This window comes from Enterobacter cloacae complex sp. IR5412, from assembly GCF_049237385.1.
GTDB lineage: Bacteria > Pseudomonadota > Gammaproteobacteria > Enterobacterales > Enterobacteriaceae > Enterobacter > Enterobacter intestinihominis.
On sequence record NZ_JBMKHQ010000002.1, the window covers coordinates 208,422 to 263,527 of the forward strand.

At 55.7% G+C, this 55,106-nt stretch carries 62 protein-coding genes and 1 other annotated feature; of the genes, 26 read left to right on the forward strand and 36 right to left on the reverse strand.

The annotated features are described in order from the left end of the window. Positions 1-148 precede the first annotated feature (148 nt). The 6 genes from hemP to ACOTX2_RS04525 all read left to right on the forward strand — a co-directional run bounded on the left by hemP (position 149) and on the right by ACOTX2_RS04525 (position 6,039). On the forward strand, positions 149-337 hold the full coding sequence (gene hemP / locus ACOTX2_RS04500; RefSeq protein ID WP_022647850.1) for a hemin uptake protein HemP: 189 nt from the start codon (positions 149-151) through the stop codon (positions 335-337). 76 nt (positions 338-413) lie between these two features. After that, complete coding sequence (locus tag ACOTX2_RS04505) at positions 414-2,396, forward strand: TonB-dependent hemoglobin/transferrin/lactoferrin family receptor (protein ID WP_063147488.1); 1,983 nt, start codon at positions 414-416, stop codon at positions 2,394-2,396. A gap of 35 nt (positions 2,397-2,431) precedes the next feature. Further along, on the forward strand, positions 2,432-3,460 hold the full coding sequence (gene chuS, locus ACOTX2_RS04510) for a hematinate-forming heme oxygenase ChuS (RefSeq protein WP_063147662.1): 1,029 nt from the start codon (positions 2,432-2,434) through the stop codon (positions 3,458-3,460). Further along, positions 3,457-4,275: a heme/hemin ABC transporter substrate-binding protein gene (locus ACOTX2_RS04515; protein ID WP_032624390.1), complete on the forward strand. Its 819-nt coding sequence runs from the start codon at positions 3,457-3,459 to the stop codon at positions 4,273-4,275. Before chuS ends, ACOTX2_RS04515 begins: the two co-directional genes overlap by 4 nt. Next, a complete protein-coding gene (locus tag ACOTX2_RS04520; RefSeq protein WP_063147489.1) occupies positions 4,275-5,267 on the forward strand; it encodes a FecCD family ABC transporter permease in 993 nt (330 codons plus the stop codon). The genes ACOTX2_RS04515 and ACOTX2_RS04520 overlap by 1 nt, the downstream gene beginning before the upstream one ends. Continuing rightward, the gene (locus ACOTX2_RS04525) at positions 5,260-6,039 is read left to right on the forward strand and encodes a heme ABC transporter ATP-binding protein (protein ID WP_063147490.1); all 780 of its coding nucleotides are present in this window, start codon (positions 5,260-5,262) and stop codon (positions 6,037-6,039) included. Before ACOTX2_RS04520 ends, ACOTX2_RS04525 begins: the two co-directional genes overlap by 8 nt. Here the strand turns inward: ACOTX2_RS04525 and selO are convergent. The 14 genes from selO to thrS all read right to left on the reverse strand — a co-directional run bounded on the left by selO (position 6,036) and on the right by thrS (position 18,678). Beyond that, a complete protein-coding gene (gene selO, locus ACOTX2_RS04530) occupies positions 6,036-7,478 on the reverse strand; it encodes a protein adenylyltransferase SelO (protein WP_063147491.1) in 1,443 nt (480 codons plus the stop codon). The genes ACOTX2_RS04525 and selO overlap by 4 nt on opposite strands. Before the next feature lie 61 nt (positions 7,479-7,539). Next, on the reverse strand, positions 7,540-8,253 hold the full coding sequence (locus tag ACOTX2_RS04535; RefSeq protein ID WP_022647843.1) for an EAL domain-containing protein: 714 nt from the start codon (positions 8,251-8,253) through the stop codon (positions 7,540-7,542). A 292-nt stretch (positions 8,254-8,545) separates the two neighbouring features. Continuing rightward, positions 8,546-9,010: an NlpC/P60 family protein gene (locus ACOTX2_RS04540; RefSeq protein WP_022647842.1), complete on the reverse strand. Its 465-nt coding sequence runs from the start codon at positions 9,008-9,010 to the stop codon at positions 8,546-8,548. A 72-nt stretch (positions 9,011-9,082) separates the two neighbouring features. Then, positions 9,083-9,838, reverse strand: coding sequence for a vitamin B12 ABC transporter ATP-binding protein BtuD (gene btuD / locus ACOTX2_RS04545; RefSeq protein WP_022647841.1), 756 nt, complete (start codon positions 9,836-9,838; stop codon positions 9,083-9,085). After that, positions 9,838-10,389, reverse strand: coding sequence for a glutathione peroxidase (locus tag ACOTX2_RS04550; protein ID WP_063147492.1), 552 nt, complete (start codon positions 10,387-10,389; stop codon positions 9,838-9,840). Before ACOTX2_RS04550 ends, btuD begins: the two co-directional genes overlap by 1 nt. Positions 10,390-10,422: 33 nt before the next feature. Then, positions 10,423-11,403, reverse strand: a complete 981-nt coding sequence (gene btuC, locus ACOTX2_RS04555; protein WP_023299909.1) for a vitamin B12 ABC transporter permease BtuC — start codon at positions 11,401-11,403, stop codon at positions 10,423-10,425. A gap of 103 nt (positions 11,404-11,506) precedes the next feature. Continuing rightward, positions 11,507-11,806 carry an integration host factor subunit alpha gene (gene ihfA, locus ACOTX2_RS04560; RefSeq protein ID WP_003857805.1) on the reverse strand — a complete coding sequence of 100 codons (300 nt, stop codon included), beginning with the start codon at positions 11,804-11,806 and terminating at the stop codon, positions 11,507-11,509. A 4-nt stretch (positions 11,807-11,810) separates the two neighbouring features. Then, positions 11,811-14,198: a phenylalanine--tRNA ligase subunit beta gene (gene pheT / locus ACOTX2_RS04565; RefSeq protein WP_063147493.1), complete on the reverse strand. Its 2,388-nt coding sequence runs from the start codon at positions 14,196-14,198 to the stop codon at positions 11,811-11,813. 15 nt (positions 14,199-14,213) lie between these two features. Then, a complete protein-coding gene (gene pheS / locus ACOTX2_RS04570) occupies positions 14,214-15,197 on the reverse strand; it encodes a phenylalanine--tRNA ligase subunit alpha (protein WP_063147494.1) in 984 nt (327 codons plus the stop codon). A gap of 62 nt (positions 15,198-15,259) precedes the next feature. Further along, positions 15,260-15,384, reverse strand: a sequence feature (Phe leader region). Beyond that, positions 15,335-15,379, reverse strand: a complete 45-nt coding sequence (gene pheM / locus ACOTX2_RS04575) for a pheST operon leader peptide PheM (RefSeq protein WP_001386830.1) — start codon at positions 15,377-15,379, stop codon at positions 15,335-15,337. (Overlaps the previous feature by 45 nt.) Positions 15,385-15,501: 117 nt before the next feature. Beyond that, positions 15,502-15,858, reverse strand: a complete 357-nt coding sequence (rplT, locus tag ACOTX2_RS04580; protein WP_000124850.1) for a 50S ribosomal protein L20 — start codon at positions 15,856-15,858, stop codon at positions 15,502-15,504. A 50-nt stretch (positions 15,859-15,908) separates the two neighbouring features. Next, a complete protein-coding gene (gene rpmI / locus ACOTX2_RS04585) occupies positions 15,909-16,106 on the reverse strand; it encodes a 50S ribosomal protein L35 (RefSeq protein ID WP_001124225.1) in 198 nt (65 codons plus the stop codon). Between the two features lie 97 nt (positions 16,107-16,203). Next, positions 16,204-16,746: a translation initiation factor IF-3 gene (gene infC / locus ACOTX2_RS04590; RefSeq protein ID WP_059443439.1), complete on the reverse strand. Its 543-nt coding sequence runs from the start codon at positions 16,744-16,746 to the stop codon at positions 16,204-16,206. A gap of 3 nt (positions 16,747-16,749) precedes the next feature. Beyond that, positions 16,750-18,678 carry a threonine--tRNA ligase gene (thrS, locus tag ACOTX2_RS04595; RefSeq protein ID WP_006809077.1) on the reverse strand — a complete coding sequence of 643 codons (1,929 nt, stop codon included), beginning with the start codon at positions 18,676-18,678 and terminating at the stop codon, positions 16,750-16,752. Positions 18,679-19,001: 323 nt separating this feature from the next. Here thrS and yncL point away from each other — a divergent pair, with 323 nt between their 5' ends. Both yncL and yniD read left to right on the forward strand, forming a co-directional pair. Continuing rightward, on the forward strand, positions 19,002-19,094 hold the full coding sequence (gene yncL, locus ACOTX2_RS04600) for a stress response membrane protein YncL (protein ID WP_071785204.1): 93 nt from the start codon (positions 19,002-19,004) through the stop codon (positions 19,092-19,094). Positions 19,095-19,192: 98 nt separating this feature from the next. Beyond that, on the forward strand, positions 19,193-19,300 hold the full coding sequence (gene yniD, locus ACOTX2_RS04605) for a small membrane protein YniD (protein WP_003857815.1): 108 nt from the start codon (positions 19,193-19,195) through the stop codon (positions 19,298-19,300). Positions 19,301-19,449: 149 nt separating this feature from the next. On the opposite strand, the gene ACOTX2_RS04610 is transcribed toward yniD, so the two are convergent. The 3 genes from ACOTX2_RS04610 to ACOTX2_RS04620 all read right to left on the reverse strand — a co-directional run bounded on the left by ACOTX2_RS04610 (position 19,450) and on the right by ACOTX2_RS04620 (position 20,984). After that, on the reverse strand, positions 19,450-19,683 hold the full coding sequence (locus ACOTX2_RS04610; protein WP_032622263.1) for a hypothetical protein: 234 nt from the start codon (positions 19,681-19,683) through the stop codon (positions 19,450-19,452). Positions 19,684-19,947: 264 nt separating this feature from the next. Continuing rightward, positions 19,948-20,706: a DUF481 domain-containing protein gene (locus tag ACOTX2_RS04615; protein WP_022647833.1), complete on the reverse strand. Its 759-nt coding sequence runs from the start codon at positions 20,704-20,706 to the stop codon at positions 19,948-19,950. 5 nt (positions 20,707-20,711) lie between these two features. Continuing rightward, entirely contained in the window at positions 20,712-20,984 is a 273-nt protein-coding gene (locus ACOTX2_RS04620; RefSeq protein WP_022647832.1) for a hypothetical protein, read from the reverse strand. A gap of 17 nt (positions 20,985-21,001) precedes the next feature. Here ACOTX2_RS04620 and pfkB point away from each other — a divergent pair, with 17 nt between their 5' ends. The 3 genes from pfkB (at position 21,002) to ACOTX2_RS04635 (ending at position 23,282) form a co-directional block, all read left to right on the forward strand. Further along, on the forward strand, positions 21,002-21,934 hold the full coding sequence (gene pfkB, locus ACOTX2_RS04625; RefSeq protein ID WP_022647831.1) for a 6-phosphofructokinase II: 933 nt from the start codon (positions 21,002-21,004) through the stop codon (positions 21,932-21,934). Positions 21,935-22,025: 91 nt separating this feature from the next. Then, on the forward strand, positions 22,026-22,316 hold the full coding sequence (ghoS, locus tag ACOTX2_RS04630) for a type V toxin-antitoxin system endoribonuclease antitoxin GhoS (RefSeq protein WP_003857822.1): 291 nt from the start codon (positions 22,026-22,028) through the stop codon (positions 22,314-22,316). A 105-nt stretch (positions 22,317-22,421) separates the two neighbouring features. Then, positions 22,422-23,282, forward strand: a complete 861-nt coding sequence (locus ACOTX2_RS04635; RefSeq protein WP_048966333.1) for a fructosamine kinase family protein — start codon at positions 22,422-22,424, stop codon at positions 23,280-23,282. A gap of 32 nt (positions 23,283-23,314) precedes the next feature. Here the strand turns inward: ACOTX2_RS04635 and ACOTX2_RS04640 are convergent, their stop codons facing one another. Then, positions 23,315-23,851: a YniB family protein gene (locus ACOTX2_RS04640; protein WP_015570741.1), complete on the reverse strand. Its 537-nt coding sequence runs from the start codon at positions 23,849-23,851 to the stop codon at positions 23,315-23,317. Positions 23,852-23,992: 141 nt separating this feature from the next. Between ACOTX2_RS04640 and hxpB the strand changes: the two genes are divergently transcribed. From hxpB to tcyP, 4 genes are all read left to right on the forward strand, one after another. Beyond that, the gene (hxpB, locus tag ACOTX2_RS04645; RefSeq protein ID WP_100148775.1) at positions 23,993-24,664 is read left to right on the forward strand and encodes a hexitol phosphatase HxpB; all 672 of its coding nucleotides are present in this window, start codon (positions 23,993-23,995) and stop codon (positions 24,662-24,664) included. Positions 24,665-24,792: 128 nt separating this feature from the next. Then, on the forward strand, positions 24,793-25,554 hold the full coding sequence (gene kduD, locus ACOTX2_RS04650) for a 2-dehydro-3-deoxy-D-gluconate 5-dehydrogenase KduD (protein ID WP_023299906.1): 762 nt from the start codon (positions 24,793-24,795) through the stop codon (positions 25,552-25,554). 95 nt (positions 25,555-25,649) lie between these two features. Beyond that, on the forward strand, positions 25,650-26,240 hold the full coding sequence (locus ACOTX2_RS04655) for a metal-dependent hydrolase (RefSeq protein ID WP_015570742.1): 591 nt from the start codon (positions 25,650-25,652) through the stop codon (positions 26,238-26,240). A 127-nt stretch (positions 26,241-26,367) separates the two neighbouring features. Beyond that, entirely contained in the window at positions 26,368-27,759 is a 1,392-nt protein-coding gene (tcyP, locus tag ACOTX2_RS04660; protein ID WP_022647826.1) for a cystine/sulfocysteine:cation symporter, read from the forward strand. Positions 27,760-27,807: 48 nt separating this feature from the next. Here the strand turns inward: tcyP and cedA are convergent, their stop codons facing one another. Beyond that, positions 27,808-28,047 (reverse strand): cell division activator CedA, encoded by a 240-nt coding sequence (gene cedA / locus ACOTX2_RS04665; RefSeq protein ID WP_022647825.1) that lies wholly within the window; start codon positions 28,045-28,047, stop codon positions 27,808-27,810. 201 nt (positions 28,048-28,248) lie between these two features. Here cedA and katE point away from each other — a divergent pair, with 201 nt between their 5' ends. Further along, complete coding sequence (gene katE / locus ACOTX2_RS04670) at positions 28,249-30,498, forward strand: catalase HPII (protein WP_100148774.1); 2,250 nt, start codon at positions 28,249-28,251, stop codon at positions 30,496-30,498. 92 nt (positions 30,499-30,590) lie between these two features. Here the strand turns inward: katE and chbG are convergent, their stop codons facing one another. From chbG to osmE, 7 genes are all read right to left on the reverse strand, one after another. After that, on the reverse strand, positions 30,591-31,340 hold the full coding sequence (chbG, locus tag ACOTX2_RS04675; protein ID WP_063147495.1) for a chitin disaccharide deacetylase: 750 nt from the start codon (positions 31,338-31,340) through the stop codon (positions 30,591-30,593). A gap of 11 nt (positions 31,341-31,351) precedes the next feature. Then, a complete protein-coding gene (locus ACOTX2_RS04680; protein WP_022647822.1) occupies positions 31,352-32,707 on the reverse strand; it encodes a 6-phospho-beta-glucosidase in 1,356 nt (451 codons plus the stop codon). Between the two features lie 108 nt (positions 32,708-32,815). Then, on the reverse strand, positions 32,816-33,661 hold the full coding sequence (gene chbR / locus ACOTX2_RS04685) for a transcriptional regulator ChbR (RefSeq protein WP_255248587.1): 846 nt from the start codon (positions 33,659-33,661) through the stop codon (positions 32,816-32,818). A 2-nt stretch (positions 33,662-33,663) separates the two neighbouring features. Then, a complete protein-coding gene (gene chbA / locus ACOTX2_RS04690; RefSeq protein WP_022647820.1) occupies positions 33,664-34,011 on the reverse strand; it encodes a PTS N,N'-diacetylchitobiose transporter subunit IIA in 348 nt (115 codons plus the stop codon). A 47-nt stretch (positions 34,012-34,058) separates the two neighbouring features. Then, positions 34,059-35,417, reverse strand: coding sequence for a PTS N,N'-diacetylchitobiose transporter subunit IIC (gene chbC, locus ACOTX2_RS04695; protein ID WP_017384664.1), 1,359 nt, complete (start codon positions 35,415-35,417; stop codon positions 34,059-34,061). An 80-nt stretch (positions 35,418-35,497) separates the two neighbouring features. Further along, positions 35,498-35,821, reverse strand: coding sequence for a PTS N,N'-diacetylchitobiose transporter subunit IIB (chbB, locus tag ACOTX2_RS04700; RefSeq protein ID WP_225303350.1), 324 nt, complete (start codon positions 35,819-35,821; stop codon positions 35,498-35,500). A 275-nt stretch (positions 35,822-36,096) separates the two neighbouring features. Beyond that, positions 36,097-36,441, reverse strand: coding sequence for an osmotically-inducible lipoprotein OsmE (osmE, locus tag ACOTX2_RS04705; protein ID WP_022647818.1), 345 nt, complete (start codon positions 36,439-36,441; stop codon positions 36,097-36,099). A 231-nt stretch (positions 36,442-36,672) separates the two neighbouring features. On the opposite strand from osmE, the gene nadE reads away from it, so the two are divergent. Together nadE and cho are read left to right on the forward strand one after the other, a co-directional pair. Beyond that, entirely contained in the window at positions 36,673-37,500 is an 828-nt protein-coding gene (nadE, locus tag ACOTX2_RS04710; protein WP_022647817.1) for an ammonia-dependent NAD(+) synthetase, read from the forward strand. A 115-nt stretch (positions 37,501-37,615) separates the two neighbouring features. Then, entirely contained in the window at positions 37,616-38,494 is an 879-nt protein-coding gene (gene cho, locus ACOTX2_RS04715) for an excinuclease Cho (RefSeq protein WP_202820791.1), read from the forward strand. On the opposite strand, the gene ves is transcribed toward cho, so the two are convergent. The 7 genes from ves to astC form a co-directional block, all read right to left on the reverse strand. After that, positions 38,472-39,029, reverse strand: a complete 558-nt coding sequence (gene ves / locus ACOTX2_RS04720; RefSeq protein WP_022647815.1) for an environmental stress-induced protein Ves — start codon at positions 39,027-39,029, stop codon at positions 38,472-38,474. The two genes, cho and ves, sit on opposite strands and share 23 nt — an antisense overlap. A gap of 167 nt (positions 39,030-39,196) precedes the next feature. Next, positions 39,197-39,691 carry an ATP-independent periplasmic protein-refolding chaperone Spy gene (spy, locus tag ACOTX2_RS04725; RefSeq protein WP_022647814.1) on the reverse strand — a complete coding sequence of 165 codons (495 nt, stop codon included), beginning with the start codon at positions 39,689-39,691 and terminating at the stop codon, positions 39,197-39,199. A gap of 337 nt (positions 39,692-40,028) precedes the next feature. After that, positions 40,029-40,994: a succinylglutamate desuccinylase gene (astE, locus tag ACOTX2_RS04730; protein WP_038415886.1), complete on the reverse strand. Its 966-nt coding sequence runs from the start codon at positions 40,992-40,994 to the stop codon at positions 40,029-40,031. A gap of 9 nt (positions 40,995-41,003) precedes the next feature. Then, the gene (astB, locus tag ACOTX2_RS04735) at positions 41,004-42,329 is read right to left on the reverse strand and encodes an N-succinylarginine dihydrolase (protein WP_063147497.1); all 1,326 of its coding nucleotides are present in this window, start codon (positions 42,327-42,329) and stop codon (positions 41,004-41,006) included. Then, complete coding sequence (astD, locus tag ACOTX2_RS04740) at positions 42,316-43,803, reverse strand: succinylglutamate-semialdehyde dehydrogenase (RefSeq protein ID WP_063147498.1); 1,488 nt, start codon at positions 43,801-43,803, stop codon at positions 42,316-42,318. Before astD ends, astB begins: the two co-directional genes overlap by 14 nt. After that, positions 43,800-44,834, reverse strand: coding sequence for an arginine N-succinyltransferase (gene astA / locus ACOTX2_RS04745; protein ID WP_022647810.1), 1,035 nt, complete (start codon positions 44,832-44,834; stop codon positions 43,800-43,802). Before astA ends, astD begins: the two co-directional genes overlap by 4 nt. Continuing rightward, positions 44,831-46,051 (reverse strand): succinylornithine/acetylornithine transaminase, encoded by a 1,221-nt coding sequence (gene astC / locus ACOTX2_RS04750; protein ID WP_058677264.1) that lies wholly within the window; start codon positions 46,049-46,051, stop codon positions 44,831-44,833. The genes astA and astC overlap by 4 nt, the downstream gene beginning before the upstream one ends. 433 nt (positions 46,052-46,484) lie before the next feature. Between astC and xthA the strand changes: the two genes are divergently transcribed. From xthA to ACOTX2_RS04780, 6 genes are all read left to right on the forward strand, one after another. Then, a complete protein-coding gene (gene xthA / locus ACOTX2_RS04755; RefSeq protein ID WP_058647218.1) occupies positions 46,485-47,291 on the forward strand; it encodes an exodeoxyribonuclease III in 807 nt (268 codons plus the stop codon). Positions 47,292-47,297: 6 nt separating this feature from the next. Further along, positions 47,298-47,981: a TVP38/TMEM64 family protein gene (locus ACOTX2_RS04760; protein WP_063843774.1), complete on the forward strand. Its 684-nt coding sequence runs from the start codon at positions 47,298-47,300 to the stop codon at positions 47,979-47,981. Positions 47,982-47,996: 15 nt separating this feature from the next. Then, the gene (locus ACOTX2_RS04765) at positions 47,997-49,157 is read left to right on the forward strand and encodes an ABC transporter substrate-binding protein (RefSeq protein WP_421625890.1); all 1,161 of its coding nucleotides are present in this window, start codon (positions 47,997-47,999) and stop codon (positions 49,155-49,157) included. Continuing rightward, positions 49,130-50,659 carry an ABC transporter permease subunit gene (locus tag ACOTX2_RS04770; protein WP_063147500.1) on the forward strand — a complete coding sequence of 510 codons (1,530 nt, stop codon included), beginning with the start codon at positions 49,130-49,132 and terminating at the stop codon, positions 50,657-50,659. Before ACOTX2_RS04765 ends, ACOTX2_RS04770 begins: the two co-directional genes overlap by 28 nt. Continuing rightward, complete coding sequence (locus ACOTX2_RS04775; RefSeq protein ID WP_063147501.1) at positions 50,659-51,279, forward strand: ATP-binding cassette domain-containing protein; 621 nt, start codon at positions 50,659-50,661, stop codon at positions 51,277-51,279. The genes ACOTX2_RS04770 and ACOTX2_RS04775 overlap by 1 nt, the downstream gene beginning before the upstream one ends. Before the next feature lie 73 nt (positions 51,280-51,352). Beyond that, positions 51,353-52,660, forward strand: a complete 1,308-nt coding sequence (locus ACOTX2_RS04780; protein WP_063147664.1) for a sulfurtransferase — start codon at positions 51,353-51,355, stop codon at positions 52,658-52,660. Here ACOTX2_RS04780 and ACOTX2_RS04785 read toward each other — a convergent pair. Beyond that, on the reverse strand, positions 52,657-53,274 hold the full coding sequence (locus ACOTX2_RS04785; RefSeq protein ID WP_022647802.1) for a CDP-alcohol phosphatidyltransferase family protein: 618 nt from the start codon (positions 53,272-53,274) through the stop codon (positions 52,657-52,659). The genes ACOTX2_RS04780 and ACOTX2_RS04785 overlap by 4 nt on opposite strands. After that, complete coding sequence (locus ACOTX2_RS04790; protein ID WP_063147502.1) at positions 53,264-53,836, reverse strand: carboxymuconolactone decarboxylase family protein; 573 nt, start codon at positions 53,834-53,836, stop codon at positions 53,264-53,266. The genes ACOTX2_RS04785 and ACOTX2_RS04790 overlap by 11 nt, the downstream gene beginning before the upstream one ends. Positions 53,837-53,911: 75 nt before the next feature. Here ACOTX2_RS04790 and ACOTX2_RS04795 point away from each other — a divergent pair, with 75 nt between their 5' ends. Beyond that, positions 53,912-54,328: a pyrimidine (deoxy)nucleoside triphosphate diphosphatase gene (locus tag ACOTX2_RS04795; protein WP_022647800.1), complete on the forward strand. Its 417-nt coding sequence runs from the start codon at positions 53,912-53,914 to the stop codon at positions 54,326-54,328. On the opposite strand, the gene ACOTX2_RS04800 is transcribed toward ACOTX2_RS04795, so the two are convergent. Beyond that, entirely contained in the window at positions 54,288-54,560 is a 273-nt protein-coding gene (locus tag ACOTX2_RS04800) for a YnjH family protein (protein ID WP_022647799.1), read from the reverse strand. The two genes, ACOTX2_RS04795 and ACOTX2_RS04800, sit on opposite strands and share 41 nt — an antisense overlap. 225 nt (positions 54,561-54,785) lie before the next feature. Between ACOTX2_RS04800 and ACOTX2_RS04805 the strand changes: the two genes are divergently transcribed. Further along, positions 54,786-55,106 (forward strand): Glu/Leu/Phe/Val dehydrogenase dimerization domain-containing protein (locus ACOTX2_RS04805; protein WP_421625885.1); only part of this gene is annotated, 321 nt, incomplete at its 3' end.

A 55,106-nucleotide genomic window follows, 5' to 3' on the forward strand; every position in this document is an offset into this window, starting at 1 on the left:
ATGGGAGAAGGTCGGGGTGAGGGCATCAGACCGCACCTCTCCCCCAAATTTGATCCCCTCACACAATTTTCATAAAAACGCTTGCCGTGAATTTGCAGTTTATTGATAATGATTATCATTGTTACATTGATTGTTATTTATAAACATTATGTCACCGACCGATAACAGCGCGGCAACGCCAGTAAAAACACACACAGCGCCGTCCCCTGCTCCCACCGATCGCCGAATCGACAGCAAAAGCCTGTTGGGTGAGGAGGGACGGGTCATTATCGAGCATGACGGCCAGCACTACCTGCTGCGCCAGACCAATGCCGGAAAACTGATCCTGACTAAATAATCCAGACAACACATTCGCCAGCCACCCAGGTGATCCCCAGGCAGCCAGCGCTTTTCAATTCTTATGGAGAGTTGCTATGCCACACCTGCAATCCGCGTCTTTACGCCCGTCTCTTCTGGCGCTGGCAATTGTCAGCACCCTGCCGGGCGTTGCGTTTGCCGCCACAGACGATATCACCGTTACCGCCACCGGCAACGCCCGCAGCGCCTTCGAAGCCCCCATGATGGTAAGCGTGATTGACGCCACCGCGCCGGAAAACCAGACCGCCAGCTCCGCCGCCGACCTGCTGCGCAAGGTGCCCGGCCTGACGCTGGACGGCACCGGGCGCACCAACGGTCAGGACGTTAACCTGCGCGGTTACGACCGACGTGGCGTGCTGGTGCTAGTGGATGGCGTACGCCAGGGCACCGATACCGGACACCTGAACAGCACGTTCCTCGATCCGGCGCTGATCAAACGTATCGAAGTGGTACGTGGCCCTTCCGCCTTGCTGTACGGCAGCGGCGCGCTGGGCGGCGTAATTTCATATGACACCGTCGACGCCAGCGATCTGCTGGACGCAGGTAAAAATAGCGGCTATCGCGTATTTGCTACCGGTGCAACAGGCGATCACAGCATCGGGATGGGCGCCAGCGCCTATGGCCGCACCGATACCCTGGACGGTGTGGTCTCCTGGTCCAGCCGCGATCGCGGCGACATTCGCCAGAGTGACGGCGCGAGGGCGCCAAACGACGAATCGATCAACAATATGCTGGCGAAAGGCAGCTGGAAAATTGATCCGGCTCAGACGCTGAGCGGTTCCCTGCGCTACTACAACAACGACGCGCAGGAGCCGAAAAATCCGCAGACCACGGATGCCAACAGCAGTAACCCGATGACCGATCGTTCCACCATTCAGCGCGATGCCCAGCTTGGCTACCGCATTGCGCCAGCCGGAAACGACTGGCTGAACGCCGATGCGAAAATTTACTGGTCCGAAGCGCGGATCAACGCCCAGAACATCGACGCCAGCGGCGAGTTCCGTAAGCAGACCACCAAAGGCGGCAAAGTGGAAAACCGCACCCGCCTGTTCAGCGACTCCTTCGCCTCGCACCTGCTGACCTATGGCGGGGAATACTACCGTCAGGAGCAACACCCTGGCGGCGCGACCACCGGCTTCCCGGACGCTAAAATCGACTTCAGCTCCGGCTGGTTGCAGGATGAGATCACCCTGCGCGACCTGCCGGTAACGCTTCTCGGCGGGACGCGTTACGACAACTACCGCGGCAGCAGCGACGGTTACGACGACGTGGATGCGGATAAATGGTCATCACGCGCCGGGTTAACCGTGAGTCCAGCCGACTGGCTGATGCTGTTCGGCTCTTACGCCCAGGCCTTCCGCGCGCCAACGATGGGCGAAATGTATAACGACTCAAAGCACTTCTCTATCGGCAGCTTCTACACTAACTACTGGGTGCCGAACCCGAACCTGCGTCCGGAGACCAACGAAACCCAGGAGTTCGGTTTTGGGCTGCGTTTTGACGATCTGCTACTCGCCAACGACGCGCTGGAGTTCAAAGCCAGCTATTTCGACACAAAAGCGAAAGATTACATCTCTACCACCGTCGATTTTGCGGCGGCCACTACCATGTCCTATAACGTACCAAATGCCAAAATCTGGGGCTGGGACATGATGGCAACCTACGCCACCAGCCTGTTCAACCTCGACGTGGCCTATAACCGCACGCGCGGGAAAGATACCGACACGGGTGAATATATCTCCAGCATCAACCCGGACACCGTCACCAGCAAGCTGGATATCCCGGTGGCGCAAAGCGGCTTCTCCGTGGGCTGGATCGGCACCTTCGTCGAACGTTCAACGCACATCAGCAGCAGCTACAGCGAGCAGCCTGGCTACGCAGTAAATGATTTCTACGTCAGTTATAAAGGCCAGCAGCAGTTCAAAGGCATCACCACCACCCTCGTGCTGGGGAACGCCTTCGACAAAGCCTACTGGTCACCGCAGGGCATCCCGCAGGATGGCCGCAACGGCAAGATATTCGTCAGTTATCAATGGTAATTCCCTTCGGGGCAACGATTCAGAAGGATAAGATTATGGGTCACTACACACGCTGGCTTGAGCTTAAAGAAGAACATCCGGGTAAGTACGCCCGTGATATCGCCGGATTAATGCACATCAGCGAAGCAGAGCTGGCATTTGCGCGCGTTGGACACGACGCCTGGCGGCTGCGCGGTGAAATCCGCGAAATTCTGGCAGCGCTGGAGTCCGTGGGGGAAACCAAATGCATCTGCCGTAACGAATACGCCGTTCACGAACAGGTTGGAGCGTTTACTCACCAGCACCTCGGCGGTCATGCCGGGCTGGTGCTGAATCCGCGCGCGCTGGATCTGCGTTTGTTCCTCAACCAGTGGGCGAGCGCGTTTCACATTAGCGAAACGACCTCCCGCGGCGAACGTCAGAGCATTCAGTTCTTCGATCATCAGGGCGACGCTTTACTGAAGGTCTACACCACGGATCACACCGACGTTGCCGCCTGGGGCGACGTGCTGACCCGTTTTATCATTGCCGATAACCCCGCTCTGGCGCTGAAGGCTGTCGAAGCCCCCGCGCATTCCGACGGTGCAGATGCAGGCTCGGTGGAGAAAGAGTGGCGCGCCATGACCGACGTGCATCAATTCTTTAGCTTATTGAAGCGCCATAACCTGAGCCGCCAGCAGGCGTTTCGTCTGGTGAGTGACGATCTGGCCTGTAAGGTGGATAACAGCGCGCTGGCACAACTGCTGGAGAGGGCGCAACAGGACGGAAACGAAATCATGATCTTCGTCGGCAACCGCGGTTGCGTGCAGATCTTCACCGGTGTGGTGAAAAAACTGACGCCCATGAAGGGCTGGCTGAACATCTTCAACCCAACCTTTACCCTGCATCTGCTGGAGGAGACTATCGCGGAGACGTGGGTTACGCGTAAGCCCACGGCAGACGGACACGTTACCAGCCTGGAGCTGTTTGCTGCGGATGGAACTCAGATCGCCCAGCTCTACGGGCAGCGTACCGAAGGCGAGCCGGAGCAGAGCCAGTGGCGCCGCCAGATTGACGCTCTGACGCCAGAAGGGCTGGCCGCATGAAAAACTGGTTTGCCCTGCTCTGCGCCCTGCCGCTGGTCGCCGTCGCCGCGCCGGAGAGAATTGTCGCCCTCGGCGGCGACGTGACGGAGATCGTCTACGCCCTCGGCGCGGAGTCTTCTCTGGTTGCGCGCGACAGTACCAGCCAGTGGCCGCAGGCGACAAACGCGCTGCCTGACGTGGGGTATCTCCGCCAGCTGAATGCGGAGGGAATTCTGTCCGTACGCCCGACGCTGGTGCTGGCAAGCGACCAGGCGCAACCCTCTCTGGCGCTGAAACAGGTTGAACAGAGCCACGTCCGGGTGGTTACCGTTCCCGGCACGCCTGACCTGCGCACGATTGACGAAAAAGTGCGGGTGATAGCTCAGGCGACGCATCATGAGGTGCAAGGGGAAACCCTGCGCAACTCGCTGCGTCAGGCGCTGGCGGCTCTGCCCTCAACACCGCTCAACAAGCGGGTGCTGTTTATCCTCAGCCACGGCGGAATGACCGCAATGGCGGCCGGGCAACAGACCGGCGCGGATGCGGCAATACGCGCCGCCGGGTTGCAGAACGCCATGCAGGGCTTTACCCGCTATCAGCCGCTCTCCCAGGAGGGGGTAATGGCCAGCCAGCCGGATCTGGTGGTGATTTCGCAGGACGGCCTTAACGCGCTGGGCGGCGAACAAAATCTGTGGAAACTGCCCGGCCTGGCGCAAACGCCAGCGGGGCGAAGCAAGCAGGTGCTGGCTATTGATGACATGGCCTTGCTGGGCTTCAGCGTCCGCACGCCGAAAGCCATACAACAGCTGCGTGCCAGAGCGGAGCAACTGCCCTGATGTCCCGGCGCATCACGTTATCGTTATGGCTTCTGGCGGGGTTGCTTACCGTCATGACGTTCATGGCTTCCGGTTTTGGGGCGTTACGCCTGCCGGTGAACGTGCTGTGGAGCGGCAGCGATGAGACGCTACGCCAGATCTGGCTCACCATCCGTCTGCCCCGCGTGCTGCTGGCGCTGGTGATTGGCGGGTCGCTGGCGCTCGCCGGCTGCGTCATGCAGGGGCTGTTCCGCAATCCGCTGGCCGACCCGGGCCTGCTCGGGATCAGCAGCGGTGCGGCGCTGGCCGTCGCCCTGTGGGTGGTGCTCCCGCTCTCGCTGCCCGCGCTGGTGATGCTTTATGCCCCGATGCTGGCGGCATTTTTTGGGGCGCTGGCAGCCACAGGCGTGATCTTCCTGCTCAGCAAGCAGCGTGACACCTCTCTGTCACGTCTGTTGCTGGTGGGTATCGCCATCAATGCCCTGTGCGGTGCGGCAGTGGGTGTGCTTTCGTGGGTCAGCAATGACGCCCAGTTGCGTCAGCTTTCACTCTGGGGAATGGGAAGTCTCGGTCAGGCGCAGTGGTCAACGCTGCTCGCCGTGATCTCGCTGATGGTGCCTGCCGCTCTGGCGATCTGGCGTTGTGCCAGCGCGTTAAATTTACTGCAACTGGGTGAAGAGGAAGCGCATTACCTCGGCGTGGACGTTGCCCTTGTACAGCGAATATTACTGCTATGCAGCGCTCTGCTGGTCGCTGCGGCTGTCGCCGTCAGCGGCGTGATTGGCTTTGTCGGACTCGTGGTGCCGCACCTGATGCGCATGTGGTTGGGCGCCGATCACCGGGCAACCCTCCCCGGCACGGTACTCGCGGGCGCTTTACTGCTGCTGGTGGCGGATACGGTCGCGCGCACCCTGGTCGCCCCGGCAGAAATGCCGGTCGGCCTGCTCACCAGTATCCTTGGCGCTCCCTGGTTCTTATGGCTCATTTTTCGTCGTGGAGAACAGCATGGCTGAACGTTATACGGCTGAAAATCTGACTTTTACCCGGTCTGGCTGCACGCTGACAGATAACGTTTCGCTGTCACTGTCGCAGGGAGAGCTGGTTACATTGATCGGCCCCAACGGCGCGGGGAAATCCACGCTGCTGCGGCTGCTGACCGGCTATCTGAAACCCGACAGCGGAGGCTGTTCGCTGGCGGGGAAAGCGCTGGAGGAATGGCACCCGGAGACGCTGTCGCGCTATCGGGCGGTGATGCGCCAGCAATCTCAGCCTGGATTTGACTGGCAGGTGGAGGAGATCGTTGGAATGGGGCGTGCGCCCTGGACGCGTCGCCCGGAACCGACGATTGTGCGTGAGGTGATGCAGCTGACCGGTTGCCTGCCGCTGGCCGGCAGGCGCTATCATGCCCTCTCGGGGGGCGAGCAGCAGCGCGTTCAGCTCGCCCGCGCGCTGGCGCAGCTGTGGCGTGACGGAACGCCACGCGGCTGGCTGTTTCTCGACGAACCCACTTCCGCGCTGGATCTCTACCACCAGCAGCATCTGCTGCGCCTGTTGAAATCGCTGACCCGTCAGGGCCATCTTCACGCCTGCGTGGTGCTGCACGATCTCAATCTTGCCGCATTATGGTCGGACCGGATCCTGCTGTTACACAACGGCAGGATTGTTTCTCAGGGCATACCGGAGACGGTATTGCAGGCCGACGCGCTGGCCCGCTGGTACGGTGCGCAGGTGCACGTCGGCAGACATCCGGCGCACGCCGCACCGCAGGTTTTTCTCGCCCCTTAGCTTGAGCAGCTCACTTCCAGTCGCTTGCCCCAGTCCGGCGGGCGGCTGACATAGTCATCCTCCCGGTCGGCAAACGGCGTGCGCAGGGCGATATGCAGCCGATGCAGCTCGGCATAATCCCCCTGCTCAGCCTGCTCAATAGCCCGCTGCGCCAGCCAGTTGCGCAACACCATCGCCGGGTTAACCGCCTTCATCCGCGCCTGGCGGGTATCGTCATCAATCTGTTCCTGCTGTAAACGCGCCCGGTAAGTGGCAAACCAGTCATCAAACGCCTGTCGATCGATGAACTCGTCACGCAGCGGTGAAGCGGCGCTCTGCTGCGCAGTCTGGCTTAGCATACGGAAGGTTCGGGTATAGTCGCTGCCTTCACGCGCCATGATGGCAAACAGCCCATTCAGCAGCGCGTTATCGCCTTTTTCCTGCGTCATCAGCCCCAGCTTGTTGCGCATTAACACACCATATTCCCGCAGCAAAACCTCCTGATAGATATCGAGCGCATCGTTCAGGGCATCGACGTCGATAAACGGCGACAGGCTTTGCGCAAGCCGCTGAAGGTTCCACAGCCCCACCGCAGGCTGGTTGTCGAAACGGTAACGCCCCTGATAGTCCGAATGGTTACAGATGTAACCCGGTTGATAGTCATCAAGGAAGCCGTACGGACCGTAGTCAAACGTCAGCCCTAACAGGGACATGTTGTCGGTATTCATCACCCCGTGGGCAAAGCCAACGGCCTGCCAGCGGGCAATCATTGAGGCGGTGCGCGCGACAATATCACGGAACCAGAGAACATAGCGGTCCGGTTCGTTTTGCAGGTGCGGCCAGTGACGTCGAAGGGCGTAATCGGCAAGCTGGCGGACTTTATCCGGCTCGCGGCGATAGTAGAAGTGTTCAAAATGACCGAAACGCAGATGGCTTTCCGCCACGCGGATCAGCATCGCCCCCTGCTCTATCGTCTCACGGGCCACCGGCGTGTCGCTGGTGACAATGGACAGCGCGCGTGAGGTGGGGATCCCCAGGGCATGCATCGCCTCGGAAGCCAGACTTTCACGAATGGTTGAACGCAGCACCGCGCGGCCATCCCCCATGCGTGAGTACGGTGTTAACCCTGCCCCTTTCAGGTGCCAGTCGAGCGTTTCGCCATTCGGCAGAACCTGTTCACCCAGCAGGATGCCGCGACCATCGCCGAGCTGTCCCGCCCAGACGCCAAACTGATGTCCGCTGTAGACCTGAGCCAGAGGCTTCATGCCCGGAAGCAGCGTTTCGCCGCCCCAGACACCGGCGCCCTTTTCTGGCTGAAAAAGTGTCGAAGGGATGCCAAGCGAATCCGCTAATGCATCGTTATGCCAGATAAGACGCGCGTTCTGTAAAGGCGTGGGCTTAAGCGCGGTGTAAAAGCCGGGTAATTCATCGTGCCAGTGAGCAGTAAAAGACAGGGTCATAAGTCCTCCTGCTTTAAGTGTAGAGGGTTTCCCTTGACGTAAACACGGGCGAAGAAAGGGGTTATTGCTGAACGAGGGTCGTTACGCGTTCTGCCGGGACGGCAGGCCACAGGGTTCCCTGCATTGCGCCAAAATTGAAGGGCAGCACGCGTTGTAAGATGCCGTGATCGTCAATTCCCGAGACCATGACCGACTGACAATGCGGCGCGATCTGCCAGAGAATGGCGCGCATAAAAGGCTCGAAAGAGAGCGCCGAGACGCGCTGATGGATAAAGTTTTTATCCAGAATCACCCGTTTGAACAGACCATCATAAACCGGTTTAAGGGATGCAGCCCCTGCACCAAAGTTAGCCAGCACTAAGGGGAAATGGATCGCCATTCTTGCAAGCGTCAGATCGTCTTTCCCGTTATTTAAACCTGGATAGTTCTCATTAACAGTAAACTCAAGAAACGGATAACGATCAAGGATTGAAACAGCGTTCTCATTAGTTAATAAAAACTCAACAATTGCAGGTGTAATATTGATCCATGCAATTAACTGATGCTGAATAAAAAATAGCTTACAGGTATCGAGTAATTGCAGTTTTTCCTGAAACAGCACTAATTCATCTTCCTGAGAAAGATGAGGGATAACCAGTTCAGTCGGGATTCGTACGTCCGTACCCACGCCAGTAAAGTTAACCAAAATCTCTAAACCTTTAAGCAAACCTGCACTATCACGCGCCGGAAGGAGTAAAAGTTCAGACTGGTAAGCATTATCTAGCGTAATAATCATCGCCCTTGTCCTGCATTAAAGATGAGAGAGAACATCCTGGAGCAATTGCAGGCACAATTCCACTGTCTTGATTTTAATAAGATTAATTTCATTCTTTCCGTATTAATTTTCAGATTTTTCCCTGAATCTAAAATAATCTTATCCTGGTTATTGAATAATAGCCAGTTTTAGATAAAACAGGCACATGCTGACAAAAATAAGTGGGCAAAAATTTTACTTTAATCCACCCGCAAGAAAAGCCTGACGTCTATTTTCACCGCCAGGCCCTCCGCACTGCATCTTTATGCAGCGGTTAAATACGCCTGGCCTGCCAGAAATTTTTACGCCAGTAAACATTATCGAGAGAGGAGCGCATCACGCCACGGCTGGTCGAGGCATGGATGAACTGATTATCGGTGTCATAAATGCCGACATGAAGGCCGCTTTCACCGGAACCTGTTTTAAAAAAGACCAGATCGCCGGGCAGGAGCTCGTCTTTATCAATTTCAGTGCCGATTTTCGCCTGCATACGCGTTTCACGCGGAAGCTGTAGGTCAAATTTCTCGCGGAAAGTCATCAGCACAAATCCCGAGCAATCCACCCCGCCCCGGCTCATCCCGCCATAGCGATAAGGGGTGCCGCGCCAGTTGCTGAGCTGATCGTTCAGGCTGGCAATGACCGTAATGGAATCGGAAAGCCGTGGGTTAGGCGGAGGTGCACGATGGCTACTGCATCCTGCAAGAAATAGCGCCGCAACAAGGAGAAACCAGAATCGCATTTCAGACGAATCCTCTGCTTTTTTTGTTCTTTCGGTAATTTAGCGTGCATCTATGCGGCTGTGCAAGAAAGGTTATTCCTGCGCCGTGGAAATGAGCATCTTGTGGCCTTCAATATCCAGCCTCCGGAACGACATGTGGTAAGCACTCGCAAGATTGGGGGCCGTCAGCACGCTGTCGCGCGTTCCGCTGGCAATCAGTTTGCCACGCGCCAGCAACCACACCCGATGCGCGTGGCGCAACGTATGGTTTAAATCATGGCTGCTCATCACAATGGCGATGCCCTTGCGACACAGCGCGCTGAGCAGAGTATCCAGCGCTGCCTGCTGGGCAACGTCCAGTCCGCTCATCGGCTCGTCCAGCAGCAGCAACCGCCCGTGAGGATTTCCCACCGGATGAACCTGAAGGATGACGGCGGCCAGACGCACGCGCTGCCATTCGCCACCGGAAAGCTGGCTGGCCTGTCGGGTGAGCTTATCGTCTAACCCGAGCGCCGCAGCAACGTCATGGAGCAATGCTACCTGATTTTTATCAGGCAGGTGCAGCGTCAGGTAGTGCCAGACGGGCATTGCAAAGGGCGGAACCTGCTGCTGAACCAGATAGCTTCGACGGGAGGCGAGTGTAGAGGGTAGCCAGTTGACGAGCGATTGCCCGAGAAAGGTAATCTCCCCTTCCCCGCGGGTCAGCCCCGCCATGCGCGCCAGCAGCGTGCTTTTTCCGGCGCCGTTAGGCCCAACCAGGTGAAGGATTTCACCTGCGTTGACTGCGGCGGTAACAGGCTCAAGACGTCCCTTCCCGGCAACGCCTGTGAGCTGCATCAGCAGCGTCATTATTTCGCCAGCGCCAGCTTGATTGATTCCATCACGATAGGATCTTCAGGCGTCATGTCAGGCGAGAAACGCTGCACGACCTGACCGTCACGGCCAATCAGGAATTTTTCGAAGTTCCACAGAATATCGTCCGGATAGAGCGGCGCGCGACCTTTGCTCGCCATACGCTCATAGAAACCACTCTCTTCAGGCGCAACGGCGGTCGGCGCCGCAGCCACCAGTTTGGCATACAGCGGATGACGATTGTCCCCGTTCACATCAATTTTGCTGAACATCGGGAACGTCACACCATAGGTTGTGCTGCAAAAGGTCTTAATCTCCTCTTCGCTGCCCGGCTCCTGGCCCAGGAACTGGTTGCACGGGAAGCCGAGTACGGTAACGCCGTCTTTTTCCCAGGCTTTATGAATGTTTTCCAGCTGTTCATACTGCGGCGTAAGGCCACATTTCGATGCCACGTTCACGATGAGCAGTACCTTGCCCTTGTAGCCTTCCAGCGTGGTTTTCTCGCCGTCAATGGTAGTCACTTCGGTATTCAGAATATCAGACTGCATAGCATTCCCTCAGGTTGACTTACAGGTTGTGTTTTAACGTCCAGCTTTTAATAGTAGCCAGATAAAGACCGGTGCGCCCAGCGTTGCGGTCACCACGCCTATCGGCAACTCAGCGGCCGTCAGCGCAAGCCGGGCGATGATATCGGCAATCAGCAGCGTTGCCGCCCCGGCAACCGCCGAGGCCGGAAGCAGGGTTCGGTGGTCCGTAATACCGCACAGGCGCAGCATATGCGGGATCACCAGCCCAATAAAGCCAATCGCCCCCGCCAGCGCCACGCTTACGCCCACCATCCAGCCGATGGCGATAACCAGCGCGTTGCGCCAGAAGCCAATCGGCATCCCGAGCTGGCGAGCAGACGTTTCGCCCAGCGCGAGAATATTTAGCGGCTGCGCCTGGAACGCCGTCCACAGGATGACCGGGATCAGGAGCACCATCAGCCACCCCTGACGCCAGTCAACGCCACCAAATCCCCCCATCATCCAGTACATTAACTGGCGCAGATCGAAAGAGGTGGAGAAGTAGACGGCCCATGTCATCAGCGCGCTACAGATGATCCCCAACGCTACCCCGGCAAGCAGCAGCCGGCTGGTGGATAAATGGCGACGAGCAAAGCGCAGAAGGATAAGGGTTATCAACAGCGCGCCAAGGATGGCGCTGAGGCTAATCCCCCAGGCGGAGAGCTCGCCTCCCCCCAGCATCACGGCGGCGATAAGCCCGACGCCTGCGCCATTCGACACCCCGAGAAGTCCGGGTTCCGCCAGAGGGTTTTCAAATAATGCCTGCATGATCGTGCCGCACAGCGCCAGCGCAGCGCCGACTAAAAGCACAGCCAGCGTCCGTGGCAGGCGGATCTGCCAGACAAAGAGCTGTCCCTCAGGCGTAAACCAGCTTTCCGGTCCCAGCCACCGATCGCCCGCACACAGGCTGACGGTGGTGGCGACAATCATCAGCACCCCGAGCAGACACAGGCGGCGGAGATCGGAGCGGTGCTGAAGACGGGCAAGATCAAGCATAGACGATAGGTTATCCGGTTGAGATATCATTGATTTTACGGCGGGTTTAGCAAATAGCGCAAAGAAAAAAGGCCGCGTGAGCGGCCTTTTTAGTTAGTTCATATTACTCTGCTTTGGGCGTTGCGTTTTCGACACGGCTTTTTAACTTCTGTCCGGGTCTGAAGGTCACCACGCGGCGGGCTGTAATGGGAATATCTTCCCCCGTCTTCGGGTTACGGCCCGGACGTTGGTTTTTGTCTCGCAAATCAAAATTGCCAAAGCCGGAGAGTTTAACCTGCTCACCATTTTCCAGAGCACGACGGATCTCTTCGAAAAACAGCTCTACCAGCTCTTTGGCATCCCGTTTGCTAAGCCCTAGCTTATCAAACAGATATTCTGACATTTCAGCTTTTGTAAGCGCCATAGGTTCAATCCCTCAATGATGCCTGGAATCGCTCTTTTAATGCCTCTACACATTTGGCGACGGTAGCGGCAATCTCCTCTTCTTCGAGTGTACGGCTGGTATCCTGAAGGATAAGGCTAATAGCGAGGCTCTTGAAACCTTCTGCTACGCCCTTGCCGCGGTACACGTCAAATAAGTTTACGCCAACTACCTGATTTACGCCAACTTTCTTACATTCGGCCAAAATATCTGCTGCGGGCACATTTTCAGCGACCACAACCGCGATATCACGGCGGTTTGCCGGGAAGCGTGAGACGTCCTTTGCCTGAGGAATGACGCGGTCTGCAACCGGGTTCCACTCCAGCTCGAATACGATGGTACGGCCATTCAGATCCAGCTTACGTTCCAGCTCCGGGTGAACAACCCCAATAAAACCAACACGTTTGCCGTCTAAATAGATCGCCGCACTCTGGCCCGGATGCAGGGCTGGAATCGCTTCTGCGCGGAATTCAATTTCGGATAATTTACCGGTCAGATCGATAATCGCTTCCAGATCGCCCTTCATATCGTAGAAATCAACCGTCCCTTTTGCCAGGTCCCAGTGCTCTTCATAGCGGTTACCGCTGATGGCGCCGGCCAGCATGAGATCCTGACGGATGCCTAAATTGGCCTGAGTATCCGGTACAAAGCGCAAACCGCTTTCGAAAATACGCACGCGGTTCTGCTGACGGTTCTGGTTATAAACGATAGTACCCAGCAGTCCCGTCCACAGGGACAGACGCATCGCTGACATCTCGCTGGAGATCGGGCTTGGCAGGATCAGCGCTTCCTGACCCGGGTGGATCAGCTGTTGCAGCTTAGGATCAACGAAGCTGTAGGTGATCACTTCCTGGTAGCCTTTGTCGTTCAGCATGGTTTTCACACGCTTCAGTGACAGATCGGCTTCGCGATGGCTGCCCATCACCAGACCCGCCTGCACCGGCTCGTCAGGGATATTGTTGTAGCCGTACACGCGGGCCACTTCTTCCACCAGATCTTCTTCGATCTCCATGTCGAAACGCCAGGATGGCGCAACGGCTTTCCACTCATCCTGACCTTCAGTCACTTCGCAGCCCAGACGCGTCAGAATGTCGGTCACCTGCGCATCGGCAACGTGGTGACCAATCAAACGATCCAGCTTGCTGCGGCGCAGAGTAATGGTCGCACGCTTCGGCAGCGCCGCTTGGTTGGTCACATCGATAACCGGACCCGCTTCGCCGCCGCAGATGTCGATCAGCAGGCGAGTCGCACGCTCCATCGCTTTGTATTGCAGCGCAGGATCCACGCCACGCTCATAGCGGTGAGAAGCGTCAGTGTGCAGACCGTGACGGCGTGCGCGGCCGGTGATGGAGAGCGGGCTGAAGAACGCGCATTCCAGCAGGACGTTTTGCGTTTCGTCGTTGACGCCAGAGTGCTCGCCGCCGAAGATCCCGCCCATCGCCAGCGCTTTGTTGTGATCGGCAATTACCAGAGTGTCGGCGTTCAGTTTCGCTTCGCTGCCGTCCAGCAGAACCAGGGTTTCGCCCTCTTTCGCCATGCGCACAATAATACCCCCTTCGATACGATCTTTATCGAAGGCGTGCATTGGCTGGCCCAGCTCCAGCAGAACATAGTTGGTCACGTCAACCACAGCGTCGATAGAACGGATACCACAGCGACGCAGTTTCTCTTTCATCCACAGCGGGGTTGGCGCTTTAACGTTAATACCTTTCACCACACGACCGAGGTAGCGCGGGCAGGCCTCAGGCGCGTCAACCTGAATCGGCAGCACATCACTGATGGTTGCCTCAACCGGAGCGATCTCCGGCTCGTTCAGTTCCGTCTGGTTCAGCACGGCCACGTCGCGGGCCACACCGATGATGCCTAAGCAGTCGGCACGGTTTGGCGTCACGCTGATTTCGATGGTGTTGTCATCAAGCTTCAGGTATTCGCGGATATCGGTACCCACTGGTGCATCCTGCGGCAGCTCGATAATCCCGGAGTGATCGTCGGAAATGCCCAGCTCGGAGAAGGAGCACAGCATACCTTCAGACGGCTCACCGCGCAGCTTAGCCGCTTTGATTTTGAAATCGCCCGGCAGTACCGCACCGACGGTTGCCACGGCTACCTTCAGGCCCTGTCGGCAGTTTGGCGCACCGCAGACGATATCCAGCAGACGGTCACCGCCCACATTGACTTTTGTTACGCGCAGTTTGTCGGCGTTAGGGTGCTGGCCACACTCAACCACTTCACCTACCACGACGCCGGTAAAGGCGCCAGAAACAGGATCCACGCCATCAACTTCCAGACCCGCCATGGTGATCTGGTTAGAAAGCGCGTCGCTGTCCAGCGTGGTGTTAACCCATTCGCGTAACCACAGTTCACTGAATTTCATTGTTCTTTCCTGCCCTTATTTAAACTGTTTGAGGAAACGCAGATCGTTTTCGAAGAACGCACGTAAGTCGGTTACGCCGTAGCGCAGCATGGTAAGACGCTCCATGCCCATACCGAACGCAAAGCCGGAGTATACTTCCGGATCGATACCTACGTTACGCAGTACGTTTGGATGCACCATGCCGCAGCCCAGCACTTCCAGCCATTTACCGTTTTTACCCATCACGTCAACTTCCGCAGAAGGTTCAGTGAACGGGAAGTAGGACGGACGGAAACGAACCTGCAAATCTTCCTCAAAGAAGTTGTTCAGGAAATCGTGCAGTGTGCCTTTCAGGTTGGTGAAGCTGATGTTTTTATCAACAATCAGACCTTCCATCTGGTGGAACATTGGGGTGTGGGTCTGATCGTAGTCGTTACGGTATACGCGACCCGGCGCGATGATGCGGATCGGTGGAGCCTGCTCCTTCATGGTACGGATCTGAACGCCAGATGTCTGAGTACGCAGCAGACGGGTGGCGTCAAACCAGAAAGTGTCGTGGTCAGCGCGTGCCGGATGATGGCCAGGAATGTTAAGGGCATCGAAGTTGTGGTAGTCATCTTCAATTTCCGGGCCAGTCGCCACGGTAAAGCCGAGCTCACCGAAGAAACTTTCAATACGATCGATAGTACGGGTAACCGGATGCAGACCGCCGTTTTCGATACGGCGACCCGGCAGAGAAACGTCAATCGTTTCTGCCGCCAGACGCGCATTCAATACTGCGCTTTCCAGCTCGGCTTTACGTGCGTTCAGCGCCTGTTGTACCTGCTCTTTGGCTTCGTTAATCACTGCACCTGCTGCCGGGCGCTCCTCTGCTGGCAGTTCACGCAGGGTAGTCATCTGAATGGTCAGATGCCCTTTCTTGCCCAGATATTCGACGCGGACATTGTCTAACGCGGCAACATCTGAGGCCTGGTTAATGGCGGCCGTTGCACTGGCAACCAGCTCTGCGAGATGTGACATGGTTTTCCTCATTATGTCGGTGCAGACACCGAATTGTTGGACGTAATCTCTCAAATTCAGGCACAAAAAAAGCCTCCATCGGGAGGCTTATCTGGCGCTGTTTTTCGTTTCATCTTTCACGCGCTAGCCTCCTGAAGTCAGGTGCTAAAGTAAAAGAAGAAGCGGAAAATAGCAGCATTCATGCTTGCGTTACCTTGTAGGGTAAAAACCGTTAAGACCTTATTGAAAAGCCTGGACGGGTAAATGTCAATCTTCTGATAAGGCGATATGAAAAGAGGGAGCAAAGCCCCCTCTTTCAACTGGCTTATGCCAGTGCTGCTTTCGCTTTTTCGACCAGAGCGGTGAACGCTACTTTGTCGAATACTGCGATGTCAGCCAGGATCTTACGGTCGATTTCAACAGAGGCTTTTTTCAGGCCGTTGATGAATTTGCTGTAAGAAATACCGTTCTGACGTGCTGCTGCGTTGATACGCGCAATCCACAGTTGACGGAACTGACGCTTACGCTGACGACGGTCACGGTAAGCGTACTGACCTGCTTTGATAACAGCCTGGAAGGCAACGCGGTATACGCGTGAACGCGCACCGTAGTAGCCTTTAGCTTGTTTCAAAATTTTCTTGTGACGTGCACGTGCAATTACACCACGTTTTACGCGAGCCATGTGTGCTCTCCTGTATCTATTCTAAGTTAAAAAAGTTAAACGTTAACGACTTATGCGTACGGCAGGCACGCGATGACCAGGCCCAGATCGCCTTTAGAAACCATGGCTTTTGGACGCAGGTGACGTTTACGCTTGGTAGCTTTCTTAGTCAGAATGTGACGCAGGTTAGCGTGCTTGTGCTTAAAACCACCTTTACCGGTTTTTTTGAAGCGCTTAGCAGCACCGCGTACGGTCTTAATTTTTGGCATTTTAATAACTTCCACTTCGCATTGTTAAATAAACGAAACATAGGCGAACAAAACCTATGGGGCCCGAAGGCTCCACAGATTTTGCTGCTTGAAGGCCTTACTGTTTCTTCTTAGGAGCGAGCACCATGATCATCTGGCGGCCTTCGATCTTCGTTGGGAAGGATTCGACTACTGCCAGTTCACTCAGATCTTCACGGACGCGGTTAAGCACTTCCATACCAATCTGTTGGTGGGCCATCTCACGACCGCGGAAACGCAGCGTGATCTTGGCCTTATCGCCATCTTCCAGAAAGCGAATCAGGCTGCGGAGTTTTACCTGATAATCGCCATCGTCGGTACCAGGACGGAATTTGATTTCCTTAACCTGGATAACTTTTTGCTTCTTCTTCTGTTCCTTAGAAGATTTACTCTTTTCATAAAGGAACTTGCCGTAGTCCATAATACGACAAACTGGCGGTTCGGCGTTAGGGCTGATTTCAACTAAATCTACTCCAGCTTCTTCAGCTTTTTCGATCGCTTCTCTCAGACTCACAATCCCCAGTGGTTCACCTTCAAGATCTGTTAAGCGAACTTCCTGGGCGCGAATCTCGCCATTGATACGATTCGGACGTGCCGTTTGAACTCGTTTTCCGCCTTTAATACCTTATTCCTCCAGTTGTTGAAGACTGCGGCTGCGAATCTCTTGTTGCAGCTTCTCAATCACTTCACTTACGTCCAGGCTCCCCAGGTCTTTACCACGGCGGGTGCGAACGGCAACTTTGCCTGCTTCCACCTCTTTATCACCACAGACCAACATATACGGGACACGACGTAAAGTGTGCTCGCGGATTTTAAAGCCAATCTTCTCATTTCTCAAGTCTGCTTTTACGCGAATGCCCGCATTTTGTAGTTTCTGCGTCAATTCTTTAACGTAATCCGCCTGAGAATCGGTAATGTTCATCACAACTACCTGCACTGGCGCAAGCCAGGTTGGGAAGAAGCCCGCGAACTCTTCAGTCAGGATGCCGATGAAGCGCTCCAGTGAACCGAGAATCGCACGGTGAATCATAACCGGCACCTGACGCTCGTTGTCTTCGCCAACATAAGAGGCGCTTAAACGCTGCGGCAGGGAGAAGTCCAGCTGTACCGTTCCGCACTGCCATGCGCGATCGAGGCAGTCATACAGGGTAAATTCAATTTTTGGACCGTAGAATGCGCCCTCGCCCAGCTGGTATTCGAACGGAATACCGTTCTCTTCCAGCGCCACGGCGAGATCCGCTTCTGCGCGATCCCATGTCTCATCGCTACCGATACGTTTTTCCGGACGCGTTGAGAGTTTGACCACGATCTTCTCGAAGCCAAAGGTGCTGTACATATCGTAGACCATACGAATACAGGCGTTAACTTCATCACGTACCTGATCTTCAGTACAGAAGATATGCGCATCATCCTGAGTAAAGCCACGAACACGCATCAGCCCGTGCAGCGCACCTGATGGCTCGTTACGGTGGCAGCTACCGAACTCCGCCATACGCAGCGGCAGATCGCGGTAGGATTTCAGACCCTGGTTGAAGATCTGAACGTGGCCCGGACAGTTCATTGGCTTAATGCAGTATTCACGGTTCTCAGACGAAGTGGTGAACATCGCATCTTTGTAGTTGTCCCAGTGGCCGGTTTTTTCCCACAGCACACGGTCCATCATGAACGGGCCTTTCACTTCCTGATACTGGTACTCTTTCAGCTTGGAGCGCACGAACGTTTCCAGTTCACGGAAGATTGTCCAGCCGTCGTTATGCCAGAACACCATCCCCGGCGCTTCTTCCTGCATATGATACAGGTCAAGCTGCTTACCGATTTTACGGTGGTCACGCTTAGCCGCCTCTTCCAGGCGTTGCAGGTACGCGTTCAGGGCTTTCTTATCGGCCCATGCGGTACCATAGATACGCTGCAACATTTTATTGTTGCTGTCGCCACGCCAGTAGGCGCCTGCGATTTTCATCAGTTTGAAGTGATGACAGAAGCGCATATTCGGCACGTGCGGTCCACGGCACATGTCGACATATTCTTCGTGATGGTACAAGCCAGGCTTGTCATCATGAGCGATGTTTTCATCAAGAATCGAGACTTTATAGCTCTCGCCGCGCTTCACGAAGGTTTCACGCGCTTCATGCCAGCTGACTTTCTTCTTGATGACGTCATAGTTCGTTTCGGCGAGCTCATGCATACGTTTTTCGAGCGCGTCGATATCTTCCTGTGTCAGGGTGTGGTCAAGGTCAACGTCGTAGTAGAAGCCGTTGTCGATAACCGGGCCGATCGCCATTTTGGTGTTGGGCCACAGCTGCTTAATAGCATGACCTAACAGGTGCGCACAGGAGTGACGAATGATCTCCAGACCTTCTTCGTCTTTCGCGGTGATGATCGCAAGCGTTGCATCGCTTTCAATCAGATCGGACGCGTCTACCAGCTCACCGTTTACGCGGCCTGCAATGGTTGCTTTTGCGAGTCCAGGACCGATATCCAGGGCAACATCCATTGGGCTTACAGCGTGGTCGAAATGGCGTTGGCTGCCATCAGGAAGAGTAATTACAGGCATTTTATATCCTTATTTGCAGTGATGCCCCACACATAAGAGCATATACAAAGAAAATAATCGTGATTAAACAGTAGATTACGAAACCATCTGACCAACAATCGTCAAATTGGTTCGTCATCATGCACCTGCCGATTCAGATAAATGCGGATTTACGGCAAGCAGCGTAATGGTAACACTATTAACAGGGCGAATGCACCTTCCCGCGACCGATTTGAACCGCTCATCCTTATGTCTGCGTTCATGAACTTTTGTTGACGGGGGCTCGCAATCCGAAAGTGCTGAGCTATTCTTGATCTGGTCCTTAAACATCGAAGGGGTATCACATGAATGTATCGAGCAGAACCGTTGTGATATTGAATCTACTTTCCGCTGCTGGTCTGGTATTGATACTGGCCGACAGATTCCACTGGTTTTAAGCCGAACCGCTGTTCTGGCATAACCTGTTGTCCCAGGTAAAGCGCTTTCTGGCGCAGACTTTGGTAGACTAAGGGTATCAACTGACAAGGATTGGGTTATGCCAACAAAAAGATTTGCCGTTAAGCACTGGAAAATGGTCGTGGTGTTAATCGCTATTTGCGGCGCGATGTTGCTGCTGCGCTGGGCCGCGATGATCTGGGGCTAATATTATGTCAGCGAAAACGTGCCGTGAATTTACTGAATAAATCTTAACTATCTTTACGATAATTTATGGTCCAAAACCGGTACGTCATAATCCGGTTTTCGCCAGGCTGTAACAGTGTATATATTCCATCACATGTGGCAGTTGAAATATCAGGACCACTCACCCGCCACCAGCTTGTGTACATCAAATGCATCATTCATTGACTGGCCGGTAGACTGGGAGCCAGGGGCAATGTTGGAGCCTGCTTCAACATCAGAGGCTTTAGCGATCCCGACTGGGCTGTTAACGTCACTGGCAGGTTGCGTCATATTATCAGCAGCAAATACGCCAAATGAAAGTGCGGAAAGCACCATCGCTGCTGTAGCGGTTTTGATTTTTTTCATAATTCTGTTCTCATACTTAATTAATGCAGAAATGCCTGAGGCGAGTTTTTTGCCTGTGCCGTAAGTGTAGATCTGGATCACACTTTTGCCTAGTCAAATTATTTATCAAATCGTGTCAAATAAACTGAATAAGGCCTGGTCGCCTAATTATGGAGAAATTATGAAGACGAAACCATGCCTATTATTTCAAAACGCCGTTTAATATAAATAAGCACAGTTTCAAAAAATAAAAAACAGGCCGAGAATAGTCTCGGCCCGAAGAAATTACATTTTATAACCTAAAGAAATCGTGGTTCGGCGATCGGTATGTTCCGGCGCGGAATCAGGCGGTGAAGAGTTCCAGGTTACGTTGTACGCCACCTTGAGTCCAAAGTGTTCGTTGATAGCCACGTTCAACGCACTTTCAGAGTTCAGCGTTGTATCTTCAGCACCAAACACCGACACACCCTGGGTGAATTTAGCGTTGTCAGTCATTTGCCATGCGTAGGTGCCCGATGCATAACCCAGCGGCTGGGTTTCATCTTCGCCGTTGGTGTACTCGTCGTAACGGACACCCGGACCGAATTCAAAACGGAGGCTGTGCACCGGTCCATTCAGGAACTGACGACCATAACCCGCAGTCATGACATCGCGCTGGCGATAGCCGTTGTAGCGGTCAGTAAGCCAACTCGCCTGCCCGAACAGGTAGTCATAATCTGTCATGTTGTAACGGCTACGCCCACCTACCGCGTATTTCTCAGAGGAGCGTTCATCGTTAGCAGACGTGTTGCTGGCATTGCCCCACAGCGACCAGGCCGTGGTGTTGCCGTACCAGGTCAGGGTGCTGTCTGCGGTCATGGAGGAGCTTTTCGTGTTACCGGATTGCGCCAGATACCCGGCATTCACGTTACCTTCAAAGGGTTTTTTGGCAGTGGAGGGATCGTCCATGACAGTAAAAACGGTATCATCGGCGGTTGCATTCAGTGACGCAAATACGCCACCCGCCAGCATCAGTGCTGCGGGTACTGTCTTCAAAAGCTTCATTTATTTTAGGAGTCCGTACAACATAAAAAGAGACCGTCACGGTCTCGGAAACTTTCTTGCGGATCAATGACAAGGCGACCATAGAAAGGTAACAAATTATAAAAAGCCGCAAATAACATAGCAATAATTTCTTCTTTCATTTTTTGAATAAGAACGATCCCAAAACGCGATTTAATGTATATACCCGGCCAAGGTTTTTTGTCAGCATTCATTTTTAAAATCATACTGTTATTTACGTTGCCTTCCTGCCAAACGGTGCCAGGCTTAAAATAACCCATGATAAAAGGAGGTCATGATGGCTTCGATTTACACGCTGACGCTCTCCCCTTCCCTCGACTCTGCGACCATGACGCCGCAAATCTATCCGGAAGGTAAGCTGCGCTGTAGCGCGCCGGTGTTTGAGCCGGGCGGCGGCGGCATTAACGTGGCGCGCGCAATTACCCATCTCGGCGGAAAAGCAACCGCCATCTTCCCCGCTGGCGGCGCCACGGGTGAGCATCTGGTTGCGCTGCTGGCAGATGAACAGGTTGCCGTAGATACCGTTGACGCCAGAGACTGGACCCGGCAAAACCTGCATGTCCATGTTGAATCCAGCGGCGAGCAATATCGTTTTGTGATGCCAGGGGCGAAGTTGAGCGATGATGAGTTTCGTCAACTGGAAGAGAAAGTGCTGACCATTGAAAGCGGCTCATTGCTGGTGATCAGCGGTAGCCTGCCGCCGGGCGTCAAAACAGAAAAGCTGACGGCACTGGTTCAGGCGGTGCTCCAGCGCGGCATCCGCTGCATTGTCGATAGCTCAGGCGATGCCCTGAAGGCGGCGTTAGAGCCCGGACAACTTGAACTTGTCAAACCTAACCAGAAAGAGCTCAGTGCGCTTGTCAATCGCGAGCTCAACCAGCCTGATGACGTGCGTACTGCCGCAGAAGAGCTGGTACGCACGGGCAAAGCGCATCGCGTTGTAGTCTCTCTCGGTCCTCAGGGTGCGCTGGCCGTCGACAAGACGGGCTGCGTGCAGGTTGTTCCACCGCCGATGAAAAGTCAGAGTACCGTGGGTGCCGGTGACAGTATGGTTGGCGCGATGGTGCTGAAGCTGGCGCAGGGCGCTTCGCTTCTGGAGATGGCACGCTATGGCGTCGCGGCAGGGAGCGCTGCCACCATCAATCAGGGAACCCGTCTGTGTTCGCTTGCGGATACCCAGAAAATTGTCGATTACCTGGCGAGAAGCTGAACGTGCTTCCCCTTCCCGTGGAGGGGGAAGTCGCCAAATATGGCTTATCGACTATGCTAAGAAAACTTTCAGGATAACAACGAGGTGAATTATGAGCAGTGGTGATATCACCCGCTACGTCGTAACCGTCAATATTCATGAAGCATCGCTGACCGAACTGAATGAACTCAACAACGCTTTCACGCGGGCGAATTTTCTGCTCACGCTGACGGACGATGAGGGCAATATTCACGATCTCGGCTCGCTGGCCTTTGGCCTGATAAGCCCGCTGAGTCAGGAGGAGGTGAAGGCGCTGGCCAGTAGCCTGGTGGAAAGCGTGACTGACAAAGCCACGGAAATTGATGTGGATAGCTGGGAAAACTGGCATAAAAAAGAACAATAAGTGCCCTGTACAAAATTAAACCGCTCAGTTGTGCGTTAGTTCCTGTTTTTTTATAGCCGTTTTGCGCTAACTTTATGATCTGGCAGACAACATGGGAGAGACATCATGTGGCAGGCTATCAGTCATCTTTTAAGTGAGCAACTGGGTGAAGGTGAAATTGAACTGCGTAACGAACTGCCAGGCGGAGAGATCCATGCCGCATGGCATTTACGTTACGCCGGGCGCGATCTCTTCGTGAAATGTGATGAGCGCGAATTGCTCCCCATTTTTACGGCCGAAGCCGATCAGCTTGAGTTGTTATCGCGCAGTAAAACAGTCAACGTTCCACAGGTTTTAGCCGTTGGCAGCGATCGTGACTACAGCTTTCTGGTGATGAACTATCTTCCGGCGCGCCCTCTGGATGCGCACAACGCCTTTATTCTCGGCCAACAGATCGCCCGTTTGCACCAGTGGAGCGATCAACCTCAGTTTGGGCTCGATTTCGATAACGACCTCTCTACCACCCCACAGCCAAACGCGTGGCAACGCCGCTGGTCGACTTTTTTCGCCGAGCAGCGCATAGGCTGGCAGCTGGAGCTGGCCGCTGAAAAGGGACTAGCGTTCGGCAACATCGACGCGATTGTTGAACACATTCAGCAGCGTCTGGCTTCGCATCAGCCTCAGGCTTCCCTTCTGCACGGTGATTTATGGTCGAACAACTGCGCGCTTGGGCCTGATGGTCCCTATATATTTGACCCGGCCTGCTACTGGGGCGACAGAGAATGTGACCTGGCGATGCTGCCGTTGCACCCTGAACAGCCGCCGCAAATTTATGATGGCTATCAGTCTGTCTCGCCGTTACCTGCGGGTTTCCTTGAACGTCAGCCGGTTTATCAGCTGTACACCTTGCTAAACCGGGCGATTTTGTTTGGCGGGAGTCATCTTTTGAATGCCCAGCGGGCGCTGGACCGTATCCTGGCGGCATAGCGGGAGGGGGCGGCAATTCGCCCCCTTTGACATTACAGGAAGCCGAGCAGCGTAAAGAAGAAATACCCGGCCACAATGATAATAACCGGCAGGATATAGAGCGGGAAAAACTGCACAAAAATGGTATGACGCGGAACGACAATGCGCGATTCGATCTGCTCGCGGCTCATCCCGTCAGGGCCTTTCGCCTTCTCAAGTATCAGCTGATCTTCTACCCCTTCGCGTAAAAAGCGGGTCTGGCGGCTCATGCGCGCGCCGGAGGCCTGCAACGCCATCGCGATAAAGATCAACGCATAGATTATCCAGAACCCGACATTCAGCTGGTGGTGAAAATCCGGGGTGGGCGAGTTGAACCAGAAGACGTTCAGGAATGGGGTGTTAAACCGCATCATCTCAATCATGACGTGGGCAAAATCGAGCATGACGGCATTAATGCCCGGCTGTTTTTCGCTGTGATCGTACATAAATTTAAGTACGGAGATCAGCGTTGAAATCAGGGCGGGAATGAAAATAACCCAACCAGCAATACGTTTTAAGACTGCGATGCGTCCAGCTTGTTGATACGTCATTAGTTCCTCTTCATAAAGACGCGTTATTTGTGCCTAAGTCTACCTGCTGTCGGTCATTTTCGCCCGATCTTTGAATGCATTATGCTAAATTGCTTGTGCTTAGCACCGTTCGTCTTACCCCCAAGATAAGGAGATGTTGTAATGTCGACACCGCGCCAGATACTTGCCGCTATTTTTGACATGGATGGATTGTTGATTGATTCCGAACCCCTGTGGGATCGGGCTGAACTGGACGTGATGGCCAGCCTCGGCGTCGATATCAGTCGTCGTAATGAGCTTCCCGATACCCTGGGGCTGCGCATCGATATGGTGGTTGACCTTTGGTATGCCCACCAGCCATGGGTTGGCCCGGATCGCGACGAAGTTACGGCGCGCATTATCAACCGTGCTATCTCCCTTGTAGAAGAGAATAAGCCTCTGTTACCGGGCGTACGCGACGCTATCGCCCTGTGCAAGGCGCAAGGGATGAAAGTGGGGCTTGCCTCTGCCTCACCTCTGCATATGCTGGAAAAAGTGCTGACGATGTTCGGGCTGCGCGACAGCTTCGACGCGCTGGCCTCGGCCGAAAAGCTTCCTTACAGCAAGCCACATCCGCAGGTGTATATGGACTGCGCCGCGAAACTGGGGCTGGATCCGCTTACCTGTGTGGCGCTGGAAGATTCGGTTAACGGCATGGTGGCGTCCAAAGCCGCACGTATGCGCTCCATCGTTGTGCCGGCTGAAGAAGGCCGACACGATCCCCGCTTTGCCCTCGCGGATGTCAGGCTGACGTCTCTTGAAGAATTGACTGCCCGCCATCTGCGCGGAGAGTAACGCTCTTTCAGGCAGCTTCGGCTGCCTGTATCACAAAATCAAAACAACGTTTTACTTTATTTGCTTTTCTCATTCCAGACTCCTATCCTTACGTGCAGAATGACAATAACCTGACTTCTGAGGCGCGTATGATACTGGATGCTTTTACTCTGGCAGGAAAAGTGGCGATGGTGACCGGGTGCGATACCGGTCTGGGGCAAGGCATGGCCATTGCCCTCGCCCAGGCAGGATGCGATATCGTGGGGGTAAACCGCAAGGTTCCTGACGAAACGGCAGCGCGCGTCACGGCGCTGGGACGGCGCTTTATCGCAATTCGCGCCGATCTCGGCAAGCATGAGAGTATTCAGAGCGTCGTGGATACCGCCGTCACAGAGATGGGCCGCATCGATATTCTGGTTAACAATGCCGGCACCATTCGTCGGTGCGATGCGCTGGAATTTAGCGAGAAGGACTGGGACGAGGTCATCGATCTCAATCTGAAATCGGTCTTTTTCCTCTCTCAGGCAGTAGCGAAACAGTTTATCGTGCAGGGTCAGGGCGGCAAGATCATTAACATTGCCTCCATGCTCTCCTTCCAGGGCGGCATTCGGGTGCCGTCCTATACGGCTTCGAAAAGCGGCGTCCTCGGGCTCACCCGCCTGCTGGCAAACGAATGGGCGCCGCTAGGTATTAACGTGAACGCTATCGCGCCGGGTTATATGGCGACAAATAACACCCAACAACTTCGCGATGATGAGCAGCGCAGCCAGGCGATCCTCGACCGAATTCCGGCGGGCCGCTGGGGACTTCCGGAGGATTTACAGGGTCCGGTGGTGTTTCTGGCCTCGGCGGCGTCGGATTACGTTAACGGCCATACCCTTGCCGTAGACGGTGGCTGGCTGGCGCGCTAACCGCCGGTTTGTGACAAAGAGTTACACCGTCACCTCTTTCACACACTGTATAAAAACCCTATACTGTATGGATTGACAGTTTACCGGGTTTTATCATGACGGCGGAAGGCCACCTGCTTTTTTCACTTGCCTGTGCAGTGTTTGCTAAAAACGCTGAACTGACCCCTGTGCTGGCCCAGGGGGACTGGTGGCATATTGTCCCTTCTGCCGTGCTGACCTGCCTGCTGCCGGACATCGACCATCCAAAATCATTCCTTGGTCAGCGGCTGAAGTGGATTTCAAAACCCATCGCCAGAGCCTTTGGTCATCGAGGGTTTACCCACAGCCTGCTGGCCGTATTTGGCCTGCTTACACTCTTCTATTTGAAGGTTCCCGAGAGTTGGATAGTCCCGGCGGATGCCATTCAGGGCATGGTGCTCGGCTACTTAAGCCATATCCTCGCCGATATGCTGACGCCAGCGGGCGTTCCGCTGCTCTGGCCCTGCCGCTGGCGTTTCCGCCTGCCAATCCTCGTGCCGCAAAAAGGCAACCAGCTGGAGCGCGTTCTGTGCATGGCGCTGTTTGCCTATGCCGTCTGGATGCCGCAGACATTGCCCGAAAATGGTGCAGTGCGCTGGTCATCGCAGATGATCAACTCGCTGCAATTTCAGTTCAATCGTTTTATTAATCACCAAATTGAACATTAAACCGACAATATAATCACTTTTGTCATAAACCATTCCATATGGATATAAGCGCCACATCACACTTCTGATAACCTTGCGCCAACAGGTTCGGTAAAAACCGACCGTATAATAAATCAGGAGAACGGGGATGAATTTTCCACTCATCGCGAACATTGTTGTGTTCGTCGTATTGCTATTGCTTCTCGCCCAGGCTCGCCACAAACAGTGGAGCCTGGCGAAAAAGGTACTGGTTGGTCTGGTCATGGGCGTGGTGTTTGGCCTGGCCTTACACGCTATTTACGGCTCCGACAGCCCGGTACTGAAAGATTCCATTCAGTGGTTCAACATTGTCGGTAACGGCTATGTACAGCTGCTGCAAATGATCGTTATGCCGCTGGTATTCGCCTCAATTCTGAGCGCCGTAGCCCGCCTGCATAATGCTTCTCAACTGGGTAAAATCAGTTTCCTGACCATTGGCACCCTGCTCTTCACCACGCTGATTGCGGCGCTGGTGGGTGTGCTGGTTACCAATCTGTTCGGCCTGACTGCTGAAGGTCTGGTGCAGGGTAGCGCTGAAACCGCGCGTCTGACGGCGATTGAGACCAACTACGTGGGTAAAGTGGCCGATCTGACCGTTCCGCAGATGGTGCTTTCCTTCATTCCGAAAAACCCGTTTGCTGACCTGACCGGTGCAAGCCCAACCTCCATTATCAGCGTAGTGATCTTCGCTGCGTTCCTGGGCGTGGCTGCGCTGAAGCTGCTGAAGGACGATGCGCCGAAAGGCGAGCGGGTTCTGACTGCCATCGATACCCTGCAAAGCTGGGTAATGAAGCTGGTGCGTCTGGTCATGCAGCTGACGCCGTACGGTGTCCTGGCGCTGATGACCAAAGTCGTGGCAGGTTCTAACCTGCAAGACATCATCAAGCTTGGCAGCTTTGTGATTGCCTCGTACCTCGGTCTGGGCATCATGTTTGTTGTGCACGGCATCCTGCTGGCGGTGAACGGCGTTGGCCCGCTGAAATATTTCCGCAAAGTCTGGCCGGTGCTGACCTTCGCCTTCACCAGCCGTTCCAGCGCGGCATCGATTCCGCTGAACGTGGAAGCACAGACACGTCGTCTGGGCGTACCCGAGTCTATCGCCAGCTTCTCGGCCTCCTTTGGCGCCACCATCGGGCAGAACGGCTGTGCGGGTCTCTACCCGGCGATGCTGGCCGTGATGGTCGCCCCAACCGTGGGTATTAACCCGCTGGATCCGGTCTGGATTGCGACGCTGGTCGGTATCGTGACCATTAGCTCCGCCGGTGTTGCGGGCGTGGGCGGCGGCGCGACCTTCGCTGCGCTGATCGTTCTGCCTGCGCTGGGGCTGCCGGTAACGCTGGTTGCCCTGCTGATCTCTGTTGAACCACTGATCGATATGGGTCGTACCGCGTTGAACGTGAGTGGTTCAATGACCGCCGGTACCCTGACCAGCCAGTGGCTGAAGCAGACCGACAAAACGATTCTCGACAGTGAAGATGATGCCGAACTGGCACATCGTTAATCACTGCTGAAATAAAAAAACCGCCATCGGGCGGTTTTTTTATGGCTGTTATTCTTCAACCTCTTCATCCTGGCGGGTCTGCATTGCCCATCGCTGCGCCGATTCCGGCACCGTAAACGCAGGGGAGCGACGGAAGTGCTCGCCAATCAGCACGAAGGCAACGTATTTACCCCGCAGCATCCAGACATCGCGAAAACCATCCACCTTCAGGGCATGGTCTGGCGGCGCGGGCTCAACGCGGGGTACATAGCTAATAACCTGGCGGTTTTGTTGACGAAGAGGTTTCATAAGCGACGGGTTCACTAAAGCAAATTCTTAAAGCAGGAAATTTCTATCATAGCCGATTCTCCCCCCGCCCGTCGCGCCTGACGTATCGCAGATGGCTCCTTTCGCTAATCAATATCTGAAAACGCTTAGTTCGCCTGCTAATTCTTAACATTGTTCTATCCTTAATAGGGTTTTTAGGAATGAACAAAGGAGAAGCGTGCAATGTCGAACAATGATAAACCACATCAGTCACCCATTCATGGGACTGAAGAATCTCAACCGGGAATGGACTCACTTGCCCCAGCCGACGGCTCACACAAACCATCACCGGGTCCTTCCGCACCGGGTGAACAGCCTAACGCCCCGGGCAGCATGAAAGCCCCGGAAACGGAAAACGAAAAGCTGAAATCGCTCGATCCTCACCGCAAGGGCGGTGAAGGCCATGCGCTGACCACGAACCAGGGCGTTCGCATTGCCGATGATCAGAACTCCCTGCGCGCCGGAACGCGCGGCCCGACGCTGCTGGAAGATTTCATCCTGCGCGAAAAAATCACCCATTTCGACCATGAGCGTATCCCTGAGCGTATCGTCCACGCTCGCGGCTCCGCGGCGCACGGCTATTTCCAGCCGTACAAGAGCCTGAAGGAGATCACCAAAGCAGATTTCCTTTCCGATCCGAACAAAATCACACCGGTGTTTGTGCGTTTCTCTACCGTACAGGGCGGCGCGGGTTCGGCCGACACGGTGCGTGATATCCGCGGCTTCGCCACCAAATTCTATACCGAAGAGGGCATTTTCGACCTCGTCGGGAATAACACCCCGGTTTTCTTCATACAGGACGCGCATAAGTTCCCTGACTTTGTCCATGCGGTAAAACCAGAACCACACTGGGCCATACCGCAGGGACAAAGTGCGCATGACACATTCTGGGACTACGTCTCCCTGCAACCGGAAACCCTTCACAACGTGATGTGGGCGATGTCTGACCGGGGGATCCCGCGCAGCTATCGCACCATGGAAGGCTTTGGTATTCATACCTTCCGTCTGATTAACGCTGAAGGTAAAGCGACGTTTGTGCGTTTCCACTGGAAACCGGTCGCGGGGAAAGCGTCGCTGGTGTGGGATGAAGCGCAGAAGCTGACCGGACGCGATCCGGACTTCCACCGTCGCGAACTGTGGGAATCCATTGAAGCCGGTGATTTCCCGGAATACGAGCTGGGGTTACAGCTGATCCCGGAAGAAGACGAGTTCAAATTCGACTTCGACCTGCTCGACCCGACCAAGCTTATTCCTGAAGAGTTGGTGCCGGTTCAGCTGGTGGGTAAAATGGTGCTTAACCGCAACCCGGATAACTTCTTCGCGGAAAATGAACAGGCAGCGTTCCACCCGGGCCATATTGTGCCGGGGCTGGACTTCACCAACGATCCGCTGCTGCAGGGTCGTCTGTTCTCTTACACCGATACGCAGATCAGCCGTCTTGGTGGACCTAACTTCCATGAGCTCCCAATCAACCGTCCGACCTGTCCGTACCATAACTTCCAGCGTGACGGGATGCATCGCCAGGATATCGATACCAACCCGGCGAACTACGAGCCGAACTCCATTAACGATAACTGGCCGCGTGAAACCCCGCCGGGGCCAAAACGTGGCGGATTCGAGTCGTATCAGGAGCGCGTGGACGGAACAAAAATTCGCGAGCGCAGCCCGTCATTCGGCGAATATTACGCTCAGCCTCGCCTGTTCTGGAACAGCCAGACCCCGATCGAACAGCAGCACATTATCGGCGGCTTCAGCTTCGAGCTGAGCAAAGTGGTGCGTACCTACATTCGCGAGCGCGTGGTCGACCATCTGGCGCATATTGATATCCAGCTTGCCCAGGGCGTGGCGAATAATCTCGGCATTACGCTGACTGACGAGCAATGCCATGCTGCACCGCCTAAAGACGTGAACGGGCTTAAGAAGGATCCGTCCCTGAGCCTGTACGCGGTACCTGGCGGGACGATCAAAGGCCGCGTAGTGGCTATCCTGCTGAACGATAAACCGCGCGCCAGCGACGTGCTGGGGATCATGAGGGCGCTCAAGACTCAGGGCGTCCATGCCAAACTGCTTTACTCACGCATGGGTGAAGTGACGGCCGATGATGGCTCCGTCCTGCCGATTGCCGCGACCTTTGCCGGGGCACCGTCCCTGACGGTTGATGCGGTGATTATGCCGTGCGGCGACGTTGAGAGTCTGCTCGGTAACGGTGATGCCGCCTATTATCTGCTGGAAGCCTATAAGCACCTGAAGCCAATCGCCCTCGCAGGCGATGCGCGGAAGTTTAAATCGCTGCTGAAGGTACCGGATCAAGGGGAAGAAGGCATTGTCGAAGGTGATAACATTGACGATGCGTTTATGACCCGGCTGTTTGACCTGCTCGCCGCGCACCGCGTGTGGTCGCGCAGCAGCAAGATTGACCAGATACCGGCGTAAAAAAAACCGGGTGGCGCTACGCTTACCCGGCCTATATTTCGACTGATGTTGTAGGCCCGGTAAGGCGAAGCCGTCCCCGGGCTTTATTTTGCTCACAAATCCCTGAACGTCCCCAGACGATACCCACGCTCGGCAATCGCATATTTCAACGACGCCGACGTTAGCACGTCCAGTTCCGTCAGACGCGGCCAGCAGTAGGCGCTCTTACGTACGATGTTATCGACAAACGCCGGATGCGCCATTACCTCAAGCGAGCGCTCCCCTTTTGCGGCGGAGGCATCCAGCACCTTCAGGAACAGCGCTTCGTCGATATCGTCGCCATAAAATGCGCTGCTGAACCCCTCCGTTGACGTCACCGCAACGTCCGGCAGTCCGCGCACCTCCCGATCCACGCGCATCGCCACGCCTTTACGTTGGGCAAATTCTGCCACAAGCGGGAAAATCGCCGGGATCATATGCACATGATGATGACTGTCGATATGGGTGGGCTCGCGGCCAAACACATCCACAAAGCGGTTAAACTGGCAGTCCAGCTCGCGGGCAATCTCATCAAGTGGCAAAGCGTCCTGCTCCGCCATTTCCCAAATCCATTTACCCAGTTGCCCGTCGCGCGTCAGCCCCGGCATCGGTGAAAGGGGCAACCCAAGCGTCAGCACAAAGTGCATGCCCACGCCCAGTTCGGGCAGCTCACGGCTTAACTGCGCCGCATGTTCCACCGCCTCACCGTTGATGAGCGCTGTTGTAGAGGTCACGACGCCCCGGCGACAGGCTTCGATAATGCCGTAGTTCTGCCCTTTTGACAGGCCGAAATCATCGGCATTGACGATCAGCAGGTTTTCCATCGCGCCTCCTCTTAACGGTGTGTGAGTTTCAGTTTCTCAACCGTTGCAGCAAAGTTTGGCAGCCATTTCTCATGCGCCAGGATCATCTCACTCGCGAGTTTTTCAGCGTCACGGTCAGAATGCACCAGCGGGCTCAGGTTCAGCGCCAGCAGCACGTCATTCAGCTCGCCGCTCAGGGCCGCATTGCTCGCCGCCACTTCAAAGCCTTTGATGGTATGAATCAGGCCCATCACCTTATCGTCGAAGTGGGTAATGCGGGGATGCGGTTTTGCACCCTCGCGCCCAAGGATGCAGGTCATCTCCACGGCCCAGTCTGCCGGGATATTGTCGATGTGCCCATGATGCGGAACGTTCACATAGTGCTCGGCCTGCTTGTCATTGTAAATGGCGTTGATCACTTCACACGCGGCATCTGAATAGTATGCCCCACCGCGCTGCTCAAGCTCTTTCGGTTTGACGTTCAGGTTCGGATCTTTATACAAATCAAAAAGCTGCTTCTCTACTTTCTGTACAACCTGAGCGCGTGCGCCACCTTTGTAGTATTCGCCCATTTCAATCGCCAGCATCTCTTTCTGCTTGAAGTAGTAAAGCAGATACGAGCACGGCAGCAGATTCAGGGAGCGGATCAGCCCTTCGCTGAACGGCAGATCGAAGATGTTTTTCACCGAGGCCGCGGTCAGGCGACCAGAGGCAACGCCATCAAGCAGCTCCGCAAAGCGCGATTGCCCGTTCACAATCACATCTTTGATAAAGACCATGTGGTTCAGGCCGAACAGGTCAATGGACAATTCATCGTTATCGGTTAGCGCCAGCACATCGCGGATGAACATCTTCATGCCGATCGGAATATTGCAGACGCCGATAAAGCGTTTGAAACCGGTGTGACGATAGACTGCCTCGGTGACCATCCCGGCCGGGTTGGTAAAGTTAATCACCCACGCGTTCGGGCAGATCTCCTCCACGTCTTTAATGATGTCAAAAATGACCGGAATCGTACGCAGACCTTTAAACAGGCCACCTGCCCCGTTGGTTTCCTGGCCCAGATAACCGTGGCTCAGCGGAATACGCTCGTCCAGCTCACGCGCCTTCAGCTGGCCGACGCGCAGCTGGGTGGTCACGAAGTCAGCATCTTTCAGCGCCAGGCGGCGATCCAGCGTTTTATGCACGGTTAAAGGCACGCCTGCTTTTTCAACCATGCGTTTGCACAGTTCAAAAATAATATTTAGCTTCTCCTGACCTTCTTCAACATCCACCAGCCATAATTCGCTGACCGGTAATTCATGATAACGTTTCAGGAAACCTTCAAGTAATTCCGGGGTATAGCTGCTGCCGCCACCAATGGTTACGACTTTTAATTTCTTTTGCATAAACTCTCCCTTAGCTTATCAGGGTAATCGCCTGCAAGGTATAGCGTACTCTTCCCGCTATTTGGGCAAGCCATTACGTCAATATTCCTGGCGGATAACCGCCGAAAGTTAATTAATTACCGTTAAATTTTTGCGGTAACTGTTCGGTGTGAATGAAGTCATTTTCTTAAAGGTTTTAATAAACAGGCTGGGGCTGCTGTAACCCGATTCGTAAGCGATATCGGTGACAGAGTAGTTAGTAATTTCCAGCTGTTTTTTGGCAAAATTGATGCGGATTTCATTAATAATTTGAACAGGCGTTTTACGGTAATAGCGCTGCGTGGCGCGCGTTAAATATTCCTGCGATTTACCCGACAGCGCCACCATGTTTTCCAGGGCGTTATCGCTGAACTGTCCTTTGTCGTGCATCAGCTCCACGGTACTGCGCAGCCACTGAGGAATATCATCCACCACCTGCTGTTCTTCACGGTGATGGCGAAGACGGTTCATGACGTAGAACGTCACGGTTTCAATAAATTCATCAAATTCATTGTCGCGGAAATTCAGCGAGGCGATAACCGTTTCAATCCAGGTCATAAACTCATTTTTAACGCGGTACACCTGTGACGCCACAAAGCAGAACGGAACCAGCGGCAGATAGTGCTTCTCGAAGAAACGCCTGCTCACCCCTACGTTAAGAATGCGGGTCGCACCAAACTCATAAAAGCTCTGGTGATAGGACCCCATCGGCAGGAAGACGAAATCGCCACGCTCAAGCAGGACGCGCTTACCGTTGATCTCCTGATAGTAGCGGCCGGTCAGAACAATCGTGAACTCGTAGTAGTCATGCTGGTGCAGACCGCTGGCGCTCTCCGTTTTGTTGTAAATCACCACGTGAAAATTCTTGCCATTAAACAGCTGCTGCTCATGTGCGGTTTTGATTTCCATCGTGCTGACCTCCTGGTGCCTGTTCAGACTTACTGCATCTTCTCGTGAAGCTCGATGAGCTCCGCTACCATCTCGCGCGCCAGCATGGAGGTCATCAGGTGATCCTGCGCATGTACCAGCACCAGACTCACTTTCATCTTTCCTTCGCCCTGGTCGCTTTCGATGAGTTTCGTCTGCACCAGATGCGCTTCGTTTAACGCCGTACGGGACTGCTCCATCATGGTTTTCGCGGCAACAAAATCGCCCTGCTTAGCCTGCTTAAGCGCCGCATACGCCAGGCTTCGCGCCTGCCCGGAATTGATGATGAGCCCCATCACCACCTCTTCCAGATCGTTCACTGCGGTTTCTTCGGCAACGATACTCTCTAAATCTAACATCTTTAAGCTCCTTTACGCTGGCGCGGGTTGCCCCGCGCCGTGCAATTTTAGAATTTCAGTGCGAGGGCGATATCCTCCTCGCTCTCTTCTTCATCGATAACCGTTGCAGCCTTGTTCGCAATCGCCACGAACGGCATGTAGAGCAGGGTTGCAATCCCGAGGTTGAATATCGCCAGCAGGAAGGCGGCCACGCTACCGTTGGTGTTGAAGAACGCGCCCAGACCAGCTGGCATCGTCCACGGCGCAATGTTGGTCACCGGCGGGATAATGCCCAGGTAATACGCCGTCAGCGTAATCGCGGCCAGCAGCGGCTGAACCAGGATGAATGGAATGAACATCACCGGGTTCATGATAATTGGCAGACCAAACAGGATCGGCTCGTTAATCTGGAAGATGCCTGACGGCAGGGCCAGCTTCGCAACCTGACGATGGTCGGCGCGGCGAGAGACAATAAAGACCGCGATGATCAGACCCAGCGTCGCCCCGGTACCGCCCAGGAAGATATAGGAGTCAAGCATCGGCTTCGCCCACACATGGAAGGTTTTACCGGCCGCCAGCGCCGCATCGACGGAGCCGTACTGCTGGTAAAGCGCGACGTTTTCCAGTGCCCACGGGGTCATAATACCGCTGTCCAGCGCCGCCAGTGCCAGTGAACCATGCACGCCGAAGAACCACAGCAGGGAGGTAAAGATGACATACGCCCAACCGACCACGCTACCCATCGACGCCAGCGGCGTTGAGATAGAGTCCATAATGATCTGGTGGAAGTTAGTCCCCCAGTGAGAGAGCGCCCAAGCAATAATCCCCATGATGGAGAGGATAATGAAGCCCGGTATCAACGCGGAAAATGAACGAGAAACGGAGGCCGGAACGCTATCCGGCAAGCGGATAACCCAGTTGCGGCGAATAATAAAGGTGAACATTTCGGCCACCACCAGTCCGATAATAATACCGGAAATGATGTTTGCCCCACCCAGCCAGTTGGCGCCCACGGCGTAAGCGTCGCCCACACTGTACGGCGTGACGGTCATAAACGCGGCAATGGACAGTAAGCCCGCCGCCAGCGGATCCACTTTACGCTCTTCCGCCAGCGCCATTCCGATAAAGAAAGGTGCCATTAGCGACATAATACCCAACGTACCGTTGTATACGTTGCCGCCAATGGCTTTTAAACCATTAAGGGTTTCAATAGTGGAAGCATCTAACCTAATTCCTAATGAATAAAAAAAGGAACCTTCTCCAAAGCTGAGAAAAACGTTGTTAATTAAAACGAACATTGCCCCGGCTAATGTCAACGGCATTAATTTAATAAAGCCGTTCTTAATGGCATTAACGTGAGGCTGCTTTCCTATTTTAACAGCAAAAGGAAGGAGTACCTTTTCAAGTGAAGCGATGACTTTACTCATAGGAAAATACCCTTAAATGCCGCAACGACCGTTACGGCGTATTGTGTGTGAAATAACTCTTTGACGGGAAAAATAAAAAATTAATTAGCAGCTTTTTTAATCGCCGCAACAGCAGCTTTTAATACACCTAAACCATCAATCTTGCCGTATAAAACGGAATCGATCACTTCGACCGGCTTATTAGGGAGCAAACGTTGAATTTCTGGCAGCATATAAGCGATTTGCGGCCCGAGTAAAATTACATCTGCTGTCTGACCCTTTTCGCCCGCCAGCGTTTCCGGAAACGCCTCAATCACCACAGGGACTTCATATTTTTCGGCCTGCGCGCGCATTTTTGAAACCAGCAGCGAAGTGGACATGCCCGCAGAGCAGAACAAGTAGATATGTTTCTTTTCCATGATAATTTCCCTCTTATTGGTCTGACCGCCGTCGCGCTATCACTCGACTCGCTATCCTGGCTGACGGGCAGTGTGCTGAACATTGTTTGTCGTTGAAGTGAGTATACGCAATGGTACAGGGAGGGGATAATTCTGGATAGACTCAAATTGTCTCTCATTGACCTGGCTTGTTGACTACCTTCACATTTCAGGCAAATATTTCGCGCTAAGAAATAAGATTTACGTATGCATAAAAAAACCGGCCATCAGGCCGGTTTGTTAACACTTTCAGGCAAGCGCGGTTACTGCGCCTTAGGTGCCTGTGGATCGGTGTCATATTCAGCGCAGGTTTGGTAACCCGAATTGATCACGTGACCGGTATCATCCAGGGCGACAAAGTAGGTTTCTGCCTTACCATTACGTTGACCCAGAATATAGGTCTGGCAGGTGCCACGCGCGTGGATCATAGTGACTTCTGAAGAAGGTTTACCGGCAATGGCTGCAACCTGGGAGCGCGTCATGCCTTTTTTGACGTCTTTTACCACTGGCTGTGTGAACTGATCTGTGGTGCGATCGTAAGCTGTACACCCAGCCAGCATAGTCAGTACCGCCGCTGCGCTTAAAATTCCTGCTACGTTCTTGTTCATATTCCGTCCTCTTGTTTATCAGCGTGTTAACTAAGCATGGGATAAAAATTACTATTGTTCAACTTTACGAGTTACGCCAGACGAATTTCGGAAAATTCTAATAAAACAACGATAAGCTGCTAAATCGCTGTAAAACAGTACACTCAAAACTGTGATCCTTGTCGTTTCCCCGACAAAGGGTTAGTTTTAACAGATCACACTTTCTGTTTGGTTCTGCATAGGGAGGGCGTAATGGCTCTGCAACAAGAAATTATTCAGGCGCTGGGCGCGAAACCTGCGATTAATGCCAATGAAGAGATCCGTCGTAGCGTTGATTTTTTGAAAGCTTACCTGTCCGCACACCCTTTCCTGAAGACGCTGGTACTGGGTATCAGCGGCGGTCAGGACTCCACTCTGGCCGGTAAACTTAGCCAGATGGCCATCACCGAGCTGCGTGACGAGACCGGTGACACCGCACTGCAATTTATTGCCGTACGTCTGCCGTATGGCGTGCAGGCCGACGAGCAGGACTGTCAGGATGCGATCGCCTTTATTCAGCCGGACCGTGTTCTTACCGTAAACATCAAAGGTTCGGTACTGGCAAGCGAGCAGGCCTTGCGTGAAGCCGGTATTGAACTGAGCGATTTTGTTCGTGGCAACGAGAAAGCCCGTGAGCGCATGAAAGCGCAGTACAGTATCGCAGGGATGACCAAAGGGGTCGTCGTCGGCACCGACCACGCCGCGGAAGCCATCACCGGTTTCTTCACCAAATACGGCGATGGCGGCACGGACATCAACCCCCTCTTCCGCCTGAACAAGCGTCAGGGTAAGCAACTGCTGGCGGCGTTGGGCTGCCCGGAGCACCTGTATAAGAAGGCGCCAACGGCAGACCTGGAAGACGATCGCCCTTCCCTGCCGGATGAAGCCGCGCTGGGTGTGACCTATGACAACATCGATGATTATCTGGAAGGCAAAACGCTCGACGAAGGTACCGCAAAAATTATTGAAGGCTGGTATCTGAAAACCGAGCACAAACGCCGTCCACCCATTACGGTGTTTGATGATTTCTGGAAAAAGTAAAAGCAAAACGGTAACTCAGTTTTGCAGGCCGGGTAAGGCGTAGCCGCCACCCGGCTCTTTTTTAACCACCAAACACCTGCTACACTGTATGCCTGAACAGTATATGGAGCAGTATGTGAGCAGGCGTCAATCCGCCCCGCGTCTTGAGTTTGAAGCGGCGGCTATCTACGAATATCCCGAGCATCTTCGCCCCTGGCTTGAGGCGCTGCCTAAACAGCCTGGCGTCTATTTCTTCCACGGCGACAGCGACACCATGCCGCTCTATATCGGCAAAAGCGTAAATATCCGCACTCGGGTGATGTCGCACCTGCGTACGCCGGACGAAGCGTCGATGCTCAGACAGTCCCGGCGGATCACCTGGATCGAGACGGCAGGTGAACTGGGCGCGCTTCTGCTCGAAGCCCGGCTCATCAAGGAACAGCAGCCGCTGTTTAACAAACGTCTGCGCCGCAACCGCCAGCTGTGTTCCTTGCAGGTTAACGCGGGAAAACCGCAGGTCGTTTATGCCCGGGAAGTGGATTTTTCGCATGAACCGAATCTTTACGGTCTGTTTGCCAACAAACGTGCCGCACTGCAAACTCTGCAATCCCTTGCTGATGAATTAAAGCTTTGTTACGGCCTGTTAGGACTGGAAGCGACTACCCGCGGTCGCGCCTGTTTCCGCTCCGCGTTGAAACGCTGCGCCGGGGCGTGCTGTGGAAAAGAGAGCGTTGAAGAACATCATGCCCGGTTTATGGCTGGCCTGGCCTCAATCAGCGTCAACTGCTGGCCGTGGGAAGGCGCGGTGGCGTTGAAAGAGACCCGCGATGCGATGACGCACTATCACGTCATCCGCAACTGGCTCTGGCTTGGCGCGGTTGAAAGTCTGGATGACGCTGCCGCCCTGCTGCGCACACCTGCCGGGTTCGATCAGGATGGCTACAAAATTCTCTGTAAGCCGCTGTTAACCGGTAAATATGAGATAGTCATGCTCAATGACCCGGCAGCCAGGTAATTTCACTGAACAGCAGCGACCCCTTCGTTTCCAGTAGACGGAGGGTATGGCTGCCCTCTTGCCAGCTGGCGCCCTGATCGGCGGTCAGTAATTTATCGCCCAGTTGCCAGGCGCCGCTTAATACGAACGCCACGCCACCGCGTGATGCGAAGGTAGTGAACGTTCGGGTAGCAACGCGCACCTTTGCCTGGCAGTGCTCCCGTCGGGTCATGACATTGAAATCCATCGACATCTGCCCCTCCGTGAGCACGGCTTTCACCGTCAAATCGCCCGCAAAGCCGTAAGGCTGATGGTGTTTCAGGGTATGGCAAAACGCCCTCCCCGCATCCAGCGTCACCTCGCCGCCTTCCAGCAGCGTAATCACCCGGTCAACGCCCGGAAACGCGGAGAATTCGCCGTTACTGGCGATGGAGGCGATGCTGGCCCGCCAGGAAAAATCCCGCGTCGCGGGAGGGAAACAGCAAATCTCACGCGTCTCGCCCGCGCCGTTACGCCAGAGACTGACGGGTATTTTACGGATATCAAAGAATTCCATGACCACTCCTGAAGGACGCACCGTGCGCCAGGGCATTTTCACAGACGTATTATCGGCAACGGTAAGGCCAGACCTTAGGCATGGGGCAAAAGAAAAACCGCCGGTCCTGTCCACAGCGTTTTCGCTTGTGTAGACAGGAGCCCGGCGGTCTTAAGAGAGTGAACCGATTATTCGGCTGGTGCAGGCATTTTACCTTCCGGCGCTGCACGTTCTGTCAGACGCTTCTCAAAATTGGCATTAAATTGCTTTTTCTGTTCCGGCGTCAGAATGTTGTAAATCTTGTTCTGGGTTTCCATGTGGGCCAGCATGCGCGCTTTATGCTGCTCGGCCATTTTGTCGATCTGCGCTTCTGCTTTTGCTTTGTCGAAGCTGTCGCTGGCAATGATGTCATGCATCGCGCGGCGCTCTTCCAGCGGAGGACGTTTCATCTGGTCACGCTGACTTTTCCTGATGTCGCGGATCTGCTGCTTCTGCGCATCGGTCAGGTTCAGATCTTTAAACATCATCATCTCATGATGCATACCCGGCTTGCCTTTATGATGCATCATCATTTTGCCTTCTGCCGGCGCGGCGGTAGTGGTCGCGGTATCGGCGGCGAACGCCATGCTGGTAGCGCCCAGAGCCAGGGTAGAGGCAACAAACAGTGCAGTTAATTTACGCATAATGTCTTTCCTTACTTTCAGTTATTCTTCGGCGCTATGCCGTGTTGACGAGATTAACTTTACGGGGTTTATCGTCAATTAGTCAGAGCAACGGTAAAACAATGAAAGTATAAAAAACACGTTTTCGCCAATTATGGAGAAATTAAGGAAAAAGCGTGGAGAGATGAAACAAAAATATTCAACAGGATGATTTTAAAGAGATTGTGGAGGAGTATAGCGAAGTGCCGTTTAATAATAAAGCAATTCTCCAGGAATATTCCGCAAACACTTCCAGAGCGCTTTTAACGTTAAGAAATTAATTCTTCGTTTCCCCTCCGGTCTGCGCGAGGGGAGACGATCAGGGCATTTTTTCCAGCATCAACCCGGCTCGTAAACCAAACGCGACTGACGGGTTAGGAAATAAAACATATTCCGTGGGGTTCTGTACCGCATAGCGCGTCTCACCATCTTCCGCCAGCAGGACGCCCTGGCGGAACGGCGTGAAGTTCAGCGTATGGGGCGCCATATGAAGCTGGAAAGCTTCACTTTGACGCGTGATCTGCTGTACGACCCGATAGCGCACGACGGGTTCCCGGGTGGGTTCCGGCGCAACCCCTGCGAGCAACGCCCGAAGCGCCTGATGCGTAGGGGCAAAACGCGTCAGGTCGTTTTGCCCGAACGGCAGCGCTTTTCCCAGCTCCAGCGTGCAGGACAGCGCGCCGAAATTCTCGCAGGTGAAGTGGGTAAACGTGCCGCCCGGCGTCTGGTGGAAAACCAGCGCTTCCAGTCCCGCGTCGCCAAGCCAGGTCAGAAACGCCTCATCCCACGGCTGATGGCGCTGCGGTAACACGCCAAAACGTACGTGGTACGAGGCGCGGATGGCGGTATGCAGATCGAGGTGCCAGCGCGTTTCCCCCGCCCCGGCAAAAAACGCCGTGACCACCTTCTCCAGCCATTGCGCACGTGTCGTTTCATCACTCTGTGGAAATTGCGCCCAGCGGCCACCAAACATTCGGTTGATGTCGCTCACGAGATACCGTTTGTTTTGCGCCAGCGCAGGCGGATTTCCCAGTACCACCAGCAGACGGCAGTGCAGCGTGATCTCTGCGCGATACAGCGCGCGCAGCAACAGATCGACAATCTCCACGGGCGCGGTTTCATTCCCGTGAATGCCGGTAGAAAGCAGCAGCGACAGGTTATATTGCCCCGTCGGCGTCAGTTCAAGCACGCCCGGCCCCAGCCATCGCCAGTGGAACGAAGGGCCTTCCCCCTCGTGCCGCTCCGGTGTCTCTTCAGCCAGCGTCAGCGCCAGAAAGTTTTCCATATCGTCTCCTTAGCGCTGGAACGGATAAACCGATCCCAGTTGCAGGATGGTTGATAATGCATCCAGCGCCTCGCGGCCTTCGCGCAGCAGCTGCGGATCAACCAGATCGGCCTGAACCAGACGGTCACGATAGTAGCGGTCCACCCAGTCATTGAGGGTATTGAACAGCGTGTCGTTCATCATCACCGACGGATTCACGGCCTGCATTTCCTCCGGCGTTAACACCACGCGCAGTCGCAGGCACGCCGGTCCCCCGCCGTTGGCCATACTTTCCCGCAGATCAAACACGCGCAGTTCATCAATCGGGTTATCCGCCTGTACCAGTTCGCTGAGATAGCGCCAGACGCCCTGATGGTTGCGGGACTCCTGCGGCAGCACCAGCATCATGCTGCCGTCATCCCGGCTCAGCAGCTGGCTGTTGAACAGATACGTTTCGACCGCATCCTGCACGCTTACCGCCTGCGTGGGCACCAGAATCGGCATAAATCCCGGCACGCGTTCGCGCAGCGTGGCCAGCAACTTTTCCTGATGGGCAAACGCCTGCTCGTGGCAGAACAGCACCTGACGGTTGGAAACGGCAATCACGTCGTTATGAAACACGCCCTGGTCGATCACCTGCGGATTTTGCTGGGCAAAAATCACCTGAGTAGGATTAACCTGGTTCAGCCGTGCAACCGCCTGGCTTGCGGCTAAGGTTTGTCTCGCCGGATAACGAACCGGCGCGGCGTGGCCGCCCTCTTCCCGTCCATAGATAAAAAGCTGCAAGCCTGGATCGCCGTAATCGCCACCCAGACGGTTGTGGTTTGCCGCCCCTTCGTCGCCAAACATCGCGACCTGCGGCAGCGCCGAATGCACCTCAAAATGCGCATCATGATTAAAAATGGCGCGCAGCACGCGCCCGGTGGTCTCCGCTTCGCTGGCGCGGTGGAATTTGTTGTTCAGGTTAGCGACAGTCAGATGCACTTTGCCGTCCAGCGTATCCGCCGACGGCGCGACGGTGGCGGCATTCGCTACCCACATTGAAGAGGCTGAACTGGCCGCGGAAAGCAGCTGTGGGGACTGCGTACCGGCTTTTTCAACCACCTGTTCATCCGTACCGCTGAAGCCCAGCTGGCGCAGCACGGCCACGTTCGGCCGCTCCTGCGGCGGGATTACCGCCTGCGGGAAACCGGCATCGGACAGCGCCTTCATTTTCAATAGCCCCTGCTTGGCCGCCAGCTTCGGGTTCGAGACCTGGAAACGGTGCTTCGTCGAAGCTTCATTGCCGAACGACAGCCCGGCATAGTGGTGCGTCAGCCCCACCAGTCCGTCAAAGTTAACCTCACGCGCTTTCATGGGCGTCACCCTCTGTAAAATCCAGCCCCGGATTCAACGTCTCCGGCAGCGTCAGCGCCGGGGTTTCCAGGCTTGCCATCGGCCACGCGCAGTAATCGGCGGCATACCAGGCGCTGGCGCGATGGTTGCCCGATGCCCCTACGCCACCAAACGGCGCGGTGCTCGCCGCGCCGGTCAGCGGTTTGTTCCAGTTCACGATCCCGGCGCGCGCTTCCAGCAGCAGCTGGTCGAATTTCTCGCGATGCGGGGATATCAGGCCGCTCGACAGGCCGTAGCGGGTGTTGTTGGCCATCTCGATCGCCGATGCAAAATCGTCATAGCGCCAGACGCACAGCAGCGGGCCAAAGACCTCTTCATCCGGCACGTTGCTCGTCGCACTCATCTCAATAATCCCCGGCGTCAGCAGCGATGTTCCCGGCTGAACCAGCTTCGGCTCCAGCAGGGTTTTCGCCCCGCGCGCCACGTGCTCCTGCCACGCTTTCAGCACGTTCAGCGCCGCCTGCCCGGAGATCAGCCCGCCGATAAACGGCTGCGGCTCGGTATCCCATTTCGCGGGAACCAGACGCCCGCTCACCTCCACCAGACGCTTAAGAAACGCATCCCCCTGCGCGCCGCGTTTAACCAGCAGGCGGCGGGCGCAGGTGCAGCGCTGTCCGGCGGTAATGAATGCCGACTGAATGGTCAGGTGGACCGCAGCATCGATATCATCCGGATCTTCCACAATCAGCGGGTTGTTGCCACCCATCTCCAGCGCCAGAATTTTTTCCGGCTGCCCCGCCAGCTGACGATGCAGCTGATAACCCGTTCCGGCACTGCCGGTAAACAGCAGACCGTCAATGTCGCTCAGCGCACTCAGCGCCTGACCGGTTTCACGCCCGCCCTGCACCAGATTCAGCACGCCCGGCGGCAGCCCCGCCTGCTCCCAGAGTTTTACTACTGCTTCTCCGGTTAAGGGGGTTAACTCACTCGGCTTGAAGATGACGGTATTTCCCGCCAGCAGCGCAGGCACAATATGCCCGTTCGGCAGATGCCCGGGGAAGTTGTACGGGCCAAACACCGCCAACACCCCGTGCGGACGGTGGCGCAGCGTGGCGGCGCCGTCCGGCATCCCGGTATGCTGCTCACCGGTGCGGGCGTGGTACGCCTTCACCGATATACCGATTTTATTGATCATCGCCGTCACTTCGGTTGTTGCCTCCCAGCGCGGCTTGCTCGTTTCGCAGGCAATGATGCGGGTCAGCTCTGCTTTATTGGCCTCCAGCAGCGCAGCAAATTTCTCAACTAGCGCCTGGCGCTCGGAGAATGGCCGTTTCGCCCATGCCGGAAACGCGCGGCGTGCAGCCTGGCAGGCCTGCTCAACCTGCCCGGCGCTGGCGTCGCTCCCCGACCAGAGCACCTCCTGGCCGACCGGGTTAGTTTTTGTCCGCGCATCACCTTCGCCCGTTACCCAGTAACCGTTAATCCATAGAGTCATGCTGTTTTCTCCTCAGGGCAGAGCCGCACCAGGCGAACCGTGTCGCCAGCGTTACATTTCAGGGCATCCAGTTGCGCAGCCGTCAGTACCAGACGCTCGCATGTTGGGTTGGTTCGCACTAGCATGGCGCGGAAGTTGGCGTAATTCTCGTTCGAGACAAGACAGGCTGGCCACTCGCCCGGCGCGGGCTGGCCTTCTGAAACCTCAACCAGGCGGCTTTTACGGATGGCGCGTACGCGGTCAATATCGCATTCCAGCGTTGGACCGCCGTCAAAGATGTCGACGTAATTGCGGTAGCGAAAACCCTCTTTCTCCAGCACTGCACGGGCCGGGGCGGTTTGCGGGTGAACTTCGCCGATCACCGCCTGCGCTTCCGGCGTTAAGAAATGGGTATAAATAGGATGCTTCGGCATTAACTCGGCGATAAACGCCTTCTGACCGGTACCGCACAGGTAATCCGCCCGGCTGAATTCCATGGAGAAGAAGCGTTCGCCCAGGCTCTCCCAGAACGGCGAGTAGCCCGTCTCATCAATTACGCCGCGCATCTCCGCGACCACTTTTTCGTTGAAGCGGTCGCGAAAGGCGGCCATAAACATGAAGCGCGATTTGGAGAGCAGATAACCGTTACCCTCTTTGCGCCAGTCCGGATCGAGAAACAGGGTGCAGAGTTCGCTGGCGCCGGTATGGTCATTACAGAGAAAAAGCGTCGGCAGCGCGTTGTAGACGTTCAGCTCTTTCGAGGCGTGGACCATCGTGCCGACGCGGTAGTTGTACCACGGATCGTTGAGCCCGACGGCCACCTCGATGGCGCAAATCCCCGCCACGGTTCCCGTGTCGGTCTCTTCCAGCACGAACACATAGCCCTGTTCGCTTTTTGGCAACGTCCCCTGCCAGGTTTGCAGGGCGCGCTCAATGCGCGCCGACAGCGTTTTTTCATCGGCAGGCAGCGAGGTCAGCCCGCCCCCTGTCTTACCGGCAAGCTGCATAAGCCCGGCGAGATCGCCGTGCGCAACGGGACGGATGACCATCATGATGACACCCCGGACTTCACCTGTTCGCAGGCCAGCGCAAAACGATCTAACCCGGTTCTGACCTCTTCCTCACTGACGATCAGCGCAGGGGCAAACCGCACCACGTTAGCGCCGGCAATCAACACCATCACGCCCTGCTTTGCCGCTTCCTGTGAAATCAGCTTCGCTTTGCCAGCAAACTCAGGGGCAAGCTCACAACCTATCAACAGCCCCAGACCGCGGATCTCTTTGAACATTCCGGTCTGGTTATTGATGGCGGTAAGACGCTCAACAAACCACTGGTGACGCTGCTTCACGCCGCTAAGCACCTCAGGAGTGTTGATGATATCCAGCACCTGTCCGGCGACAGCGGTTGCCAGCGGGTTACCGCCGTAAGTGGTGCCATGGGTGCCCACGGTCATCACGCTGGCGAATTTATCGGTGGTCAGCATCGCCCCCACCGGGAAGCCGCCGCCGAGCGCTTTAGCTGTTGAGAGCACATCCGGGGTCACGCCATAGTGCATGTAGGCGTACAGCTCACCCGTACGGCCCACGCCGGTCTGGACTTCGTCAAAAATCAGGACCGCGTTATGCCGATCGCACAGCTCGCGCAGCCCTTGCAGGAACGCTTTCTGGGCGGGCATGACGCCGCCTTCCCCCTGCATGGGCTCGACAATCACCGCACAGGTGGTGTCGTCAATCAGCTCGCTGGCAGAGTGTAAATCGTTATACGCCGCATGACGGATATCCGGCGGCAGCGGCGCAAAATCCTGAGAATATGAGGGCTGACCACCCGCACTGACGGTAAACAACGTGCGGCCATGGAAGGCATTTTTAAAGGCTACGATGCCGCTCTTGTGCGGGCCGAATTTATCGTGCGCATATTTGCGCGCCAGCTTCAGCGCCGCTTCGTTCGCTTCCGCGCCGGAGTTACAGAAAAAGACTTTTTCTGCGAAAGTGGCGTCGATCAGCTTCTTCGCCAGACGCAACGCCGGTTCGTTGGTATAACCGTTGCCGGTATGCCAGAATTTCGCCGCCTGATCATTCAGCGCCTGCCGCAGCGCCGGGTTTGCATGCCCCAGCGCATTCACCGCAATCCCACCCGCAAAGTCGATATACTCTTTGCCCTGCTGATCCCACAGGCGAGAGCCTTCCCCACGTACCGGAATAAAAGCCGCCGGAGCGTATACCGGCATCATCCATTCATCAAAATTTTCACGCGTAACTGACAGAGACATAGCGACCTCATCCGGTAAATAAAAGGTTGTTTAAATGTTAAATAATTGAGTGTTTGCACTGTGAATGTAGATTGCAGCGTTCGTGCCAGCCAGCGATAAAAATGCATAAACGGATTTGGGTAACAGAATATCAATGAGTTACAATATGGAGTTATTCACTATTAATGCATAAATAGTGAATATTTTTACAGCAAGCGGCGCTTTGCCGCACGAAAACAAGAAAGAGTATGCACATGCCAAATATAATTCTGGAATTGTGATCGCTCGCGAAATTTATCGGTCCTTTACGCCCTGTTCGAGGGCAAAACGCGTCGAAATGGTGCAAATATTGCACCGTCGGCATTATCTGTCGCAGTAATTGGGCGAAGCGGATAACAGACGACGTAAATTCTGCTACCATCCTTGCACTATTCACCTTGCATTGGCAGCGACTATGAAATTTGTCTCTTTTAATATCAACGGCCTGCGTGCCCGCCCTCACCAGCTCGAAGCGATTGTTGAGCAACATCAGCCAGATGTGATCGGCTTGCAGGAGACAAAAGTTCACGACGATATGTTCCCGCTCGAAGAGGTAGCGAAGCTGGGCTATAACGTTTTTTACCACGGTCAGAAAGGCCACTACGGCGTTGCGCTGCTGACCAAAGATACGCCGGTGTCGGTGCGTCGTGGCTTCCCGGGTGACGGTGAAGAAGCACAGCGTCGTCTCATCATGGCTGAGCTGCCTTCCCCGCTGGGTAACATCACTGTGATTAATGGTTACTTCCCGCAGGGTGAAAGCCGCGACCACCCGACCAAATTCCCGGCCAAAGCCAAATTTTATCAGGATCTGCAAAACTACCTTACGACCGAACTCAACAAAGATAATCCGGTGCTGATCATGGGGGATGTGAATATCAGCCCGACTGATCTGGACATTGGCATTGGCGAAGACAGCCGCAAGCGCTGGCTGCGCACCGGGAAATGTTCCTTCCTGCCGGAAGAGCGCGAGTGGATGCAGCGCTTGCTTGACTGGGGTCTGGTGGATACCTTCCGCATCGCTAACCCGGAGACGCAGGATCGCTTCTCGTGGTTTGACTACCGCTCTAAAGGCTTCGATGACAACCGGGGCCTGCGTATTGATCTGCTGCTGGCGAGCGCCCCCCTGGCCGAACGCTGCATCGAAACCGGTATCGACTATGATATTCGCAGCATGGAAAAACCGTCCGACCATGCGCCGGTATGGGCAACGTTCAAGCTGTAATCCTCAGTGAATATTAAAAAAATCAGTCTCCTGTGCGCCCTTCTGGGCGCATTTGTTTTGATCGTTGTTTTGCTTCCTCCGGGCATGCTCTCCCTCGACACGCTAAAAATACACCAGCAAACGTTGCTCGATCGTGTGGAGCAGGCGCCCCTTCAGAGCGCGCTGATCTATTTTGCGGTTTACGTTCTGGTCTCTGCGCTATCGATACCCGGGGCTGCGCTTCTGACGCTGCTCGGCGGGGCGATTTTCAGCCTGTGGGAGGCGATGCTGTTGGTGTCATTGGCCTCGACGCTCGGCGCCACGCTTGCCATGCTCGTCAGCCGTTATCTGCTGCGTGACTGGGTGCAACGGCGCTTTGCCGCACAGATGAACACGATCGATGTGGGGATGGTTCGCGATGGCGCGCGCTACCTTTTTGCCCTGCGCCTGATGCCGTTGTTTCCGTTCTTTCTGGTCAATTTGCTGATGGGGCTAACCCGTATCCAGGTGCGTCACTACTGGTGGGTCAGCCAGCTTGCGATGATACCTGCCACTGTCATTTATCTGAACGCCGGACGCGAGCTGGGAAAACTCACCACGCTGCGCGATATTCTGTCGCCGGGACTGCTGTTCGCCTTTACACTATTAGGGTTATTACCGCTGGTCACTCGCTGGCTGTTTTCCCGTTACATCCCTTCGATTAAAAAGTGAGGCATTATGCGCCGGGTGCGTTTTTGCGCGTTTCTGACGAGTCTGCTGCTGGCAACCTCTGCCTTCGCCGCAGAAAGCTGGCAATCCATTCAGCAACAGGCCACCGGGCAGACCGTCTGGTTTAACGCCTGGGGCGGTGACGAGGCCGTTAACCGCTACCTCGACTGGGTGAGCGGCGAGATGAAAACGCACTACGCCATTAACCTGAAGATCGTTCATCTGGCCGATGCCGCCGATGCGGTGAAGCGGATCCAGACGGAACAGGCCGCAGGACGCAGCAGTAACGGGTCGGTGGATCTACTCTGGGTAAACGGGGAAAACTTCCGCACGCTGAAGGAGGCAAACCTGCTGCTAACCGGCTGGGCGCAAACCCTGCCCAACTGGCGTTACGTCGATACCCGTAAACCGGTCACGGAAGATTTTGCCATCCCGACCGATGGGGCGGAATCCCCATGGGGCGGCGCGCAGTTAACCTTCATCGCCCGTAAAGCGAGTATGCCGACGCCTCCGGCAGATCCCCACGCGCTGCTGGCTTACGCTCAGCAGCACCCTGGCAAGGTGAGCTATCCGCGACCGCCGGATTTTACCGGCACGGCGTTTCTTGAACAGCTTCTGCTGGAATTGACCGCCCATCCGGAGGCGTTAAAAAACGCGCCGGACGGCACCTTTGCAGAGATCACCGCGCCGCTGTGGAACTATCTTGATACGCTGCATCCCCTGCTGTGGCGCGAAGGGAACGATTTTCCGCCATCGCCTGCGCGCATGGATACGCTGCTGGCCAGCGGCAGCCTGAACCTGTCGCTCACCTTTAACCCCGCCCATGCGATGCAAAAGGTGACGAGCGGTGAACTGCCTGCCGACAGCTACAGTTTCGGCTTTCTCAAAGGCATGATCGGCAACGTCCATTTTGTCGCTATCCCGGCAAATGCCAGTGCGAGCGCAGGGGCGAAAGTGGTGGCAAATTTCCTGCTGTCACCGCAGGCGCAGATCCGCAAAGCCGATCCTGCCGTCTGGGGTGACCCGAGCGTGCTGGATGGTGCCAAACTACCTGCGAAAGCGGCAAAACAGCTTCATGCCTTTACCCCTTCAGGCACGCCTGATGTACTTCCCGAACCGCACGCCGCCTGGGTTAACGCCCTGGAGCAGGAATGGCTTCGCCGCTACGGAACCCGCTAAGCGGGCTGGTATGGGCGGCAATGGCGGTCATCTATCTGCCACTGCTTCCCGCCAGCGGCATGCTGCTGGCCCCGGCGTTTTCTCTCAGTAACTGGGCGGCGCTGTTTGCCGACCCGCAGCTGCCGCAGGCGCTGGCCGCTACGCTGGTGTCAACCCTCATCGCGACGCTGGGTTCACTGTTTATCGCCCTGAGCCTGCTTGCGCTTCTTTGGCCGGGTGATGGCTGGCAGCGCCTGAGCACCCGTCTGCCGTGGCTGTTAGCCGTGCCGCACGTCGCCTTCGCCACCAGCGCGCTGCTGCTGTTTGCGGAAGGCGGTCAGTTTTACCGGATCTGTACAGTCTGTTCGCCGCAGCTTGACCGCTACGGTATCGGGCTTGGCCTGACACTTGCGGTCAAAGAGAGCGCGTTCGTTCTGTGGGCAATCTACGCCGCACTGCCTGAAAAGCGCCTCGCACAGCAGAAAATTGTCCTGCATACCTTCGGCTACGGACGAATGCAGGCGCTTAACTGGCTCGTCCTTCCGGCTATCGCCCCCGCGCTGGGCGCCGTGATGCTGGCGGTGCTCGCCTGGTCGCTTTCCGTGGTGGATGTGGCGATCGTGCTCGGGCCGGGCAACCCACCTACGCTGGCGGTGCTGGCCTGGCAGTGGCTCACCCAGGGCGATGCGCAGCAGCAGACAAAAGGAACGTTGCTGTGTCTGGTGTTGCTCCTGCTGCTGGCCGCACTTGCCGCGGTGGGATACGGCCTCTGGACGGCATGGCGGCGCGCCCAGCCTGACCCCTCCGGGGTACGTCGCGCTTCGCATACCGCGATGCCCGCACGGACGCTGGGCGGGTTACTGCCGTTGTGCGGCGTGCTCTGTGCGCTGGTTCTGCTGATGCTGGCACGCCGGGGCGACATCGGCCCCGTCAGCGACAGCCTTTCACTGGGACTGCTGTCCAGCCTGACAGCGCTGGCCATCCTCATGATCTGGCTTGAGTGGGGACCCCAGCGCGGCGCGGTGTGGATCTGGCTGCCGCTTGCCCTCCCGGCGCTGCCCCTCGTGTCCGGGCAGTATGCCGTGGCGCTGTGGCTGGGCATCGACGGCCAGTACGCTGCGGTGCTCTGGAGCCATATGCTCTGGGTTCTCCCGTGGATGCTCCTGGTGCTGCAACCGGCCTGGCGCAGGCTCGATCCCCGGCTTATCCTCACCGCCAGAACGCTGGGCTGGCGACAGGCGAAAATTTTCTGGTTAGTGAAATGTCCCCTGATGGTTCGTCCGGCCCTGCTGGCCTTTGCCACCGGCTTTTCCGTGAGCATGGCCCAGTACATGCCCACCCTCTGGCTGGGAGCGGGTCGTTTTACTACTCTGACGACGGAGGCGGTCGCCCTCAGCAGCGGCGGCAGCGTTCCGATCCTCGCCAGCCGGGCGCTGGGTCTGTTGCTGTTGACCAGCAGCGTATTTGCCCTTGCCGCGCTGCTCGCCCGGTTCGTGGGCCGTCACAGACAAGGATTACGTTAATGCTGAACGTGAAAAATCTCACCATTGCGCCACTCTTACGTGAGGTCAACTTCCGCGTCCCGGCAGGGGAGATTCTCACGCTGATGGGACCCTCCGGGAGCGGGAAATCGACCCTTTTCGCCTGGATGGTGGGCGCGTTATCCGCTGATTTTAAGGCGCACGGCGAGCTGTGGCTGAACGATCGTCGCTGCGATATGCTCCCCGTGGAAACGCGCGGGATCGGCATTCTGTTTCAGGATGCCCTGCTGTTTGACGCCTTCAGCGTGGGGCAAAACCTGATGCTGGCGTTGCCGGCGCACATTGCCGGACGCGCGCGGCGCGACGCGGTAGAACAGGCTCTTGAATCTGCCGGGCTGGCAAACCTCTACGCCAGCGATCCGGCGACCCTTTCCGGCGGCGAGCGCGCCCGGGTCAGCCTGCTGCGCGCCCTTCTCGCCCAGCCGCAGGCATTGCTGCTCGACGAACCGTTCAGCCGACTGGATAAAACGCTCCGCGCCTCATTCCGGGCGTGGGTATTCGAAACCACTCGCCAGCGCAAGATCCCGGTGGTGCTGGTCACGCATGATGAGGAAGATATCCCGCCCGGCGGAGAGGTGATTGAGATTTCTCGCTGGCAATAATGTGCTAACGCAATGTTTTTGGCTTCAGGAGAGACGACAATGCCACCCTCTTTTAATGACGTCAGGTTTTCCGATGAAACGTGTTTCTCAACTGACCGCGCTGGCTCTGATCTGCGGCCTCGCCTCACTCTCCTCCATGGCGGCTGATATGCCCCACTCCCTCACGCTGGACCGGCTCCAGGCGCAAAACGGCGCGGTAATTGATACGCGCATCAGTGCGTTCTATAACGGCTGGCCGCAGACGCTGCGCGGAACGTCCGGGCATGAACCCGCCGCGCTTAATCTCTCTGCAGGCTGGCTTGGGGCAATGAGCGATGAACAGCTCAGCGGCTGGGCAAAACAGCATCGGATTACGCCCGACATGCCGGTTGCGCTCTATGGCAACGATGATGACAACAAGACCGTCAAAACGCGGCTGGAAAAAGCGGGTTTTACCCACGTTTCCATCCTGAGCGATGCTCTGCAACAATCCGACCGTTTGCAACGTCTGGCACATTTTGAACAGCTGGTTTATCCGCAGTGGATCCACCTGTTGCAGCAGGGCAAACCCGTTACCGCCGCACCAGCCGGAGAGTGGAAGGTGATCGAGGCTGGCTGGGGTGCGCCGAAGCTTTATCTCCTGAGCCACATTCCCGGCGCGGGCTACATCGACACCAATGAAGTGGAAAGCGAACCGCTGTGGAATAAGGTCGCTGACGAAAAGTTGAAAGCGATGCTGGCGAAGCACGGGATCCGTCACGATACCACCGTCATTCTGTACGGTCGCGACGTATATGCCGCCGCGCGCGTGGCGCAGATCATGCTCTACGCGGGCGTGAAGGATGTGCGAATTCTGGACGGCGGCTGGAAGGCATGGTCAGACGCCAGCCTGCCCGTTGAGCGCGGAACGCCTGAGAACGTGAAGCCAGCCCCTGATTTTGGCGCGCCGATCCCAGGCCAGCCCCGGCTGATGGTGGATATGGAACAGGCCCGGGGAATGCTGCACCGTCAGGACGCCTCACTGGTTAGCATTCGTTCCTGGCCAGAGTTTATCGGTGAAACCAGCGGCTACAGTTATATCAAGCCAAAAGGTGACATTGCCGGTGCGCGCTGGGGCCATGCGGGTAGCGACGCGACCCACATGGAAGATTTCCACAATCCGGATGGCACCATGCGCAGCGCCGATGATATTGCCGCCATGTGGAAGACGTGGAATATCCTGCCGGAGCAGCACGTTGCGTTCTACTGTGGTACCGGCTGGCGCGCGTCTGAAGCCTTCATGTACGCCCGCGCCATGGGCTGGCAAAACGTTGCCGTCTACGACGGCGGCTGGTACGAATGGAGCAGCCATCCGCAGAACCCGATCTCCACCGGGGAGCGTGGACCGGAGAGCGCACGCTAGCGGGGGAGTGACTTCAGCGTCACGTAACCGCTCCAGATGCGCGTTGTGGTGGTCAGCCAGCACAACGCGCCAAACGCCCAGGCGAACAGCGTGAAGTGTGCCGGAAACAGGCAGCACAGCACAAACAGCGCGATGGTCTCCGTTCCTTCCGTTAATCCTCCAATGTAATAAAGCGACTTGTGCGCGTAGCCGGGGTTGTCGATATTATGCTTCCCCGCCAGCGCGGCAAAGGCCAGGAAACTGCTGCCCGTCCCCATAAACGCGAACAGCAGCCAGGCGGCGGCGATCGCATTGTCAGCCGGAGCGGCCAGCGCGAAGCCAAACGGTACCAGCGCGTAAAACAGGAAGTCGAGGGCGATATCAAGAAATCCTCCCGCGTCCGTCAGGCCACGGCGACGCGCCAGCGCACCGTCCAGACCATCCAGCAGCCGGTTCAGCACAATGGCGACCAGCGCCGCCAGATACCAGCCCAGCGCCAGAAACGGTAACGCCAGTACGCCAATCGCAAACCCGGCGAGCGTTAACCCATCAGGCGTAATAAACGGTTTATCCAGCGCGGCGGCCAGCTGATTTAACCCGGGCTTCAGCCGTGGATGCAGATGTTTATCCAGCATGCGGTTCACCTTTAAACGTGGCACACAGGCCCTGAGCCGGGATATCCAGCGCGGCGTTAAAGCGGGCGGAAAGGTTCTGAAAGGCAATCAGAGCCGTCATTTCGGTGATAGTCTCTTCGCTAAAGTGGCGCTTCAGCTGGTTTTTGATATTTTCATCCACCTGAGGCGGCGTGGCGGTGACCGCTTCCGCATAGGCCAGCGCCGCGCGCTCCTCTTCGCTGAACAGGGTGGAATTTTGCCAGTCGTTGACGGCCTGCACTTTATCCAGCGCCCCGCTCCGCTCGGCCAGACGCAGGCTGTTGGCATCAATACAAAATGCGCAGTGGCAGATCTGCGAGACCCGCGTCATTAGTAACGAACGCAGAACCGACGTCAAACGCGCCTTGCGCCGCTCCAGATAGCCGACAAATAGCGCTACCAGCCAGAAAAGACGCGGCATACGCCCCCACCAGCGCGTGGGGTTCAGCACCGCGCCGAAGTGTTTTTTCTGCATGGCAGCAATGGGCTTGAGGCTGACGGGAAGGGTTTCCATGGGCGCAACCCAGGCGGCTGTCTCTTTCACCTGATTCTCCTGATGACTGGACTCTTTGGCAGGGCACGATAATATGTCGTTTTTCGCTATTAATTATTGACGAACATGCTGAAAACACTCGATGTTGTTGCGGCCATCCTCGAAAAAGAGGGCAAGATCTTGCTGGCGCAGCGTCCCGAACATGCCGATCAGCCAGGAATGTGGGAATTTGCGGGCGGAAAGGTTGAAGCCGGTGAGACCCAGCAGGAAGCGCTGATCCGCGAACTACGCGAAGAGCTCGGCATTGAAGCCGTGCCCGCGCGGTATGTGGCAAGCCACCAGCGGGAAGTGTCGCAGCGGCTGATCCACCTCCACGCCTGGCACGTGCCGGAATTTAGCGGCGAGCTGAAGGCGCACTACCACTCGGCGCTGGTGTGGTGCACGCCAGAAGACGCGTTCACGTATGATTTAGCCCCGGCGGATATACCGCTCCTGGAAGCGTTTATTCTTTTACGCGACGCCAGACCAGCGGGTTTGTACTGAGGGTGCGTTCATCACGCTGGCACTGCAACAGCACGCCATCCGCCCTGACCACTGCGCCTTCGGAATAGTTTTGATCCTGATAGATACAGCACTGATTACACGGCTGCGCACGCTGTCCGCCAGCGCTAAAAACCTCTGGCGGCACGTTAACTTCGACATCCGGGCGAATGCGATCAGCCTGTGCCCCGGCGGACACCATCAAACATAACGCGGCCATTGCGAAACGGTTCATAGACTTAATTTCCTTTGCATCGTTTATATCTATAACGGTAGATCCTGGCGGGATCTTTAATTTATCTCGTCATCGCTTTTGGTTATGACGCGCGGCTTGTCATTAATTTCCCTTTCGGCCTAAATTTCTGCTTGCCTCTCAAAGCGGTGCGGGTGGTATAGTCAAAAAAACGACACAAAACATCTCCGCCACACGCACAAATTATTATAAGAGGTTCTTATATCTATGGATCAGACACGCTCTCTGGAAAGCTTTCTTGCCCATGTTCAGCAGCGCGACCCGCACCAAAGCGAGTTTGCCCAGGCCGTTCGTGAAGTCATGACCACCCTGTGGCCCTTCCTTGAGGAAAATCCGCGCTACCGCCAGATGGCGCTGCTTGAACGTCTGGTGGAGCCAGAGCGCGTCATCCAGTTCCGCGTGGCGTGGGTGGACGATCGCAATCAGGTACAGGTCAACCGCGCGTGGCGCGTGCAGTTTAACTCCGCCATTGGGCCGTTTAAGGGCGGGATGCGCTTCCATCCCTCGGTGAACCTGTCGATTCTGAAA

What these genes read in the sequence shown, in the direction of transcription:
- hxpB (WP_100148775.1), top strand. Translation starts at nt 23,993, where the DNA reads ATGTCGACACCGCGCCAGATACTTGCCGCTATTTTTGACATGGATGGA.
- selO (WP_063147491.1), bottom strand. Translation starts at nt 7,478, where the DNA reads ATGACCCTGTCTTTTACTGCTCACTGGCACGATGAATTACCCGGCTTT.
- pfkB (WP_022647831.1), top strand. Translation starts at nt 21,002, where the DNA reads ATGGCTTCGATTTACACGCTGACGCTCTCCCCTTCCCTCGACTCTGCG.
- chuS (WP_063147662.1), top strand. Translation starts at nt 2,432, where the DNA reads ATGGGTCACTACACACGCTGGCTTGAGCTTAAAGAAGAACATCCGGGT.
- ACOTX2_RS04635 (WP_048966333.1), top strand. Translation starts at nt 22,422, where the DNA reads ATGTGGCAGGCTATCAGTCATCTTTTAAGTGAGCAACTGGGTGAAGGT.
- ACOTX2_RS04505 (WP_063147488.1), top strand. Translation starts at nt 414, where the DNA reads ATGCCACACCTGCAATCCGCGTCTTTACGCCCGTCTCTTCTGGCGCTG.
- spy (WP_022647814.1), bottom strand. Translation starts at nt 39,691, where the DNA reads ATGCGTAAATTAACTGCACTGTTTGTTGCCTCTACCCTGGCTCTGGGC.
- ACOTX2_RS04640 (WP_015570741.1), bottom strand. Translation starts at nt 23,851, where the DNA reads ATGACGTATCAACAAGCTGGACGCATCGCAGTCTTAAAACGTATTGCT.
- chbC (WP_017384664.1), bottom strand. Translation starts at nt 35,417, where the DNA reads ATGAGTAAAGTCATCGCTTCACTTGAAAAGGTACTCCTTCCTTTTGCT.
- thrS (WP_006809077.1), bottom strand. Translation starts at nt 18,678, where the DNA reads ATGCCTGTAATTACTCTTCCTGATGGCAGCCAACGCCATTTCGACCAC.
- ACOTX2_RS04540 (WP_022647842.1), bottom strand. Translation starts at nt 9,010, where the DNA reads ATGCGATTCTGGTTTCTCCTTGTTGCGGCGCTATTTCTTGCAGGATGC.
- ACOTX2_RS04775 (WP_063147501.1), top strand. Translation starts at nt 50,659, where the DNA reads ATGCTGAACGTGAAAAATCTCACCATTGCGCCACTCTTACGTGAGGTC.
- tcyP (WP_022647826.1), top strand. Translation starts at nt 26,368, where the DNA reads ATGAATTTTCCACTCATCGCGAACATTGTTGTGTTCGTCGTATTGCTA.
- ACOTX2_RS04785 (WP_022647802.1), bottom strand. Translation starts at nt 53,274, where the DNA reads ATGCTGGATAAACATCTGCATCCACGGCTGAAGCCCGGGTTAAATCAG.
- chbG (WP_063147495.1), bottom strand. Translation starts at nt 31,340, where the DNA reads ATGGAAAACCTGCTGATCGTCAATGCCGATGATTTCGGCCTGTCAAAA.
- btuD (WP_022647841.1), bottom strand. Translation starts at nt 9,838, where the DNA reads ATGACGCTGCTGATGCAGCTCACAGGCGTTGCCGGGAAGGGACGTCTT.
- ACOTX2_RS04550 (WP_063147492.1), bottom strand. Translation starts at nt 10,389, where the DNA reads ATGCAGTCTGATATTCTGAATACCGAAGTGACTACCATTGACGGCGAG.
- astA (WP_022647810.1), bottom strand. Translation starts at nt 44,834, where the DNA reads ATGATGGTCATCCGTCCCGTTGCGCACGGCGATCTCGCCGGGCTTATG.
- chbA (WP_022647820.1), bottom strand. Translation starts at nt 34,011, where the DNA reads ATGTTAGATTTAGAGAGTATCGTTGCCGAAGAAACCGCAGTGAACGAT.
- ghoS (WP_003857822.1), top strand. Translation starts at nt 22,026, where the DNA reads ATGAGCAGTGGTGATATCACCCGCTACGTCGTAACCGTCAATATTCAT.
- hemP (WP_022647850.1), top strand. Translation starts at nt 149, where the DNA reads ATGTCACCGACCGATAACAGCGCGGCAACGCCAGTAAAAACACACACA.
- ihfA (WP_003857805.1), bottom strand. Translation starts at nt 11,806, where the DNA reads ATGGCGCTTACAAAAGCTGAAATGTCAGAATATCTGTTTGATAAGCTA.
- ACOTX2_RS04655 (WP_015570742.1), top strand. Translation starts at nt 25,650, where the DNA reads ATGACGGCGGAAGGCCACCTGCTTTTTTCACTTGCCTGTGCAGTGTTT.
- yniD (WP_003857815.1), top strand. Translation starts at nt 19,193, where the DNA reads ATGCCAACAAAAAGATTTGCCGTTAAGCACTGGAAAATGGTCGTGGTG.
- ACOTX2_RS04770 (WP_063147500.1), top strand. Translation starts at nt 49,130, where the DNA reads ATGGCTTCGCCGCTACGGAACCCGCTAAGCGGGCTGGTATGGGCGGCA.
- ACOTX2_RS04525 (WP_063147490.1), top strand. Translation starts at nt 5,260, where the DNA reads ATGGCTGAACGTTATACGGCTGAAAATCTGACTTTTACCCGGTCTGGC.
- ACOTX2_RS04515 (WP_032624390.1), top strand. Translation starts at nt 3,457, where the DNA reads ATGAAAAACTGGTTTGCCCTGCTCTGCGCCCTGCCGCTGGTCGCCGTC.
- ACOTX2_RS04615 (WP_022647833.1), bottom strand. Translation starts at nt 20,706, where the DNA reads ATGAAGCTTTTGAAGACAGTACCCGCAGCACTGATGCTGGCGGGTGGC.
- ACOTX2_RS04795 (WP_022647800.1), top strand. Translation starts at nt 53,912, where the DNA reads ATGCTGAAAACACTCGATGTTGTTGCGGCCATCCTCGAAAAAGAGGGC.
- kduD (WP_023299906.1), top strand. Translation starts at nt 24,793, where the DNA reads ATGATACTGGATGCTTTTACTCTGGCAGGAAAAGTGGCGATGGTGACC.
- ACOTX2_RS04800 (WP_022647799.1), bottom strand. Translation starts at nt 54,560, where the DNA reads ATGAACCGTTTCGCAATGGCCGCGTTATGTTTGATGGTGTCCGCCGGG.
- astE (WP_038415886.1), bottom strand. Translation starts at nt 40,994, where the DNA reads ATGGAAAACTTTCTGGCGCTGACGCTGGCTGAAGAGACACCGGAGCGG.
- cedA (WP_022647825.1), bottom strand. Translation starts at nt 28,047, where the DNA reads ATGAAACCTCTTCGTCAACAAAACCGCCAGGTTATTAGCTATGTACCC.
- yncL (WP_071785204.1), top strand. Translation starts at nt 19,002, where the DNA reads ATGAATGTATCGAGCAGAACCGTTGTGATATTGAATCTACTTTCCGCT.
- btuC (WP_023299909.1), bottom strand. Translation starts at nt 11,403, where the DNA reads ATGCTTGATCTTGCCCGTCTTCAGCACCGCTCCGATCTCCGCCGCCTG.
- ACOTX2_RS04620 (WP_022647832.1), bottom strand. Translation starts at nt 20,984, where the DNA reads ATGGGTTATTTTAAGCCTGGCACCGTTTGGCAGGAAGGCAACGTAAAT.
- katE (WP_100148774.1), top strand. Translation starts at nt 28,249, where the DNA reads ATGTCGAACAATGATAAACCACATCAGTCACCCATTCATGGGACTGAA.
- astC (WP_058677264.1), bottom strand. Translation starts at nt 46,051, where the DNA reads ATGTCTCTGTCAGTTACGCGTGAAAATTTTGATGAATGGATGATGCCG.
- ACOTX2_RS04520 (WP_063147489.1), top strand. Translation starts at nt 4,275, where the DNA reads ATGTCCCGGCGCATCACGTTATCGTTATGGCTTCTGGCGGGGTTGCTT.
- osmE (WP_022647818.1), bottom strand. Translation starts at nt 36,441, where the DNA reads ATGAACAAGAACGTAGCAGGAATTTTAAGCGCAGCGGCGGTACTGACT.
- ves (WP_022647815.1), bottom strand. Translation starts at nt 39,029, where the DNA reads ATGGAATTCTTTGATATCCGTAAAATACCCGTCAGTCTCTGGCGTAAC.
- rpmI (WP_001124225.1), bottom strand. Translation starts at nt 16,106, where the DNA reads ATGCCAAAAATTAAGACCGTACGCGGTGCTGCTAAGCGCTTCAAAAAA.
- ACOTX2_RS04535 (WP_022647843.1), bottom strand. Translation starts at nt 8,253, where the DNA reads ATGATTATTACGCTAGATAATGCTTACCAGTCTGAACTTTTACTCCTT.
- pheS (WP_063147494.1), bottom strand. Translation starts at nt 15,197, where the DNA reads ATGTCACATCTCGCAGAGCTGGTTGCCAGTGCAACGGCCGCCATTAAC.
- ACOTX2_RS04680 (WP_022647822.1), bottom strand. Translation starts at nt 32,707, where the DNA reads ATGCAAAAGAAATTAAAAGTCGTAACCATTGGTGGCGGCAGCAGCTAT.
- pheT (WP_063147493.1), bottom strand. Translation starts at nt 14,198, where the DNA reads ATGAAATTCAGTGAACTGTGGTTACGCGAATGGGTTAACACCACGCTG.
- nadE (WP_022647817.1), top strand. Translation starts at nt 36,673, where the DNA reads ATGGCTCTGCAACAAGAAATTATTCAGGCGCTGGGCGCGAAACCTGCG.
- astD (WP_063147498.1), bottom strand. Translation starts at nt 43,803, where the DNA reads ATGACTCTATGGATTAACGGTTACTGGGTAACGGGCGAAGGTGATGCG.
- xthA (WP_058647218.1), top strand. Translation starts at nt 46,485, where the DNA reads ATGAAATTTGTCTCTTTTAATATCAACGGCCTGCGTGCCCGCCCTCAC.
- ACOTX2_RS04610 (WP_032622263.1), bottom strand. Translation starts at nt 19,683, where the DNA reads ATGAAAAAAATCAAAACCGCTACAGCAGCGATGGTGCTTTCCGCACTT.
- rplT (WP_000124850.1), bottom strand. Translation starts at nt 15,858, where the DNA reads ATGGCTCGCGTAAAACGTGGTGTAATTGCACGTGCACGTCACAAGAAA.
- astB (WP_063147497.1), bottom strand. Translation starts at nt 42,329, where the DNA reads ATGAAAGCGCGTGAGGTTAACTTTGACGGACTGGTGGGGCTGACGCAC.
- ACOTX2_RS04780 (WP_063147664.1), top strand. Translation starts at nt 51,353, where the DNA reads ATGAAACGTGTTTCTCAACTGACCGCGCTGGCTCTGATCTGCGGCCTC.